The sequence below is a fragment of the Pseudoalteromonas sp. BZA4 genome (assembly GCF_040104395.1).
In the GTDB taxonomy this organism is placed as follows: Bacteria; Pseudomonadota; Gammaproteobacteria; order Enterobacterales; family Alteromonadaceae; genus Pseudoalteromonas.
The window spans coordinates 1-57671 of record NZ_JBECOT010000021.1 but is presented as its reverse complement, the minus strand read 5'-3'; the positions used below and the strand labels follow the sequence as shown (position 1 = coordinate 57671).

Below are 57671 nucleotides of genomic sequence, written 5' to 3'. Positions count from 1 at the left end.
GATGAATGAACGATAAAGTGGTGATAAGTCTACTGTACGCATAATTATATCCTCATATTTAAGCGATATTTTGTTAGTACTCTTCTATTGAACCAGTGCTAACAAAGTTAAATTAATACTATATATTTCAATTACTTTAGTTTGTTTGGGACCCATCAGGCGTCCTCATTAAACTATCTATGGGCGGGTAAAATCTTTTCAAGATTTTTAGCAAAAAAAATTGCACTTTTTTTAAGTTAATTGAAATTTTAACACCCTCAAACTGGTCTGAATAAGTTGATTTTAAAGGGCTAACAACGTACAAAATAACAATGAAAAAAAATCCAACTTTTTTAAAAAAATTTATCAGTGCGCTAAAAAATGTCGTGTTAATGGCAGTCGTAGTGTATGCCGTAACCGCATTTCAGCAACGTAATTTACTCTCAACTGATAAAACTCCTGCCCCCTATTTTAATTTAGCCACGCTAAAAGACCCAACAGAGCGGATGACCATTGTACAATTACAAGGAAAGCAAACAGTGGTGTATTTCTTTGCACCTTGGTGCTCAATTTGTCGCTACAGTATGCCAAATTTAGAAAAGGCTCATCAGCAAGGTAAGTTAAATGCCATAGCAATTGCCCTCGATTACCAAAATATTGCTGAAGTTAAACAGTTTACTGATTCACTCGAATTAACAATGCCGGTGTTACTTGGCAGTAAAAGTACAGGTCAAGATTATAAAATCAGTGCCTACCCAACTTATTATGTTATTGATGAGCAGTTGGCCATTACTGCGCATTCTATGGGTTACTCAACAGAACTTGGCCTCAGGATGCGCACACTTGATTAGCTCAATCGCATTTAGTGAGAAAAAACAGAACAGTGCAATCGATTTTATGCGCTGTTTTTATTCATTTAATCCGTTAAGATGATAAACACATTCAAATCGAGGAGAGCGATATGTTAACTGTAATTTTTGGCCGTGAAGGCTGCCCATACTGTGTTCGTGCAAAAGACGTTGCTGAAAAACTAGCAAATGAGCGTGACGATTTTAAATACCGTTATATCGACATCATTAAAGAAGGCATCAGCAAAGCAGATTTAGAACAGTCTGCAGGTAAACCTTGCCCAACCGTACCACAGATTTTTATTGACCAAGCCCACATTGGTGGCTTCACTGAATTCGAAGCATACGCTAAAGAAAATTTAGGGTTATATCAATAAATTGTAAACGTGGTTGATTTTGGTAATTTTGAACTGATTAAATTATGACCAACATCAACCACATACAAATTAGTTGTAATTTATACAAGCAATTGCATTGTATTTCCTATACAATGCGCGCCTCTTTAAATTCGTTGAGGCGTATTAATGTCAGAACCAGTCACGTTTGAATCTCTAAATCTTTCTCCTGCAATCCTTAAAGCAGTTGAAGAGTTGGGTTACAAGACTCCATCTGAAATCCAAGCTCAATGTATACCGTTATTGCTAGAAAGAAAGGACGTACTGGGACTAGCGCAAACGGGTACAGGTAAAACAGCAGCATTTGCACTGCCGTTACTAAATAATATTGACCCGTCTGTGAAGCAGCCACAGATCCTTGTTTTAACGCCTACGCGTGAACTTGCGATCCAAGTAGCTGAGGCATTCGAACAATATGCTAAGCATACTCGTGGTGTTGAAGTTTTAGCCCTTTATGGTGGCCAAAGCTATAGCATCCAACTAAGTGCACTTCGTCGTGGCGCGCAAATCATTGTTGCAACGCCAGGTCGCTTAATTGACCACATTAACCGTGGCACAATCAAGTTTGAGAGCTTACAAGCCCTTGTTCTTGATGAAGCAGACGAAATGTTACGCATGGGCTTCATTGATGATGTAGAAAGCATCATGGAGAAAACGCCACGTGAAAAGCAAACATGTCTTTTCTCGGCGACCATGCCTAAGCAAATTCAAAATATCAGCAGCAAGTACATGAATGAGCCTGAGCAAGTTCATATTTCTGCGCGTAACTCAACTGTATCAACGGTTGAGCAAGTATTTTGGAATGCACACGTACACAAAAACAAAGCAATCGTTCGCTTCTTAGAAGCAGAACAATACGATGGTGCAATTGTTTTCGTACGTACACGTAACGACACGGTACAGTTAGCTGAATTACTTGAGCGCGAAGGTTTCTCTGCGGCACCACTTAATGGTGACATGAACCAACAAGCACGTGAACGTACAGTAGATCGTTTGAAAAACGGCCTAGTTGATATCGTTATTGCAACAGACGTTGCTGCACGTGGTCTTGATGTAGACCGTTTAAGCTTAGTAATTAACTACGATATTCCACAAGATTCAGAAGCCTACGTTCACCGTATTGGCCGTACTGGTCGTGCGGGTCGTCAAGGTAAAGCGATTCTTTTCGTAAAACATAACGAGCGTTATTTACTTAAAAATATCATTCGTCATACGAAATCTGATATCGCACAAGTTGATTTACCAACAGCTAAAGTTGTTGAAGAAAAGCGTATTAAAGCGCTTCAAGACAAGCTTACAATTGCTCTTGAAAACAAAGACATCACTTTCTTTAATCAAGTTGCTGCTAACATGGCAGAAAAACTTGAGCTAAGTACTGAAGATTTAGCAGGTGCATTACTTTGTTTAGCGCAGCAACAATCACCAATCAAGGTTGAAGAAGTTAAAGTTCAACCACGTGGCGAACGCAACGAGCGTCGTCGCAATGAACGTGGTGATCGTGGCGACCGCCAAGGACGCGAGCGTAAACCTCGTGAGCCGCGTGAGCGCAACAGCCGTAACATGGGTCCTATGGATACTTACCGTATCGAAGTAGGTCGTGAGCACGGTGTACAAGTTAAAAATATCGTTGGTGCGATTGCTAACGAAGCTGATATCTCAAGCAAGTTCATTGGTGATATTCGCTTACATGACAATCACAGTACGGTACAGTTACCACAGAACATGCCAAAAGATGTGCTTGATCACTTCCAAAAGGTATTTATCTGTAAACGTCCGATGAATATGACGCTAACGCAAGACCAAGGTCCTGCGGCTCCTCGCTCTGAGCGCCCAAGTGGTGATCGTGGTGATAAGAAGCGTAACTTCAAAGACCGTGGCGAAAAACGTGGTGGCCCTCGTAAAGAGCGTCGTCCAGTGAGCTTCACTGCGAACTAAACGAAGCTGTAAGCTGTAAGCTGTAAGCTGTAAGCTGTAAGCAATAAAAAACCTTGTCATGAGAGTGACAAGGTTTTTTTGTGTCTGTAGTAAAGCTGTCAGCCATCAGCATCAGCCTTCAGTTTTTTAAAGCCTCACGCTGGATGGCTTAGGCTTTGTTAGTTTAATCCTTATGAGCCGATGGCTGGGTATGCGTAGCTTGATTGTAAGCCAAGAGGGATACCTAAGCCCCAGTACGCGAGTAAGAAGATACTCCAACCGATTAAGAAGGCGATTGAATACGGTAACATCATCGCAATTAAGGTGCCGATACCGGTGCCTTTAACATACTTTTGGCAGTACACAACAACCAGTGGGAAGTATGGCATTAGTGGCGTGATGATATTCGAGCTTGAGTCACCTACACGGTACGCAGCTTGCGTCAAATCAGGTGAAATACCCAGTTGCATCAGCATGGGTACAAAGATTGGCCCTAATAGCGCCCATTTTGCCGAGCTTGAGCCAACAAATAGGTTCACGAATGCCGTTAAGAAGATAATGCCTACTACCGTGACTGAGCTTGGCAGAGCCATTGCTTTTAATAGTTGCGCACCTTCAATTGCAAGTAATGCACCTAGGTTTGATTTACTAAATGCAGCAATAAATAACGCACAGAAGAACGCCATAACAATATAGTAAGCCATGCCGCTCATCGCTTTACTCATTGCATCTATCATATCTTTAGAGCTTTTGAAGGTACCCACGGCAAAACCGTAGACGGCACCAGGGATCCAAAACAGTAAGAAGATAAGTGGCACAATTGATTGCATTAATGGCGAGCGGAAATTAGTTAACGAGCCATCACTGCTACGCATTGCTGAGTCGGCTGGCGCTGAGACAAACCAAAGTAGAGCAAGGCCTGCAATCATCACAGTGCTTGCAATATAAAACGCACGCTTTTCATCACTGCGTGCTTCATCAAAGGCAGGTAGGTCTTCGGTATCTCCATCAAGTGGCGTGTTTTGTAAACGTGGCTCGATGATTTTATCTGTGATATACCAACCTAATAAGATAATAAATAAGCTCGAAGCTGAGGTGAAAAACCAGTTATTAAGCGGGTTAATCGCCATATCTGGGTTAATAATTTGCGCCGCACTTTGGGTAAAGCTTTGCAGTAACGGGTCAATCCCTGACGGAATAAAGTTTGCGCTAAAGCCACCACTTACCCCAGCAAACGCAGCTGCAATACCAGCAAGCGGATGACGCCCCATCGCATAGAAGATAACTCCAGCAAGTGGAATAACTAGTACGTAACCGGCATCAGTTGCAGTATGGCTGACAATCGCCACTAAAATAATAGACGGTGTTAAAAGCTGCTTAGGCGTTACTTTTAACATTAATTTAAGGCCGGTATTGATAAAGCCAGAATGCTCAGCAACACCAACACCTAACATAGCAACCAGCACTACACCAAGCGGCGCAAAGCCAGTGAAGGTTTTCACCATCGAAGATAAGAAGGTGGCAAGGGAATCCCCTGCTAATAGGTTATTTACAACGATGGCTTCGCCGGTGCGCGGGTCGATTGCATCAAATGTAGTGCCCGAGAAAAGCCAAGATAAAAACCAAATAAGTAGCATTGCGACTAAGAATATAATCGCCGGATCAGGCAGCTTGTTACCTACCCTTTCTATGGTATTTAGAAAACGTGCGATTGCACCACTTGGTGCCTGCACATCATTATTGTTATTCATTTTCAAATTCCCTGGAAAAATATCTCGTTAACCTTAACGTATCTAACTACTAAGGTAAATTTTAAGTTAATGGAATTACCTGATAAAGGTAAAGTGATAATGTAAAAAAAGCGACACAGGTCGCTTTACAGAATTTTATTTAATTAGATTAGGCTGCAAGAGCTTTAACTTCATCCCATAAGCGCACAACAAGCTCTTTATCTTCTTCGTTTAACTCACCGTTGCGATAAGCTTTAACTAGGCTAGATTCAACTTGATTATTTAACTCATCAATCGATAAGTTTAATTCTTCTACTTGTGCATAGCCTACAGCTAAGTCAAAGTGACCACGTAAATAGCCACCAGCAAATAGCTCGTCGTCAGTTGCTTTATCGACTAAATCATCAAAATATTGCTGCGCTGCATCAATATAACTTACTAAACTCATTGTTACTTCTCCTCTGGGTGCAGCCCATCTTGATGACCCACTGCATACATAATATGGTCATTGAAACCTGTGGTTACGCGAATATAACCACTTAATTCATCGTCTAACTCACTATCACCCGTATCGGCAATCAGTGGTCGGCCATTTAAGGCCTGTAATTTAGTTTTAGTAGCCACCACAATAATGTTGTCGCGACCAATGGCACGAATAAGTGCAGGGCTTAATTGCTGATTACCTCGGCCGAAGATATGGCCTTGGCCACCAATTAAGGTGATCACCAATTTGGTTTCTTTACCTTGTGTAAGTTCAAGTAATTGCTGAGCAGTTAAATCCTGCGCGATAAGCTCTTGGTCTGCCACTAAGTCTACACCCAGCAAGGTATTTTCAAGACCCATTTCTTCCATAATTGCCGCGACTGTAGAACCACTGCCCATCACATATAAGCAGTCTTCATCCATTTCACTAACAACATAGGCAGCTATATCGGCAAGCACTAATTCATCAGTTTCTTTGCCGCCATTTTTAACTGCCTGTACATAACGTACTTCACTCGGCACTTGCATTTCACCATAGCGCTTAGCTTTTACCGTGCCTTCGCGAAATGCTTCTTCGTCGATATCCATCACATCAGCATCACCAAGGCTGACAAGTTCACCTTTAACTAGCATCTCAACAACACGCCCAGCTGCTTTTGGGGTAATAGCATAAACCCCAGAATGAATTTTACAGCCTGCAGGAATACCTAATACAGGAGTGCTATCGCCAACCGCATGGCAAATATTACGGGCAGTACCATCGCCACCCGCAAATAAAATAAGGTCGACACCTTGCTCAACTAATAGCTTGGCAGCCTGCTCTGTGTCATCTGGAGTGGTGATATCGTTTGTTTGGTAAATAACTTGGCTTTGAAAGCCTAGTTGCTTTGCCGTTTGCTCGCCCATTTCACCGTTTACAGTGTAAATGATTAAGTCATCTTGATGGGCAAGCAGCACTTCAAGTGCCGCTCGAGTGCGTAAGTTTGCTTTTGGCTCAGCACCAAGTTGCATTGCTTTCGCAGCGGTATCTGCGCCATCACTGCCCTTTAGTGCGACACTGCCACCTAAGCCGGCAACCGGATTTACAATCAAACCTAATTTAAACTGCATCAGATAAAGCTCCTGGGTTGCCATGAAAATCGCGCTGCCACGTAAACTGAGCAGCCGTTAGTGGCCATGGGGTTTTATAGAAATCACTCAATGCTTTAAGAAGTGCTGTCGTGCGCTGATTAAAGCCAGATGCTAAAAAGCTCAACACTTGCTGGTGAACTCGCGCTTGAAAATCGAATCGACAGGTTTGCTCGCCATTTAAATTATCAACCGATACATTAAAATCAAAACCTGCTGCAGTACTGAGCGCCCATTCGATAGCTTGGGGCTTTACTTCAACTGCTTCAAATTCAGCTTGCTGGTGCTTATCACGACCATCTGGGCAATACCAATAGCCATAATCTTCTTTTAACCGACGTGCCTCACCAGCCACCAGCCAATGGGCAATTTCGTGCAAAGCACTGGCATAAAAACCGTGGGCAAACACAATTTGGTGATAAGGCGTTTGCTCATCAGCAGGTAGGTAAATAGGTTCATCATCACCTTTGATCAAACGCGTGTTATGGCTTTGATAAAAGGTGCTTTCAAAAATAGCGATTAAGTCAGCAATCTGATGCATACGGCTTGAATTCATCTCGTTAAAAGCGTCACTAAAAACGAGGCGAATTGTACGGACTTTTCACTCTAAAGTAAAAGCAACCGCCCTCAGTTACAGGTATTTTGCGATATCAACATCATCGATTTGTTCTGGGTTTAAATAGCGTTTTGCATATTCAAGGTAAATACCTGAAGTTAAGAACAATTTAAACACATCTTCATCAACATGCTGATCGGCTACCATCTTGGCTAAAATATCAATGGCAACACTGAGTGGCTTGGCTTTTTTATAAGGTCTATCGGCTGCTGTTAATGCTTCAAAGATATCAGCTAGCACCAGCACACGCTCAGGTATCGATAAATCATCTGCAGATAACTTACGCGGATACCCCGTGCCTTTTAGAGTTTCGTGATGGGTCGAGGCATAACGTGGCACCCGTGCTAACTCTTCAGGGAACGGCACATTATCGAGCATTCGAATAGTGCTGATAATATGCTCATTAATTTTAAAGCGGTCTTCGTTTGTTAACGTACCGCGCTGAATTTGCAAGTTATACAGCTCACCAAGATTATACTTGTATTCAGGAATGCTTACTTTAATGCCTAAGCGCTCGTCATACTCAATAGGTTTATCATGGGTGATCAGATGTTCAGGCTTATCTGAAAGTAGCTTTTCAGTAACAGGCAACTGCTCATCGCTGCTGTGAACTCGCAGCTCTTCAACTGGAGAAAGGCCTACCTTATCGTTAAAATGTCGCTGCCACGTTATGTTACTTAGCGCCTCTAAACGCTTAAGACTTGCTTCATCCATAAATTCGCCACCCACATTGCAAGCTGCGATAAACGAAAAATCACTGCGTAATTCTGCTTGGCGTTTGCCAAGCTCAGCCTCGAGCTCAGGTTGCTTTTCTGGTGAACTTTGCAATGCTTTTAAATAAGCGATTTCTGCATCTCGCCACAGTACTTCAAAACGTGTACGCACTTCATGAATACGGTTATAAATGGTTTCTAACTTAGTGCCTTTGTCGACGATATGCTCTGGGGTGGTGATTTTACCGCAGTCATGTAGCCAAGCCGCGAGGCTAAACTCTCTTAACTCGTCTTTATTTTTAAAGGCAAACTCTTTAAAAGCGTGTTCATTGGAACTTGAAGCCGCTTTGGCCAGCATAATGCCCAGCTCTGGTACACGCTCGCAGTGCCCTGCTGTATAAGGCGATTTATCATCGATGGCCTGCGCAATAAGCTCAATAAATGATTCCATTAAGGCTTTTTGATTTTGCTCATGCTGCTGAATAGATTGACTCATTTGCACCATAGAGGTGGCCAGGTTATTGATTTCTTTAATATTGCTTTTTAACGTTGAAACTTGGTCAAACTGACGGCGCTTTATCTTTAAGTTTTCGCCCTCTAAGGTCTTAATAGGTGCAACAATGGGTGAGGCAAAAAACCACGACACCGGCAATACCATAATTAAGCATGCGGCAGTGATAAAAATAGAGAGCTTAATTTTCTCACGGGTAGAGCTTAGTACCCCCTCTTTCGGAACCACTATCGCTAAGTAATCGCTATTAATGCCCCCTTCTGAAAGCGGAGTGATATACACGTACTTTTCAATGCCATTTAGGGTCATCAAACGTAAATGGGCAAAGTTTGTTTCATCTGTAATTAAAGTTAGAAACTCAGGATATGGCACAGTGCCAATAACTTGTGTTTGCTGACTGGCATCGCTCACTAACCATTTTCGCTCGAGTGCCGCAATGTACGAATTTGGCAACTGAGTGATTGCCATATCGATTAAGTCTTTAAGCGCTGCATCCTCTGGATGAAACAATAAATGCAGGGTATCGGGTAGTAGATCGTGGCTATAACTATCAAGCTGATTGTACTGAATACCATCAATAAAAAACTGCTTTTGGGTGTACTTGAATACCGCCTCGTTGTCTAAACCAGCATAGACGCGCCCTTGGCTTACTGCATCAAGCACCGCTTTAGTACTAGGTAGCTCAACAATATCGATGTCGGGAAAGTGCTCTTTGATCACGTTAATCACCGACCAGCCCTCGCCAATAGCCAACTGTTTGCCCGCTAACTGCTTCATAGTAACAACGGGTGTGGAACCTTTTGCTGTAATGATACTGAACGGTAAGGTCGCCATAGTTTGACTCATAAGACCAAGCGGCTCATTGGCAGGCGTTTTAAAAATAGGCTGAATAATGTCTATTTCATCTTTTGCAAATTGGCTTAAAAACTCAGCCCAGGTAAAGCCATTAATAAAAGTCACCTTAATTCCAAGTAACTCAGCCAAACCATTAATATAATCAATACTATAGCCTTTTGAGTTTCCGCCAACACTAAAGTCCATTGGTGGCCAATTGGTTTCGTTAGAAACACTTAAATAAGGGTACTTCGCCAATACACTTTGCTGATCTTCAGTAAGAGCTAGCTTTTCAAGCCTTGGCAATAGTAAGCTATTTTTTTGTTGGTTAGAGGCAACAATTTCACCTTCTTTGTTGTAAATATACAGCTCACTTAAATACTGGCTGCTCATTTTACTTTGCTGTTTACTTAAATACTCAGAGATGCTCGATAGGCTCACGTCTAACGCCAATACACTATTTTCTCTTGCCGACTTTATCGAATAGGTTTGCCCGGGAGCTTGCAAGTGAGTGAAAAAATACGGCTTGGTTTTATTGACTCGGGTCGAGTTTGCTTGCTTAAACCACAAACGCTCTCGCGGATCATAGCTGGTACTCTTTGTTTGAGAGATACGCAAATTAAATTGCTGATCAAAGTAATGAGTGTGCTGAATACGCTCTGCACCTTCACCGCTAATATGGATCACTACCCAACGATCCGCTTCGATGGCTTGCAACTGCTGGCGAACAATTTCACTACTTTCTAAATTAATTAACTCATAAAAGTCACCATTTTCATAGCCGACATATAAGGCATAAAACAATGGATTGAGCTGCATGATTTCGCTCATGACATCTCTCAGTTCACTTTTATCTACGCTGTCGGCGCTGATAAGGCTGCTGTTTTGTACCATCACACTTAATGTGTTTTCTGACTTTTCATTCACCCCAGTAAGGTAATCAGCAACGGAGCCGGTGGCTAAATTAAAGTTTTTAACACTGGCTTCTAAAGCCATTTTTTCACTGAAATAATATTGCAGGCTAATTGCAATCAGAGCTGTTAATGAGGTGGCTAATACGAACACCGCGACAACGGTAAGACGAATCGAAAAACGAATTTTTTGTTTAAGTTTTTGAAAAGCAGATACCAGCACTTATGCATCTCCTTGCAATGCTTTGTTCGTAAATAATATTAGCTTGTATAATCTTTATACACCAATAACTTTGTATTACAAACAAAAACACTGCAATATTAGCCTAAAGCATAAGCAAATAATTATCTTAGATATTTTTGAATATCGACCGAATCGATTTGCGACTCATGTAAAAACTGTTTTGCATATTTTAGGTATATGCCTGAAGTTAAAAAGAGCTCAAATACGTCACGGTCAATGTGATCGTCATCGACCATTTTCGCTAAAATATCAATAGCAACACTCAGAGGTTTCGCTTTTTTATAAGGTCTATCTGCCGCGGTTAATGCTTCGAAGATGTCAGCAAGTACTAACACACGTTCAGGTATTGATAACTGCTCAGCGGTTAATTTTCGTGGATAACCGGTGCCTTTTAAGGTTTCGTGATGGGTTGACGCATAACGCGGAACTTTCGCTAATTCTTTAGGGAATGGCACACTACCAAGCATACGAATTGTGCTGATCACATGCTCATTGATCTTAAATCGGTCTTCCGCTGTTAACGTGCCCCGCGCCACCGACAAGTTATACACTTCGCCAAGGTTATATTTATATTCAGGAATGACCATATTAATGCCCAAACTCTCTGGGTACTCAACGGCCTTTTCGTGTGGAATTAAATCACTTGGCTTATCGCTTAGCAGTGACTCTTCGACAGGTAAATGCTGACTCTTCAAATCAGCCATACGCATTTCTTCAAGGGGTGATAAACCTAAACTTGCGTCAAAATGGCGCTGCCACTTAATGCTAGCAACCTCATGTAAACGAGACAGCTGCGCTTCATCCATAAACTCACCACCAACATTACAGGCAGCAATAAAGCTAAAGTCTGCGTGTAACTTTTCAGTTTGTTGCTCAAGCTTTTGCTCAAGCACAGATTGCTGCTCTGGGTGCGCTAATAGTTGTTCATAGTAAGCAATTTTTGCATCACGCAGCAGCACTTCAAATCGGGTGCGTACTTCATGAATACGGTTATAAATGGTTTCGAGCTTAGTGCCTTTATCAACAATATGCTCTGGTGTGGTGATTTTACCGCAATCGTGCAACCAAGCTGCTAAACGAAACTCGCGTCGCTCATCTGGGGTTTTAAAGCTGAACTTAGAAAACGCCTCATCTGTTGAACCTGATGCTGCATCAGCAAGCCAAATACCCAGCTCTGGCACCCGCTCACAATGCCCTGCCGTATAGGGAGATTTATCATCAATGGCTTGCGCAATAAGCTCAACAAAGGACTCCATCAACGCTTTTTGTGAATTTTCATGTTGCTCAATGGAGCGACTCATATCGACCATCGAACTGGCTAAATAATGAATTTCTAGAATATGGCTCGAAAGCGTTGAGACCTCATTGTAGTCGCGCTGTTGAATTTTTTTATTTTCACCCACTAGTTTAAGTATTGGGTTAACAATTGAAGAGGCAAAAAACCAAGAGACGGGCAGCAGCAAGAGTAAAAATAAACCCGTGACTAAAATTGAAATACGTATTTTTTCTTTAATTACCGCTAACACATCATCTTTAGATACCAGTACGGTAAAATAATCTACTTCATCAGATTGCATATCGCTACTGAGCGGCAGAGGCAATACAAACATGTACTTTTCTATGCCCTTTTCTTGCACGCTTAGCATTTTACCAAATTGATGCGCTTTATTAGCAAGCCCAGATTGCTGCTCATCTAATTTAACTAACTGGGATAAATCAGCAAAACTATGCTGGTGGCTTTGATTTTTACTGCTCGCAATAATCTCGCCATCACCCCGATAAACATACATTTCACTTTCAACCAAGTGCTTCATTTTAGTTTGTTGCGAGGTTAAAAAATGATTCAAACTTGCACTGGCAATATCAATCGCCAATACATCACCCGTTTGTGCTGACTTTATTGCATAGGTATATCCTGGTACATCAAACACGTTAAACACGTACTGCTCGGTTTTCGTCACCGAAGTACTGGTTGCATCCTGAAACCAAACACGGGTTCGCGGGTCGTAATCTGTCGCTTGCGTGTCTCTTTTACGAACAGTGAGCGACTCATCTAAATACGTGGTTACTTGCTTACGATCGCTGCCCTGCCCTGTAATTTGATACACCAGCCAATGATCGTCTTCATCAAGTTGAAACGATGAAGGAAGCTTGGCATAGCCTTTTAAATTAATAACCTGTAATAAGTCGCCATTAGCATGACCAAGAATAAGCGAATAAAAGTCTGGATGGCGCGTTAAAATTTCGAGCAATACATGCTGTAAAATCTCTTTATTATCTTGGCTATTCGAAAATAATCGCGTGTCGTGGATCATCACGCTTAAGGTATTGTCGGCACGATGGTTGATTCGGGTGATGTGATCGGCTATTTGCTGGCTAGTTTGTTTAAATTGTTCTGATTTAGTTTGCAGTATCAGCTTTTCACTAAAGTAATAATGCAAACTAATCGCCACCACGCCTGTGAGTAAACTTGCAAGGGCAAATACCAGCAAGACACTGGCTCTAATTGAAATTTTATACCCTTTATCGTGGCGTGTTAGCATTCGCGACTCCTTGCTTGCTAATATAAGAAAATAATATGATTAAAGATTATACCGAAATGACTATAAGGTACATGTTTTAACGCATAATTAAGCTATTAAAGTTTAATAACTAATTGATTACGTCCTGCATCTTTAGCCTGATAAAGTGCAGCATCAGCTCTTGATATAACTGATTTTTGCTCCTCTTCTCTCATCACAGTTAAACCAAAACTGGCGCGAATTGGTAAAGATAACTCACCAACTTCGCACATTTCACTGTTCAACCTTGAGATCATACTATTAATAATAACCGTTGCATCTGGCACAGAGCATAGTGGTAGTACAATTACAAACTCCTCTCCGCCAAAGCGATACACATCATCAGAAGTACGTAGTGAGTGAGTTAAAAAAGCAGAAAAACGTTGTAATACAACATCCCCCACCTCGTGGCCATGGGTATCATTCACACGTTTAAAATAATCAATATCAGCCAAAATAACACAGACCTGTTTTGACTCACCTTGTTGCTGCTGAGTGAGCCTTTGGTACTCTGGGAAAGCATTATCAAAAGCGCGGCGGTTAGGCAGTTGAGTGAGTGAGTCTTTGAGTGCTTGGGTTTTCATTTCGTGAGCAAGTTGCGCAAGCTGAGTATTCCTTACAAACAGCTCCCTACGGATAATATGCTCATGAGCAGCCATAATCATGCCTGCTAAGTTGGCCGCAACATGCGCTAAAATAACCATATAAAGGGAGTGGCTAGAGATGTCTTTATTAAAATAGATAACAGAGATAGCAAGGGCACTATATGAAATACTTAAAAATACCGATAACTTAATTGATACTAGGGTCGAAAAATAAAATGTGATCAAAATGATCACATCAAAAAACATATGAAGAATGTAAAAACGTTCATAAGTAATAGCCATAAACTGCATATTCAAAAATAAGAAAAGCATAAATACAGATATTACCAATCGAAATAACTGGATTGTTTTAATATAACTCAGACCAAATGCACTCAAAACACATACTGAAACCATAATTGTTCGGCCTGTTAGAGCAATATCTGGCCAATATGAAGCTTGAATAATCATCTTATCGAAGAAGGTTACAAGCGTGGTAACTAATGCAATTATGCAGCACAAAAACTGCGCTATCTTTTTATCTTGCGCGAATTTACTTTGTAAAAATATTTGCTCTACCTGCAGCGACTTAAATTGACAGGCATAGCGCTCAATCGACATATCTTCGTTTAATAATTTTGCTGCAAAAGCGCCCATAAATAAATGCCTACTACGAAAGGAAGTGAGGGGTGTTCGATTAAAGAGCAACTACTCTAGTATAGAGTGTATGCTCACTAATTAAACTAGTATTTTTGTATAAAAATACGACAAAAAACCCCAAATAAAAGTATAGTAGACAATAATTTAAATAGGAAAATATTCTAAATTTCAGTTATTTAATTTCTTCACCTGCTTCATCACAGTCTACAATATCGGTTTCTTTTAGGGCTTCGCAGATCCAACTTTGCATTACCGGGCAACTAAGTACGTGCTGGCAATAAACTTGTGCAGCATGCGAAAGCGTAACCTGATAGGTTTTAAAGCGCAGCACCACAGGTGCAAACATCGCATCAACAATAGAGAACTCTCCAAATAACCAGGTATTAGGGTAACTTTGCTGCTGAGTAGAGAATATCTCATCGATACGTGCAATGTCTTTTTTAGCTTGCTCTGATAATTCAACATGCCTTTTAGCGCGGATATTCATTGGCATTTCATTACGAAGTGCAGCAAAACCAGAGTGCATCTCAGCCGCTAGACTGCGCGCTCTTGCTCTTTGAGCTATTTCACTAGGCCAAGCAGCACCATTTAGATAAGCATCATTGATGTATTCACAAATAGCGAGTGAATCCCATACGGTTAACTCAGCATCAATAAGGGCCGGCACTTTTTGCACGGGAAACTTACTTTTTAATGCTTCATAAAACTCAGGCGTATCTAAAACTAATTGTTGTTCTGTAAAAGAAATATTGAATTTACTTAGTAAATACCACGCCCGCAATGACCAAGTTGAGTAGTTTTTATTGCCAATAAATAATTGCATTGTGCTTCCTTTAACGTTTAGATTAGACCCACTATAAAACAGCAATTGGGTAATTACTCGCCAATTGTTTTGATGCTACCCATAAGAAAAGCTGATACATTATGGATATTGATGCCCTCAGAACTTTTTGTGCCTTTGTTGATACAGGCAGTTTCACCCGCGCTGCAGCACAAATTTGCAGAACCCAATCTGCGGTAAGTATGCAAATGAAAAAGCTTGAACAAGACCTCGCAAGTCCGCTATTTGAAAAGCAAGGTCGTCAACTGGTGCTAACCCATCAAGGCCACCAGCTAGCAAGCTATGCAAAGCAATTGATAGCGCTTCATGATGAAGCCTTTAAGCAATTAAAAGCAGGCACTGGCAATTTACGTGTGCGCATTGGCTGCCCTGACGACTATGCCCACTCTTTACTACCAGAGCTTGTTGATGCTTTACACCAACAATTTAATGCACTGGATTTACAAATAAGCTGCGCCCCTAGTACTGAGCTTAGAGCCAAACTAGACCAAGGTTTGCTCGATTTAGTAATTGCCACTCGCTCGCCAGACAGCGAAGAAGGCTACTTATTGCAATCAAGCCAAGGCGTGTGGGTGAAAAGCCCTGCTTTTGAGATTAACGATTCAACCCCACTTCCAATCGCCTTGTTTCAACGAGACTGTAAGTTTCACCAAGCCAGTATTGAGGGTCTATTAAAGGCCGAGCGTCGTTTTAATATTATTGCCTGTTGTGGCTCAGCGGGAGCGTTACATGGCTTGATTAAACAGGGACTGGCAATTGGCAGTATGGCGCGAATAAGCATGCAATCGGGTGTGGAAGAGATCAGCGGTACCTCACTTCCGGTACTGCCTGTTATTGATATCGTCCTGCTATACGGTAATCACGCCCACAACCCTCTCAGTCATGAGCAGCTTAAACAGCTTGTGGAGTTGATTAAGACGTAAAAAAAGCGCGATGATAATCATCGCGCTCATTAACTGCGTTTACTTTATTTAAAGTCGCGCTTAAATTGAACCTTTGATTGGTCCATGTTCGTGGCTCACATGTGGGTTTTGACCACGTTGGCGCAATAAGTGATCCATTAAGGTAATCGCCATCATCGCCTCAGCAATAGGAATTGCACGAATACCTACACATGGGTCATGACGTCCTTTGGTGATCATCTCTACCGCTTCGTTGCTGGTATTAATGCTGTTACCCGGTATGGTAATGCTTGAAGTTGGCTTAAGTGCGATAGAGGCAATGATATCTTGCCCTGTCGAGATACCTGCAAGTACACCGCCCGCGTGATTAGATGTGAAACCATCAGGAGTTAACTCATCACGGTGTTCAGAGCCTTTTTGCTCAACCACATCAAAGCCATCACCAATCTCAACGCCTTTTACCGCATTAATGCTCATTAATGAGTGTGCTAGCTCTGCATCTAGGCGATCAAATACTGGCTCGCCAAGACCAACAGGCACATTTTTAGCAACCACTTTAACTTTAGCGCCTACCGAATCACCTTGTTTTTTTAGGTCGCGCATGTATTCATCAAGCGCGTCTAATTTACTCGGATCAGGGAAGAAAAATGCATTGTTTTCCACTTCATCCCAGTTGTAATCTTCTGCTTTAATTGGCCCAAGTTGGCTCAAACAAGCACGTACTTCAATACCATGAAATTGTTTTAGGTATTTTTTTGCAATTGCACCCGCCGCTACACGAATCGCTGTTTCACGGGCAGAAGAGCGACCACCACCTCGGTAGTCACGAATACCGTATTTATGCCAATAGGTATAATCACCATGACCTGGGCGAAATACATCGGCAATTTTGCCGTAATCTTTTGAACGTTGATCGGTGTTTTCAATCAGTAAACCAATGCTAGTACCTGTGGTTTTACCTTCAAATACACCAGAAAGAATTTTTACTTCGTCACTTTCGCGGCGCTGTGTTGTATAACGACTTTGCCCCGGCTTGCGACGGTCTAAATCAATTTGTAAATCGGCCTCGCTAATTTCAAGACCTGCTGGTGTGCCATCAACAACGCCGCCTAATGCAACGCCGTGGCTCTCACCAAAGGTGGACACTTTAAATAGTTGCCCGATGCTATTACCTGCCATTAATTTTCCTCATTCCTAATGACTACTGAGACCGAGCCCTCAGGCTCGGCTTTTAAAATCTGCTGTTAATCTGCAAAATATTTAACAAGTTGCTGTTTGCTGATCACAAACACGCCAAGACCACCTTGTTCAAATTCAACCCACTCAAATGGTGCGCCTGGGTACAGCTCTTCCATATGTACCATAGAGTTGCCAACTTCGACAAATAACAAACCGTTATCAGTTAGATGCTCGGCAGCTTCAGCTAAGATGGTGCGAGTAACATCAAGACCATCATGACCCGATGCTAAACCAAGCTCTGGCTCGTGATGGAATTCACGAGGTAAATCAGCCATATCTTCAGCATCAACATACGGTGGGTTAGCTACGATCAGGTCATATTTTTGACCCGGAACACCACTAAACACGTCTGACTGTATTGGCAATACACGGTTATTTAGCATGTAATCGCTAATATTAATATCAGCAACTTCGAGCGCTTCATATGAAATATCAACCGCATCAACCTGTGCCTCTTCAAATGCTTGTGCAAGTGCAATAGCGATACATGCAGAGCCGGTACATAAATCAAGAATGCGCGTTACTGAGCTTGGCTCTTCTAACCAAGGTGCAAAGCGATTATTAATTAACTCTGCAAATGGCGAACGTGGAATTAACACGCGCTCATCAACATAAAAAGGCATACCTGCAAACCACGCGGTGTTAGTCAGGTACGGTACTGGCGTACAATCATTAATACGCTCTGCAATTAGTTCAGCTAAACGATTTTTCTCGGTGCTGGTTAAACGCGCATGCATTAACTCTTTTGGCGCGTCGATTGGCAAGCTTAATGCGGGTAATAGTAAGCTAACTGCTTCATCCCACGCGTTATCTGTACCGTGCCCAAAGAAAATACCACTGCTGGCAAATTGACTGGTTGTCCAACGTAACCAATCATGCAACGTTGAAAGTTCTGCAATTGCCTCGTCTAAAATTGCGTCTTCTATCTGGAAATGGTTCATGTATGTTCCTTAACTTTCAAAGTCTGTTCTGACGCGTATTGTACCGTCTTTTCAGTTGGTTTTTACTCGATTTTTAGCGTTTTTTTGTTTAGACTGCCGCCATGAAAAAAGATCCCCACGCCAACAACCACATTAGCACTGACGATATTGACTTATTTCGTCAGAGTATCAGTGGTGCCAAAGCATTTAAACAAGACACTATTCGATTCACCAATAAGCCTAAAGTGTCACAAGCGAAGCAATTTTCCCAGCAAAAAAAGCAACATCAGGCAGAATTTTTCTTTTCTGATGAATATGTACCAGACATCGACACTCATGGCACAGTAAGTTATGTCAAACCAGGTCACGATAGCTTTTTAGCAAAACAGCTTCGCCGTGGAGATTACCCACCTGATTTAACCCTTGATTTACATGGCTTAAATAAAGAATTAGCCAAAGATGAGCTAGCGGGTTTAATTCATGAGTGTAAAAAACAGCATTACTATTGCGCTTGTGTTGTGCACGGCATTGGTGAGCGCATACTTAAACACAAGGTACCGCAATATTTAGTACAACACCCTGATGTGATTGCTATGCACCAAGCACCTCTTGAATTTGGTGGTAAAGGTGCGGTACTTATTTTAATTAATCTTCCACAAAGTGATGAGTTCAGACGCTAACGTCTTCTTATCAAAAGGCCTAAAGTGCATATTTTTTCGATTATCTTTCCACTAATTTTTATCGTGTTAAGTGGTTACATTAGCTCGCGAAGCACGTTTTTATCGAAAGAGCATGTAGCAGGGTTAAGTAAGTTCACTTTTTACATTAGCGTGCCTGCTTTTCTATTTTTAAATATGGCCCAAGCCGATTTACAAAATAGTGTGTCTATTGCAGGCTTTTTGAGCTTTTACATTCCGGTATTGGCCATTTACGCCCTCGGCTATGTTCTTGACCGCTATCTCATTAGCAAGCAATCTGCGCCGTCACGTCATGCTGTATTTGCCCTTGGCAGTAGTTACTCAAATACCGTACTGGTAGGTTTACCTATTATTATTGCTGCACTTGGGCGACAGATGGTCGGCATTGTCTTTATGATCATCACTTTTCATAGCGCACTTTTGTTTACCCTTACCTTTTTGCTCAGTGCTAAGTCGCAGCAAACATTCTCTTGGCGAGCATTTGCTAAAAACATGCTGTTGAATCCAGTCGTGTTAAGCATCAGTAGCGGCTTGGCTGTTAACCTACTTGGCTTTACCCTTTTTGATAATTTAGCTAATGGCCTGAGTCTACTTGCCAAACCTGCCATTGCCTGTGCGTTATTTGTATTAGGGGCGAACCTTGCGTTTTATAAAGTGGCCGACAACTTACAAGCCTCAATCATCGCAACCATCATCAAGCTTGTTGTGTTACCGTGCGGGGTCTACTTTTTTGCAGGCAGCGTATTCAATCTAGAGCAATCATTACTGAACGTGTTAGTACTTTTAAGCGCCTCTCCTTTAGGGGTCAACGCTTATCTAATCGCCAATCAAATTAAGCAACACCAAGCGACACTGGCAAGTAGCGTCGTGCTTTCAACAGTATTGAGTGTGGTGAGCTTTAGCATCTGGTTAAGTATTTTACTTTAGTTTTATAAGCCACCAGATACATCGATAAAACTGCCCGTTGTGAATGAGGCTTGCTCACTTGCCAAAAAGTAAATTGCTGAAGCGACCTCGTCAACTTCACCACCGCGTCCTAGCGGCAACTTAGATTTTAACCTATCGACTCGGTTTGCTTCACCGCCATCACGGTGCATATCGGTATAAATAAGGCCTGGCCTTACCGCGTTTACCCGAATACCTTTACTCGCGACTTCTTTGGCAAGGCCAATCGTGAAAGTATCAAGCGCTCCTTTGGATGCGGCATAATCTAAATATTCATTTGGCGAGCCTGTGCGTGAAGCACCCGATGAAACATTGACAATACTGCCTTTGTCCATACGCTTTATTGCTTCTCGCGCGCACAAAAAGGCGCCAGTAACATTACAACTTAAAATAGCGTTGATACGCTTAGCATCCATCTCTAATAACGGCGTTTGCGGCATCATCATCGCTGCGTTATTAACTAACACATCTAACCGCGAAACCTTAGCATCTAATTTAGCGAACATGGCGAGCACTTGCTGCTCATCGGCAATATCAGCTTGCAACAAATACGCATTCACGCCATAGGTTTTTAACTTATCAGCGACTTGATTTGCACTTGCTTGATCTGACTTATAGTTAATACACACATCATAGCCATGTTTAGCAAACAGCTTTGCTGTCGCTGCGCCTATACCGCGGCCGCCTCCGGTAATAAGAACCACAGGATTCGTGCTCACTCTGACTCCTTGAAAACTAACTTAAACTGCTCACACACCAACGGCATCTCTGGGTGACATTGATAGCCTGTACCTGCGAGCTCTCGTTGATAATAATCACAATGCACACGCTGCCAGTACTCAAGGCTTTTGTCGCCCTCGCCTTCTAATGCGGCGTAATCGGCGCTTATTTGATTATATGGGGTAATAGTTACAGAGACGGTTTCAATAATACCGAGGGGCTGTCCCTGCCAATTGGTAAAAATGGCTAAATCACCAACTTGTGGAAGAGCTTCATTATTGGCTTTAAACCAATAAAGTGAAGGGGTTGTTGCTTGTTTTACGCCATTTAAAACCAGCAATGCGCAGTCATTGGCATCTTGCTCATTGTCGCAAAAATGCCAATGTGGCAGTTCAATCACTTCGCCCCCTGATTGCTCATTAAAGCGAGTAATCATCTGCGCGATACGCTGCTCGTTACTTAACGGCTGCAACGACAGAAATCTCAACGAGTAGTGCATCGCGCGCCATTTTTGCCTCAACACAAGCGCGAGCTGGTGCATGACCCTGTGGCACCCATGCATCCCAAACAGCATTCATCTGTGTAAAGTATTCCATGCTCTTCAAGTAAATTGTGGCACTTAGCATGTGCTCTTTGCTACTACCTGCTTCAATAAGTAGCGCTTCGACCTTATCTAGCATGGTTTGAGTTTGTTCGGTGATATCTTTTTCGGCATCAGCACAAACTTGGCCGCATAGGTATACTGTGCCGTTATGCTTAACGATACGGCTCATACGCGCACCGGTTTGTAAACGTTCGATTGTCATAGTAAGAACTTAAAAAATTAACAGTGGCGCTAATTTAGCAAATCCACTGTTAGATTTCGACGTTATTTGGCGAGTGAATACTGAGGTAGTGACTGCGCTGTTTGTGTTCATCATATTCGATAACAGCAACCGCCCCGGTATTGAAGATTGGCATATGACCAGGGCTTAACTGGTCAACTAAGTAGCTAACAATTGGCATATGGGCAACGACCAACCAGGTATTGCAGTCTGGATGCATAGCAATCAGGGTTTCTAGGTAATCAGCAGCAATTTGCGGTACACCATCAGGGGTAATATCACTGCAGGTTTCATTAAATTGTAACGAAATATGTTGTGTCGCATCCAAAGCAGTTTGTTGTGCGCGAATGTAAGGACTTACCAACAGAGCATCAGGTTTATGGTGTGTCGCTAACCACTGCCCCATTCGACTGGCTTCTTGGTGACCGGTCTCGGTCAGTTGTCTTGCTGCATCATCTGCTTGCATTGGCGTAGCTTCGCCATGGCGCATGATTAAGATTGTTTTCATAAAAAATCAACCGATTAAAGAATATAAAACAGTAGCCAGTTTGCTTGATTGTTCGCTATATTAGAATATCATCACTAGATACATTAAACATCCGCTTATGATATTCAGGTAGATTTTCGTAGCTCTGTCTTTTTTAGCTTTCCTGAAAATATCATCTGTTGTTAGGACATTAACGCACTCTTTCAGGAGCATCTTTTGAATATCAGCCGCAATGATAACAGAACATATCAACCCCTAACACTGGACAATGGTCTAAAAGTACTTTTAGTGCAAGACTTAGAGTCAACAAAATCAGCGGCTTCAATGGCTATTAACGCAGGCCATTTCGATGACCCCCTTGATAGGCAAGGTCTCGCGCACTTTTTAGAGCATATGCTTTTTTTAGGTACTGACCTGTACCCAGAATCGGGCGGATTTTCTAATTTTGTATCGCAATCTGGTGGCAACACCAATGCCTGGACTGGCACTGAGCACACTTGCTACTTCTTTGATATTAATAACCAACAGTTTGCTGAGGCACTGGCACAATTCAGTCGTTTTTTTATTGCCCCACTCTTAAATCCTAAAGAGACAACTAAAGAACGGAATGCTATAGACGCAGAATTTAAACTAAAAATAAAAGATGACGGCCGCCGTATTTATCAGGCTCATAAAGAAACTGTTAACCCAGCGCACCCTTTTGCAAAGTTTTCTGTCGGTAACCAGCAAACCCTCGCGGATCGTGAGGGCTGTATCAGTGATGAGCTACGTGCTTTTTTCGATAGCCACTATCAGGCTCAGTGGATGACACTGGTGATATGTAGCAATGAAGATATTGCGACCATGACCACCTGGGTAAAACAGTTATTTAGCGAAATTAAAGGTCAGCCAAAAAGTAAAGAGATCATAGAGCAGCCACTTTACCGTAAACAAGACTTAGGTAAGGTGCTGCATATTGAGCCACATAAACATATGCAAAAGCTCATTATTAGCTTTGCGATGCCAAATATTGATGACTTTTACCGTCACAAAACCGTTAGTTTTATCGCTCACTTACTTGGCTACGAAGGCAAAGGTTCGCTGTACTCTATTCTAAAAGAGCAAGGCTGGATCAATGCCCTCTCAGCAGGTGGTGGCATTAATGGCAGTAACTTCAAAGATTTTAACGTAAGCATGGCGTTGACTGATGAAGGTATTGAATACTATGAAGATATCGTCGAAATGGTGTTTGAGTATATCTGCTTGATTAACCAAAACTGCGATAAATTGCCGCGCCTTTATCAAGACAAAAAGAACCTCTTGCAAATTGCCTTTGATAACCAAGAAAAAGCACGTTTAATTGATTGGGTTAGTAACTTAAGCATTAATATGCAGCATTACGATGAAGCCAACTATGTGCAAGGCGATTATTTAATGGAAGGCTTTAACCGCTGCGCTCATGAAATTGCCATGCAATGGCTAACACCTGATAACATGCGCTTGGTACTCATTCATCCAGGTGTTGAGCCTGAGCACACTACAGCTTGGTACAACACCCCATATAAAGTAGAAGACATCTCAGCAAGTTGGTTAGAAGCGCTTAGTGAAATAAACACGCCATTACCACAGATGTGCTTACCAAGTGCTAACCCATACCTCACAAAAGATGTTGAACTATTACCATTAGACGAGCCAAATAAATCACCTGAGCTTTTAGTCACACGAGACGGCTTTGATTTTTGGTTTAAACAAGACGCAACTTTCAGAGTAGCTAAAGGGCATTTTTACTTAGCAATGGATTCAACCTTTGCAATTAAAGATGTTAAACACATGGCCCTTACCCGCTTATTTGCAGACCTGTTTATGGACAGTGTTGCTGAGCAATTTTATCCAGCAGAATTGGCTGGTCTTAGTTATCACTTAACCTCGCACCAAGGTGGCTTAACCCTACATACTGCGGGTCTTTCATCGAGTCAGTTAGAGCTGGTTAATGAGTTACTTGAAGCACTCTTTAATGTTGAAATCTGCGCAAAACGCTTTGCTGAATATAAAAAGCAGCTCGTTAGACACTGGCGAAACAGCAATCAAAACAAACCTGTTAGTGAGCTATTTAGTATTTTGGGTGCGCAAATCATGCCTTGGAACCCAGAGCCAAATGCCTTAGCACAAGCTTTAAAAGATACGAGCTTCCATCAATTTAATTGCTTTAGAAATGAGTTTTTTAAAGCCTTGCACGTTGAGTCTTTTTTACATGGTAACTGGCAACGCTCTGATGCGCTTAAGTTCCAAAAGCAAGTGACTGAGCACCTAGCTGACAGCACAACAATTATTGATTTAACGCGACCGCTAAACGATATAACCGAAGTAGATCAACAGCGCTTCACGTTAAATTGCAGCGATCATGCGATGGTGCTTTACTACCAAGCACAAACTGACGACACCATCGAAAAAGTACAAATGATGGTACTTAATCATTTAATAAATCAAGATTACTTTAATGAGCTAAGAACCAAGCAACAGCTCGGCTATTTAGTTGGTGCAGGCTATGCACCTTTCAATACCCGTGCAGGTATTGCTTTTTACGTGCAGTCACCTATGCATAGTGCTGATGAGATACTTCAGCGTCACCAGCAATTTATTAATAATTATGTGTCACAAGTAAACAACATTTCTGAGCAGCAATGGCTCGATACCAAAGCAGGTCTTGTTACACACATTGCTGAGAAAGATAAAAATTTACGCTTACGCTCGCAACGTTTATGGTTAGCAATCGGTAATCGCGATACTGAATTTAATATGCAGCAGCAGCTTTTAGAGGCGCTTGATAAGTTAACTCTTGAGCAGATGCAGCAATATATAACCGAAACGTTTAGTGATAACCGGCCAAGAATAGAACTTTTAAGTGAGTCAAAGGCCAAAAAACAGCCAAAAGCAACCCTTTCTTCGCATTCTCTTTGACTCGAACGCGTGCTTAGATTAGATTAATTGGTGCGATTTACGGTAATGCATTAATGATAAAAATAATAAAAATGATTTCTGCTTTTTTAACAATAAGTATGGCTGGGATTTTTTCAGCATCCGCCAGCCCCATAGAGCTTGAACAGAGCACATTGCTGCTTATTCCAAGTGCTATTATGATGCTGTTATTGCCGTACCTATTATTTATAATTTTCAAATTAAAGCGCTCTCGAAAACAACTGCGTATTTCAGAACATCGCTTAAAAAGTACCGTAGAAGGCAGTGGCGATACCCTCTGGGATTGGAATATTAAAACCGGAGAAGTGCTGCGAATTAATGATAAATACACCTCAGATACAAACAGTAGCAGCGGCTTTCCCCCTAACCGCGAATTGATTCACCCACACGACTTACAACACGTTGAAACAGCCCTAAAAAAACACTTTGCCGAACACACCGCCTTTTTTGAAGCAAGTTACCGGATTAAAGACAGCCTCGGTCGTTGGCATTGGGTACTAGATCGCGGCAAGATCATCGAAAAAGACACAAACCTCAACCCTTTGCGTATGACAGGCACTGTAAGAGATATTTCTCAGCTTAAATCAACAGAAGCCCGTTTAAACCTATTCGCTAAATGCGTTGAGTCGCTAACTGACGCCATCGCCATTTTCGATAAAAACTTTAAGCTGGTTGACTTAAACCCAAGCTTCTTAACGCTATTTGGTGGTACACGAGAGCAATATTTAAAGAAAGATTTTACCTTAAATGGCTATGACCAAAGCTATGTGGATGAAATTAAAGCCACTGTAAAAGCCACGGAGCATTGGCAGCAAGAGGTTAAACTTCGCAATGCGAAAAGGCAACTGCTACCAATTGAAATTTCAATTGATGAAATCAAAAATGAGCACAACCAAATATGTAACTATGTCGTTGTGTTTTCAGATCAAACTGAGCGTAAAAAAGCCGAATCACAATTACATAATTTATCGAACAGAGACCGCACAACGGGCTTACCTAACCGAAACTTGTTTTTCACCAATCTGAAAAAACTCGCTAAGCAAGACAACCATCACGCTTTATTAGTGTTTGACCTAGATAACTTTAAAAAGATTAACGACTCTCTGGGTCACCAACTTGGTGATAGCTTGCTATCTAAGCTTGCGATGCGCCTTAATAAGTTAACCCGTGAAAAAGATGTGTTTTATCGCCTAGGCGGTGATGAGTTTGCACTGGTAATGTCGGGTACCAACGATATACATACCATCACTCGCATGGCAAAACTCTTTTTAGCCGCAATTGCCACCCCTTTTAATATGGCAGGTCATGAACTGGTGATCACCTCAAGTGTCGGTATCGTGCTGTTCCCTGAAGATGGCAATACCCCAGAGCTATTACTTAAAAATGCGGATACTGCCATGTATCACGCAAAGAAAAAAGGCAATAGCTATCTGTTTTTCAACGACACTATGAACCGTGAAGCAGTTAAACGCTTACAAATCGAAAACTTAATGCGTTACGGCCTAAAAGAAGATCACTTTGAAGTGTATTACCAACCGAAGATGAATATTCGTACAGGTAAACTCGATGGTATGGAAGCGCTTGTGCGCTTTATTACCCCGAAAAAAGGTGTGATCAGCCCAGGAGTGTTTATTCCTATCGCTGAAGAAACTGGGCAAATTATCGAAATTGGTGAAGTAGTTTTAAATAAAGCATGCCGCGATGTTAAAGCATGGATAGACCAAGGCTTATTCAACGGTCGTGTTGCTGTGAACTTATCAGCTAAGCAGTTTAGCTTACCTGATTTAACCACTCGTATTGATGTGATTTTACAAAAGAATGAACTGCCCTCTTATTTCCTTGAACTTGAGATCACCGAAGGTACGGTTATGGACGACCCTAACGAAGCAATTGCAGTCATGCGTTCACTCAGTGCTCGTGGTATTCACCTTGCAATGGATGACTTTGGTACGGGTTACTCTTCATTAGCCTATCTTAAGCAGTTCCCGCTTAATACCTTAAAAGTTGATAAAGCCTTTATTGATGATATGCAATCAGAGCGTGGCCGCAATATGGTTGACTCAATTGTGACCATTGCCCATAACCTTGATTTGCATGTAGTTGCAGAAGGGGTTGAACAAGCCGAACAAGTTGTGATGTTAGAGCAGTTAAAGTGCCAGACGGTTCAAGGCTACTATTACTCTAAGCCACTGTCTCAGCCAGAGTTTACAGCCTTCCTACAAAAGCAACTCGATAAATCTGCGCCGAGCCTGTTAAAAACAGCAAAAGTTTAAGGTCGCCAGCCACACGATTGGCGGCCAACATGGCGCACAAATGCGCGGCGGTAATGCACGTTAAACAAACACCAAGCGACAGGCCCAAGCACTCCACCTAACAGCATCCAACGCTTTACTGGCATCCCTTTAGACAGAGACTCTAAATACATCACCAAAATAAATACACAGCTCAAAAATACAAATAACACACAGCACCTCATTAAAATCAGCGGCAGTGTACATAATTTCAGCAAACATTGAAACTTCACTCATGCTATACCCTCTATAAGGCTTATTTATACTGACCTTTATGGTAGTTAACCTTACTTTCTAGGCTGTTGAAATGATGTACAAAAACCAACCTTTTTGCTATTATCGGAACGTGCTACCAGCACCAAGGAATATACAAAAATAATCATGAGGAATCGTTATGTCTGAAGAATCAGCTAACATCTATGAAGCACCAGAAGCTGAGCTTACTCAGCAAAATAATGGTGGTAATAAACCTATTTTAAACTTTGACCGCTTCTCTGCTTGGGGCGTGTTCTTTTTAAGTCTTATCACATTGGGTATTTACGCAATTTACTGGCTAGTAAGCCGCACAAACAAAGCAAACGCGCTTGCCAAACATCAAGTTAACCAAAACCTAGTTTATGGTTATATAGCCCTTTACGTAATTAACATTGCAGTAGCGTTTACATCAATACCTGAAGTATTTTCTTCTATAATCTCAATTATTACTTTTATTGTTGGCCTAGTATTTATTTTCTCGTTACGTGCCTCACTTAAAGAGCTAATCAATGAAGGCAGTAACGAACCAGTGCATTTAAGTGGCATACTGACATTTTTCTTTTATGCTATTTATTTCCAATACAAAATTAACGAAGCTATTGATAATCAAAAATAATCGTTCCGTTATTTAATAAAAAAGGCATTGAATTCAATGCCTTTTTTATTGTCAGTTGCTATTAGGTTATTACAATGCCCCAGAGTGCTTCACATTTAAATAGGTGTTAAGCACATGCGGCAGTAACTGCTCAGGGTTACAGTCTATGGCTATCACCCCTTGTTTTTTTAGCTTCGCCATATTGGCTTTATGTGAATTTAGTAGTGCTAATGCTGTACAATAGCTGGTTGCATCTTCGTACTTTTCAATAGGCTCATCGAGCACCTCATTTACAGCACGGTTATTAATATTGATAAGTGCCACTAGGTGGTGTTTTTGTAATAACTTTATTGCAGGCATCAACTCCTCAATGCTTTGCTCATCAAGGGTGGTGACTAATAACACTAAAGAACGTTTACTGCGTTTAGCGATTAATTGGTTTACAGCCACTAAATAGTCACTGCTGCTCTTATCTGGGTATAGATCATAAAAGTGATTCATCACCCTTGATACATTTTGTGCGCCTTTTACATCGGGTAACCAGCGCAAGTTTTGGTTAAAGCTTTGCATGCTAAACCAATCACCTTGCTTTAAAACTGTATGCGACAGCAGTAGCAATGCATTTAAAGCATGATCAAAGTGGCTGCCTTCATTGGCTTCAATGGCCATTTTTTTAGAGGCATCGAGCATCACTATGACGTGTTGATTTTGCTCTTCTTGATACTCTCGAGAAATGAGTTTTCGACGCTTACTGGTCGCCTGCCAGTCTATCTGTCTAACACTATCACCTTGGCGATATTCACGTAATTGCTGAAACTCGATACCATCACCGCGCTTTTTAGTGAGCTTTAAGCCTGAAATAGGCTTATTCACTACGCCATTTAAATGCTGCTTTGAAGTAACCCGGCTAAAATCTGGATACACTTTTAATTGAATTGCTTGCACAGCTAACCAGTTTGTTTGCCAAAGGCCAAATGGCGACCCTACCCTAAGTTCAATGGCGCTGATCTGGGCATCACCTCGTTTGTGAGCGCGTAATGTAAAGCTTTGCTTTACTTGTTGCATTGCATCAATAAACACCGTTTGCTGTGGCTTTTGCAGCTCAATAGCATTACTTAAATGAACACTGACATCTAGCATGGTCGCATGCTTCGCTTTGTTTTTAATCACTACCTGCAATGCTTGGCGGCGATACAAAGCCATGTTGAGATTCGTTTGTGCACTTACTTCAAGTAAAGGCTCTGACTTCGCCGCCATATAATCTATAAATGCGACCAATAAAGGCACTAAGAGCAAGACCGTTAGCACTAAGCTGTCAACTGATGCAATGGCACAGACAAGCAACAATAACAGCAACAAAGCTGTTAATTGTACTAAGCGTTTTGCAGGCCTATGCTTGATGCGTTTCATGAGCGTGGCGCTTCAACACTGGCTAAAATGGCATTGATCACTTCATCGAATGACACCCCTTCCAACTCCAAATCAGCCGATAAAATTAATCGGTGTCTTAAAATATTCACTGACACTGACTTCACATCATCTGGGGTTACAAAGTCACGGCCATTCATCAATGCCATTACTTTTGCCGCTTTAATGATATTAATTGAGGCACGTAACCCTGCGCCATGCAATACGCCTTGCCAAGTTCGTGAACTACGCACGATATCGACGGCATAATTCAGTATTTGTTCGTCTACTAAGATATCTGCACAAAGCTGTTTAATTTCCGCAATTCGATTAGCATCCAATACCGCAGGGAGCTGCTCTACTTTGGTTTCATTAGAGACAATTTGTGTATTTAGTTTTAAAAGCTCAACTTCCGATTCATGAGAAGGAAAACCAAGCTCCACTTTCATCATAAAACGGTCTAATTCAGCCTCAGGCAGTGGGTACGTCCCTTCTTGATCTAATGGGTTTTGAGTGGCTAATACCATAAACGGTGAATCAATAGATAATGACTCGCCATCAATGGTGATTTGTTGCTCTTGCATCACCTCAAGAAGAGCTGATTGCGTTTTAGCTGGTGCACGGTTGATTTCATCAGCCAGCAAAATATTAGTAAATGCTGGGCCTTTTTTGATATTAAATTCACCTGATTTCATATCATACAAACTATGGCCAACAACATCTGAAGGCATTAAATCAGGTGTAAACTGCACGCGCGAAAAGTCTACATTTAAGCTTTTTGCTAAGGCTCTAACCAGTAGCGTTTTACCAAGCCCTGGAACCCCTTCAAGTAACACATGACCACCCGCAAAGAGCACCGTAAGCACATCTTCAACAATGGCATCTTGACCAACTAACACACGCGAAATGTTATGCTTTACTTGTTTTACTGCATCAGCTGCCTCAACTAAGCTCATGCGATTAGTGTCTAATTCCGTGCTCATAAGGCATTCCTTAATTGTTTATATCGTTTTATATATTCTGTTCGTTGTTCTTTGGACTCAGGCAACTTGCTAGCAAGCAACTCAGCCACCTGTTGTTTTTCAAAATGAGTTAAATTAGCGATGATCTGCGCCTGCTTTTCAGCACTAAGCATCTTAAAGTTAGGCACTCGCGACTCTACTTTGGCGTAAAAATCTTTCTTGAGTGCAGTAAATAACACGGCTTCGTGACCATGCTCTGAATAGAAATTTGCTACTGCACGAATATGCTGATTAAAGCTGGTTTTTATATCGAAGTCAGGAGCATAAGAGCGGCCGATGCGACTACTGATATGCCACACTGCAAGCACAATTAATAACAGCAACGTCACCACAAATTGCCAGCTCCAGTGCCATAACTTGGCAAACCAATTTGGGTAAGTCAGATAAGGTACATAGGTTACTTTTTCAGCCCCTTTACTTAACCAAAGTAATAAACTGCCATGATCCAGATGGCGAAGTCGGTAATTGGTAAAAGGTAACAGCGATGGCATCACAATGACCCTACCTTGACCAAATGCAAAGTCACACATCAAAGTATCGCCGTTATCATTATTTGTACTCACACCGGGGCAGTTTTCAATAAAAAAGGCACTGCTTAGCTCAAGGTCAAGCTGAGTGATTTCATCAATTGATAAAGTACTATTTTTATTCCCTTCTTTGAGCATCGCAAAATCATATTCAAATACATCTTCTTGGCTTTCTACATTGATGCCAAGCTGACTAAAAAATACGGTGCTATCAATCGCCAGCTCATCACGTTGCCTGTTTAATACATAAATTAAACGTCCGCCATCAGCGACCCAATCAGCAAGCTGTACATCTAACTGGTAAGAGTCAGCAAGCACCGCCTCATCCAAAATTAAGATACTTTGTGGGTCTATGTTTAACTCATCACTTTGTGCTTGCTCTGCCAAGCGTTTGTTTTTATTCCAATCGATACCATTGGCTTTAAGTAGCCGCTTAGCCATCGTAAAGTTATCTCTTGCTACATCACTATGAAAGCCAATTTCTATTTCTTTTTTCTGCCAATCTAAAGAAGCAATACCAGCAATAACAAATAAGCTAAACACCACTAGCGCCGCTATGAGCACAACCTTAAGCTTCATGGGCTTGCTCCTTAGTCTCTGTTGTCATTGCCGTAATTTGCTCTGTCAGCTCGATAAAATCGATATCAGGGGTTTTATGGCCCCAAGCAACCGTGACCCACGCAGAAAATAAGCGGGCAAAAATTGCTTGTCCTTGATTTGGCACCCTAGCATCAATTGCACGTTTACATTCGCCCTCAGTCATAGAGCGGTGCAAGCGCACTTCATGTTGTTGCTGCGCCCAACTCAGCGCATGATGAAGCAAATACGCCAGCGCCAAGCGGTGCTCACCTCGCTCAAAACACTGCTTTGCTGCGGCAATTAAATCTGTAGGTAAATCTTTACTTTTAATCTCTGCAAATAAGGTTGGGATAACAGCCTCTTCATTCACTTTACTGCGCTCAGGCAAGCTTAAGTTGGCAAAAAAGCCACGCTTTTGCATCAGGTAATAAACTAGCCAAATAACTAATAAACCGACCAATACCCAAACTAACACGCCAAACACTTCGCCAATGGCAGTAAACACATCGATAAGCCATGACAAGTCACTATCTGATGAACTCGCTTTTGCTTCGATATTTGGCACCCATGTGGTCTCAGTTTCAATGACATTAGGCTCATTATAAAGAGCAGTAACTTGCTCTTTTACCGCTTGCTTATCGATTTGCTCTGCATAGCTTGTTGATGGTTGCAGCGTAAACGTTGTAAGTATAAGTAGTGCTACAGCACTGACTACGCCTGCAAGACGGGTGCGAATATTTTTAAATGCCAGCTCTATATCCCAGCCTTCTAATTCAACTCGACGGTGTAAATAAGCAAGAAATCCACCTGTTACAAATAACGGTGCGACTAACGAGATACTGATGATATAAATAAAGTTAAACGCTATCTCAACCCAGATTGGCGCTTCGAGTATTTGGTACATGGCTTCTTGTGCAGAGAATGAATGGGGCACAAGTGCAATTGTCAGTGCCGATATTCCCATCAATAAGATAAACTCAAAATGTACACAGAACAGCATCCACAATGTCTGCTTAGGCTTAGTTGAAGCAAACAACACCTGCTTACGCTTAGTTTTGCGTTCACCTGATAGTCGTTCAAGCTGTTCAACTGGAGCTAAAAATGCTCTGTTTGGGCTGAGCCTAAAAACGGTTAAATGCGCCAACATATCAGCGATTTTTAACTGCTTGAGTGACTTTAAGCTACTCATTATGTTGACTGGCTGATTGAAAACCGCTTTTGACATGTAATCGAGTAAAGGTCGCTCAAATACAGGTTTAAGCCACCAAACAACAAAGCCACCTATGCCCCAGCTTAATAAAAAGCCGACAATCAAAAATACGGGTACTGCCAACATTAAATACAAAGAGACCAATGCCACAGCATGCTGCTTAACTAGCAACACTGTTAAATCAAAGGTTTCGTAAGCACTGCGTTTGCGAGGGTTGAAGCTAAGACGATTAAGCTCCATAGCGCATTCCTCTGTATAGGCGAAAAATGACATAAGCCCAGCAACCGCTGCCAACTAAATATTTAACTTCGTTAGCAATATCACGGGGTGACCAAAATGCTTCGATAAAAGCGGCAATGACTAACATCAAAAATGCGCCAACAATCAGTGGAAGCGCTTTTTGTGCAGCCTGTTTCATCGCATATGCGCGGGTATACTGTCCAGGGTTTAACAAGCCGTAACCTATTTGACACCCGGCCGCTGAGGCAATAATGATAGCGGTTAACTCAAACGAACCATGGGTTATTACAAACGAGAAAAATGGCCCTTCAAATCCAACATTCACAATGTGAGCTGCAACAGCACCAAAATAAAAACTATTGAACAATAAGAAAAAAGCAGCGCCAACACAGAACAATACGCCACCTGCAAACATCTGAAATGCAATTCCAATGTTATTGTAGATATAGACCCCGAACATCATCAGATCTTGCGATGCGCCGCGCTCAGCCGATTGAACGCTACCACTAGGGTTATACATTTGTTCGATATTAAGTACTGTGCCTTGCCCTAAAAATGTATACGCAGCATCAGGGTCAATTGTCACCCAAATAAAAGCAATTAAGGCCAATGCCCAAAATGCCAATAAGTTAATACCAAGCATTAAACGATTTTCATACAGTGCACGCGGAAATGCCGTGCGGGCCACATGCCATATTTCAGAAAATTGATTGCTTCGAGATAAATAAAGGCGCTTCTGCCCTAACTGCACCAACCTGTTTATTTGCTCAATCAACACCGGGCTGTATTGACGACTTTGCGCAATGGCTAAATCATTACAGACTTTGCGGTACAAATTAGGGAAATTAACAGGTAAAGACTCTGCACTATTTTGTTCACAAAGCGCTTCAAATTCATCCCAACTGACACTATTTGATTTTACAAATTGAGTTTGCTTCATTGCTTACCCTCCTGCTGCGGGTAATCGCTATCGAGTTGAACTTGACCAGCAAAGTGGCGTGCATAACTAACAAGCTGCGCCTCAATCTCATGCTCTTCAGCAGAAAACGGTGCAGCTAAAATAGCTGCCAACTCACGGCGCCTTGCATCAGATAATTCATCATGACGCTCTGCAAAAGCTAGCACAGCTAATTGCTCTTCTGTGGTTAAGCTAATGGTAGGAATATGCACTTCACCTTGAGATAATTCAGGGCGCGTAGCTAACTCATCGTCGTAAATGACCATGGTGCCTGCAGCCCAATCACCAATGCGTTTAAAACGGTTGTTAAACAACATAACCACAAGGCCTAAGAAATAGCCTATAGGTAGCATATCGGCTGGGCGTAGTAGGTTACGCACTACAATTTGCGAAAAGCTTGCTGGTAAGCCATTGTCTTGCACAACACGGATTTTAAGGCGTTTTTTACCCGGCGTTTGGCCACTTTCCATTTCAAACAGGATGTTATAACCCCATGAAATTAAAAAGTAAGCAATTAATATAAGTCCCTGCCCAGCATCGCCAAAAAAGGCAAATACAGTACCTACAGCAAGTAAAACCAAACTACGGATAATAAAATCGATAATGTAGGCATAGCTTCGGGCAACAACGCCAGCGGGAGTAATGGCGATATCAACGCCTTCGGGGAGTTTGATGTATTCTCTGTTTTCCAATCCGTGGTTCAACATTAATCTACTACTGGTATTTATTATTGTTTTCGTAAGCCAATAATAATGCGCGTTTTTCGTTCCTTTTTCAATGAATTTTGTTATGAGCGCGTTACAAATAAAACAAAAAAACCGGCTATAAGCCGGTTTCCAAAAGGGTACAGAGTTATTTTTCTGCGCGACCCATAAATTTATGCTCAACGGTATTAATACGAATACGGTCGCCTGTTGAAATATGCTCAGGAACTTGAATCGTTAAACCCGTTGTTAAACGTGCAGGCTTTGAACGTGCACTTGCTGAAGCGCCCTTGATTGAAGGGTCAGTTTCTTCAACTACAAGCTCAACACTCGATGGTAAATCTAAGCCAACTGGCGAGCCATCAATCACAATAACGTGAAGACCTTGAGTTTCTTCATTAACGAATAAAATCTCTTCGCTGATCGCTTCTTTATTTAGGTTATATGGCGTGTAGTCTTCGTTATCCATGAAAACATACTCTTCACCGTCAATGTAAGAGAACATAGCTTCACGACGAATGAGATCAGCAAGCTTTAGCATGTCGCTGTCTTTAAATGTTTCATCAACTTTACCGCCTGTTACCACATCGTATAAACGCATGCGGTATAAACTGCCACCAGCACGACCTTGTGGTACAGAACGTTGAATATCTTTAACTACTAAAACACGGCCGTTATGCTCGATAGCGGCGCCTTTTTTAACTTCACTTGCCTTAGGCATGGGTGTATTCCTATCGTTTTTTGATGACAGAAATTTACCACGTAATGGCTTTTGTTCAATAAAAATTTACAGTTTTGACTGGCTGCCGTTATTTATTCGATTTTTCAGCAAATTATGACAATAGTTGTCTCAAAACTACGAAAAAGCTGCTATCTTTATAACTACGAAAAATGACTTCAAGGATTGGATCATGAATCAACACACAGTACACGAGTATTTAATGAAAAAGCCATTGGTGATGATCACCCAACCATTTGGCCAAGATGTCGACGTTTACAAGGTGAATCATAAAATGTTTGCCACCCTTGCCGAGGGCAAAGAAGGCCAAACAGACGATGAAGGAAACCTTGTATGGTGGCTAAATCTGAAATGCGATCCAGATGAAGCCCAAGCACTGCGTGATATTTTCCCGTCGGTGATCCCGGGTTATCACATGAACAAACGTTTATGGAATACGGTTATTTTAGACGGCACCGTACCACAAGGAGAGATTGAACGAATGATTGATAATTCGTTTGATTTAGTGGTTGCGAATATGCCAGAAAAAGACAGAAAAGCGATTGAGCTTCATCTGTAAAATTGCGCACTGATCACGCTCGGTGATCAGTGCAACTTAAATGAAAATGATGATCGGTATACAAAACACCGCCAATAGCATACGCATCTAGCTGCTTATCGACTAACTGAAAACCACATTTCTCAAGTACTTTTTCTGAACCGATATTACCCTCGGTAACAACCGCTTTAAATTCACGTACAGCATGTTCTGATTTGGCGTAATCAAGCACTGCTTGCAAAGACTCTGTGGCATAGCCACGACCATAAAAATTAGGCAGCAACAAATAACCGACTTCTTGACTATCTGGCACTGTTGATGAAGTAAACCCAGTTACCCCCACCTCTTTACCTGTACTGGTTTCAACAATAACTAAACAAAGTGGTGAATTCGAATTTGGCTGCCAAGGCTTTAAACGTTCATTAAACTTAGCTCGCAACTGCGCCTCTGAGGGCTTATCGAAGCATTTAGCTATAACTTCAGCATCATTATGCAAAGTATAAAACAATGGCCAATCATCGGCATTTAACAGCCGTAATGTTAATCGCGCAGTGGTGAGAGTCATGGTGATTAATCGCTTTGTAAATAAACCTAGTTATAACAAACAGATTTCGTGAGTTAAATACCACTTATGGCCAATATAGAAGAAAAAAGCCCCGCTCAATGAGCAGGGCTTTTAAAATTAACTAATTTAAAGAATTAGCTTTTAGTCGTTTCTGTATCGGCATCTTCTGACGCTTGCTCGTCTTCAACCACTTCTTTGGTTACTTCAACCGGATCGACAGGCGTAGCTTCAACTACTGCCGGCTCTTCGCTTTCTGCTTGGTAAAAACGACCACCTTTTTCAGCCATTGCTTTTAACGTATCGCAAGGTGTGAAAATTGGGTTGTAGTTAGCAAAAGTCGCCATTTCAGAGCTCACTTGTGCTGCACCCAGTTTATCCATATAGCTAAATGGACCGCCTAAGAATGGTGGGAAACCAATACCAAAAATAGCACCAATATCACCATCACGCGGGCTTGCAATAATGCCATCATCTAAACAGCGCACCGCTTCGTTTAGCATTTGCGCAACACAACGTTTAGCAATTTCGCTCTTGTTTAAACGAGGTGATGGCGTAACACCAAGTAGCTCGTATACTGACTCATCCACTTTTTTATCTTTCTTGTCGTAAAGATAAAAACCACGGCCAGTCTTACGACCTAAACGCTTAGAATCGATTAAGCGATTAAAGGCATCTGGGGCTTTAAAGCGATCGCCCAATTCTTTTTCAAGGATTGGCGCAATTTTAGAACCGATATCAATCCCTACTTCATCAAGAAGCGCTAAAGGCCCTACCGGGAAACCAAACTCAACCAATGCTTGGTCAATCTTTTCAATCGGCTCACCTGCTAGCAGTAAATTAGCCGCTTCATTTACATAAGGCGCTAAGATACGGTTTACATAGAAGCCAGCCATATCTTTAACCACAATTGGTGTTTTACCTTGCTTACGGGCAAAGTTAACAACGCGTGCGATAGTCTCTTCAGACGTACCTTCATGTGGAATGATCTCAACAAGTGGCATTTTCTCAACAGGTGAGAAGTAATGAAGACCAATTACATTTTCTGGGCGTGCTGCATCAGCAGCAATTTGTGCAATTGGTAATGATGAGGTATTACTTGCAAAAATCGTGTTGCCTTGGCACTCACGTTCTACATCAGCCACCATACCTTGCTTTAAAGCAAGATCTTCAAACACGGCTTCGATAACGATATCAATGTGTTTAAAGCCGCTGTAATCGGTGGTACCGGTAATGCGGTTCATGGTTTGTTGTAGATCAGCTTTAGATAAAATACGACGCTTTTGCTTTTTATCTAAAATCTTATAGCTGTAGTTCATTGCATTGCTGATGCCCTTTTCAGCCACATCTTTAATGCGCACTGGAACACCCGCTTTTACAGCACTAACATGGGCAATACCCGCGCCCATGAGGCCGCCACCTAATACAGCCGCTTTAGCGATTGCTGGGGCATCATCATTACGCCACTCTTTTTTCATTTCAGTGGTTGCAAAGAAAATACCGCGTAATGCTTTTGACTCATCACTCATTACCAGCGTGGCAAAGCCTTCAGCTTCAGTTTTGTATGCTTTTAACTGATCAAGTTCAACACTTGCACGAACGGCTTTAATAATGGCTAAAGGTGCTGGGTAGTGACCGCCTGTTTTCTTCAGCACGTTTTCTTGTGCTTTTTTAAAAATAATATTGCGACCAAATGGGTTTGACTCAAGTAATTGACTTAAACGGTCTAGCTTAGGTTTAGTAACCTTCGCCTTACCTTTCAGAGCAAACTCTTTAGCAACGTCAAGTAATACACTGTGTGGTACACAGTCATTTACTAAGCCTGTTTTCTTCGCTTGCTTAGCACGCACTTGCTTACCGGTAAGCATCCACTCAAGTGCTTTTTGCAAGCCAACTAATTTAGGTAAACGTTGAGTACCGCCACCACCAGGTAATAAGCCTAACTGTACTTCTGGCAAACCAAGCTTAGTGATATCGCTGTCTGAACACACGCGATAATCACAGGCTAAAGCAAACTCTAAACCACCCCCTAATGCCGCACCATGAATAGCACTCACTGTTGGGAAAGGCAGCTTTTTCATATCGAAAAATGCTTGCTGACACATTTCGCTTAACGCTAATGCATCTTCACGGCTATTGGCGCTATCAAGCATTTTAATATCAGCACCGGCGATAAAGTTATCGCTTTTACCACTGATAAATACCATGCCTTTTACTGCTTGCGCTTGTGCGTCTTTAAGTAAGGTTTTTAAATCTTCTGCAAAACTGCTGCGCAGGGTGTTCATTTTCTCACCCGGCACATCAATGGTTACAACGGCTACGCCGTCATCAGCCACTGATAAACTAAATACTGAATCTGTCATTACGCACTCTCCAATACAAAGGCTGCGCCTAAGCCACCCGCTGCACACGCAGTCGTAAGCGCTAAGCCGCCACCGCGACGATTAAGTTCATGTAAGCTTTGCGTGATCAGGCGCGCACCTGTTGCCGCAAATGGGTGACCGTATGCAAGTGAGCCACCTAATACATTGAACTTGTCCATGTTAATTTCGCCGATCGCTTTGCTGCGACCTAGCTTTTCTTGTGCAAATTTATCTGACGCAAACATCTTCATATTAGCAAGTGTTTGCGCTGCAAATGCTTCATGCATTTCGATTAAATCTAAATCAGCTAATGTGATACCTGCTCTATCTAGGGCAATTGGCGTTGAGTGCGCCGGACCCATTAGCATATCTTCATGTACACCAATTGCTGAGAAAGCAAAACTGCGTACATAACCTAGAATGTCGTAACCCAATGCTTTTGCTTTACTCTCGCTCATCATTAATACCGCAGCGGCACCATCAGTTAATGGCGTTGCGTTAGCTGCGGTAACTGAGCCGTGTTGACGGTCAAATACTGGTTTTAATTTCGCGTAGCCTTCAACCGTTGAGTTATGACGAATGTTATTGTCTTGCTCAATAAAGCTCTTATAAGGTGCAACATGGGCAGTCATTACTTCATCTTTAAGTTTACCATCAGCCCACGCCTGACTTGCAAGGGTGTGCGAACGATGCGCTAAAGCATCTTGATCTTCACGGCTGATGCTATGTGTTTTCGCCATTTGCTCTGCTGTTTGACCCATAGATAAGCCAGTAGAGTACTCAGCGACCGCTGGCGGTACAGGAAGTAAATCTTTTAAACGTAGTTTAGAAAAAATCTTTAATCGCTGACCAAGCGTTCGTGCTTTGTTTAAATCAACAAGGCTACCCGCTAATTTTTTACTAACACCAATAGGTAATACAGACGATGAGTCAGCACCACCAGCGATACCTACTTGCACTGAGCCTGCCATAATTGACTCGGCTACGTTAGCAATGGCTTGGAAACTTGTCGCACACGCACGCGAAACAGAATAAGCATCAACAGAAACAGGCATACCCGTACCTAATACGATTTCACGGGCAATGTTTGGCGCTTCTGGCATTTGCACTACTTGTCCAAATACAAGTTGGTCAATTTCAGATTTATCAAAGTTAAGTCGTTCAAGCATTTCGTTGACAACTAACTTACCCATATCAAGGGCTGGTACATGATGGAATGCTGTGGCTTGCTTTGCGAATGGCGTTCGCAGGCCGCTAACGATAGCGATACGATCGCCTTTTGCTGTTTTAAGTATATTTTGCTCAGACATTTATGCTCTCCCGCTGACAGGTCTGACCTGTTTGTTTTTCCTGATTCTAAAACAACCCGTGTACGAATGCCAATAGTAAGTTTTCAACCATAGGCTTTTTTCGGCCTATTTACAAAAAAACACCGTATTTATATGGTAGGCTAAAAATCCTTAAAAAATAACGAACTATTTGAGGATTTTGTGTCTAACACTTGTGTTATAACTTTTGAATCCTTATAACTTGTTAATAGCGCCCCACCACGGTACCGCGCAGAGAATTTATCGGTACTGAATATAACTCATTGGCGCATAACAAAAACAATTTTTGACTCACGCTTTTAGGACAGTCTCTTTATTATGGCAGTTAACGCATTTTCACAATTAAAATCATACCTAGACACGCAAATTATCGGCCAACCACAATTAACTCAAGCACTGTTAATCGCAATTTTGGCAGATGGCCACTTATTAGTTGAAGGCCCTCCGGGTCTTGCGAAAACGCGTGCAGTCAATGCCTTAGCGAAAGGCGTTGAAGGCAGTTTCCAACGTGTGCAATTTACCCCAGACTTATTACCTGCAGATGTAACTGGTACCGATATTTATCGCCAGCAAACCAGTGAGTTCGTATTTGAAAAGGGCCCGTTATTCCATAACCTAATTTTGGCTGATGAAATTAACCGTGCTCCTGCTAAAGTGCAATCAGCCCTACTAGAAGCCATGGCTGAACGCCAAGTAACGGTTGGTAAAAACACCTATCCACTGTCTGATCTATTTATGGTTATGGCAACCCAAAACCCGCTAGAACAAGAAGGCACATACCCACTACCTGAAGCTCAGCTTGACCGCTTCTTATTGCATTTGAGCATTGATTATCCGGGTGCTGAACACGAATTAGATATCCTACGCCTAACCCGTGGCGAGGCTATTTCTGATATGCAGGCAACGACACAACAAATTAGTCAAAGTGAGCTATTTGCTGCCCGTAAAGCGATATTAGGTTTGTATTTAGCTGAGCCGCTTGAGAAATACCTAGTACAGTTAATTGTTGCCACTCGTGAAGCAGCTGAGCTTGATGAGCAACTTGGTCGCTGGATTGAATATGGCGCAAGCCCACGTGCAACCATTGCCCTTGATAAGTGTGCCCGCGCGCATGCTTGGCTTGAAGGCCGTGACTTTGTTGCCCCAGATGATATTCAAGCAGTGCTGCATAATGTATTGCGTCACCGTATTATCTTAAGTTACGAAGCACAGGCCGATGGCATCAGTAAAGACGATGTGATCAGCCGTATTTTAGAATTGGTGGCAGTGCCATAAGCTATGTCGAGCCAATTTGATACAGCGGCGTGGTTAGCAGCGAGTCATAGTCAAGGCGTCAATTTATCACTCAAAGAGTTGATGTATTACAAAGCCAAAGCTCGCTTGCTAGAACTTGCGCCCAAAGTAAAAATCAAAAACAGCTTAGCTGGGCAATACCTTGCACCTCATAAAGGGCGTGGTATGGAGTTTGCCGAGGTGCGTCATTATCAAGCCGGTGATGACATACGCTCTATCGACTGGCGTGTTACTGCACGGACTGGCGAAACCCACACTAAGCTGTTTCAAGAAGAAAAAGAACGCCCTGTTTTTGTATTTACCGACTTTTCTAACTCGATGCTGTTTGGCTCAAAGTTACTGTTGAAGTCAGTGCAAGCAGCGCACATTAGCGCATTGGTTGCTTGGTCGGCGTGTCAACGAGGTGATCGCATTGGTGGCTTGGTGTTTAATCAGCAAGGTCATCACGAATTAAAACCGACCTCTCGAGAAAAAGCAGTGTTAAAGCTTTGTCACAACTTATGTGATATTCACAGCCAGGCTCTGACTAATATCGATAAAACAGCCACCAGCTTATTTAGCGAAAACCTTAAACGCCTTAATCATTTAGCAAAACCAGGAAGCTTGGTTTATATCGTTTCTGATTTTAGTGCCCTTGATGAAGCCAGCTTCAAACAACTTGAAATGCTGAGCAGGCACTGTGAATTGATTGGCTGCCATATTAGTGATCCGTTCGAGCATCAATTACCAGCTTTCAAACAAACGGTGACTGTGTCGGCGAATGGCCAAGAACTTGCTTTACCACTAATGGATAAGCAATTTCGCGAGCGCTTTGCCAAGTCAGCTGAAGAGTCGTTTTCTAACAGATTAAAACGCTTACAAAAATCTGGGCTTAGTTTAATTTCATTCAGTGCAGCCACTCCTCTTGAGCTGCAATTAGTGAGAAAGTAACAATGCAAAAAAATCCGCTAGATGGCTTACATGATGTCATTGCACCGAGCGAGGTTGCATGGTGGCCACTTGCTCCAATTTGGTGGCTGATCATTGCCTTAGTTGGTTCGTTATTAATTATCGGCTTAGTGCTTTTATATAAAAACCAGCAATTTAAAAAAGCCAAAAGACAAGCCATTAAGTTAAGTAAAACCCTTAGTGATGATGACGCGCAAGAGCTACACATTATTTTAAAACGCTTAACTCGCCATTATTACAGCAATCAGCTTGCTTCTCAGCCCTTGGCAAAGTGGTCTGAAAGTTTATCGAAACTAAGTGGCGATAACTTTAGTTACGACGAATTGATGCCGCTTTATCAACAACAAAGTAATAATGCTGAACTTGCAGCTAAATTACGCAGTGCTATTAGCAACTTTAAACTCAAGGAGCCAATTAATGTTTGAGTTTAGTTGGCCATGGTGTTTTGTGCTTTTACCTCTGCCTTGGTTATTAAGCCGCTTTGTGCCGTTAAAGCAGCAAGGGCAGTTACGTTTACGTATTCCTGGCTTTGCTAAGCTGGGCTTAAATAATCAAGCAGTGCAGCAACATAGCCGAAAAGTCTCATTGCTCGAGTGGCTAGTATGGGTTTTATTGGTTGTCGCTATTGCAAACCCAACTTGGCTTGATGAACCTATCACGCTGCCTAATGAAGGCCGCGATATTATGCTGGCGGTGGATTTATCTGGCTCTATGACAGAGCAAGATATGGCCTACCAGAATCAATATGTTGATAGGCTTACCATGGTAAAAGCTGTACTCAGTGACTTTATTGAACAGCGTCAAGGTGACCGCCTTGGTCTTATCTTATTTGGTGATACCGCATTTTTACAAACGCCTCTTACTCGTGATGTTAAAACAGTAAGCCAAATGCTCAGTGAAGCACAAATTGGTCTAGTAGGTAGAGCAACAGCCATTGGTGATGCATTAGGTTTATCGGTGAAGCGTTTCGCTAATAAAGATGAAAGTAACCGTATCGTAGTACTATTAACCGATGGTCAAAATACCGCGGGTAACCTTGACCCAGAAGATGCCCTCTTGTTAGCCCGCGAAGAAGGCATTAAAGTATATACCATAGGTGTTGGCTCTGATAACCCTCGTGGTTTCAGCCTATTTAATATGGGTGGTATGAGTGGCGGTAACTTAGATGAAAGCCTACTCAAGCGTATTGCCGAGCAAACCGGCGGCTTATACTTTAGAGCAAAAGATGTGGCTGGTTTACAGCAAATTTACCAAGAGCTCGATAAGCTTGAGCCAATTAGTAGCGATGAACAAACGTTCCGTCCACAAATTTCATTGTTTTATATTCCACTGCTTGTGGCGCTAGGCTTAATAAGCTTAGCAATGCTCGTCAGTTTTATTCGCCAATTTAAGCAGGAGAGCTAGTATGGATTTTGAATTTATTCGCCCTGCCCTACTTTGGTTATTAATCCCCGCGCTGATTATTTTTAGTGTGCTGTTGGTACGCAACAAAAAAAGCGCCCCAGCTGATTTAATTGCCCCCCATTTGGCGCAGTTTGTAATGAGCGGCAATCATAAAAAACAAAGCCAACCGCTTTGGCTAGTTGCTGTATTTACTCTATTAGCCATCGTTTTTGCAGCAGGCCCAAGCTTTGAAAAGAAACAAGTCCCGGTGTTTCAAGCAAAGAACGCGCGAGTTATTGTGATGGACATGTCGTACTCCATGTTCAGTACCGACATAGCACCAAATCGATTAGTGCAGGCTCGATTTAAAGCTCTTGATATGATTGAGCTTTTCAAAGAAGGTGATACGGCATTAGTGGCTTATGCAGGCTCTGCATTTACTATTTCGCCGCTAACCAATGACGCTAGCACTTTGGCTAACCTTATCCCAAGCCTAAGCCCTGATATCATGCCGAGCAAAGGTTCGAATGTTATTGAAGGCCTAGAAAAAGCCGACGATTTACTTAAACAAGCTGGCTATTTAGATGGTGATATTATTTTAGTCACCGATGGAGTTGATAGCCTAGATCAAGAAGATATTAGCCGCTTTACCGCTCAATCTAATTATCGTTTAAATGTCTACGGAGTTGGCACAGAGCAAGGTGCGCCGATTAAGCTACCTGAAGGAGGCTTTTTAAAAGACATACAAGGGCAGATTGTGATTCCGACGCTTAATGTCAGCCGCTTAAGTGCGCTTGCACGTAATAGCGGTGGCAAATTTGCACTGTATCAAACCAGTAATAAAGATATTCAAACATTTGCCCCCACTGCCAATGCTGAAGTACTCAAAGATGAGAAGCAAAGCCAAGCGTTATGGCGAGTTGATGCAGGTATTTACGGCCTGATTATTTTATTGCCGTTAGCACTCTTTTTAATTCGCCGTAGTAGCCTAGTAGTTGGCTTTTTGTTTGTTATGCTATTACCTCAGCAACAGGTTTACGCCGCTGAATTACCTGAGGTGTTTAAGAACCAAGACCAACGGGCAATTGATGCCTATCAGCAAAATCAATTTGAACAAGCCGCCCAAGCACAAAACACGCAATTAAAAGGCGCAGCTCTTTATCAGCAAGGTAATTACCAAGCGGCCATGGATGCGTTTAGTGAAGATAAATCTGCAACGGGTTTGTACAACTACGGTAATGCCCTTGCTAAGGCCGGTGAGCTAGAACAAGCCATAGAAGCTTATAAGCAAGCCCAACAGCTTAAAAATGACTTCACTGAGGCAAAAGAAAACCAAGCCCTCGTAGAACAGTTATTGCAGCAGCAAGAGCAACAACAGCAGCAACAAGATCAACAGCAAAACAATGATCAACAAAACTCTGATGGCCAGCAAGATAACCAGCAAAAGCAACAGGGTGAAAATTCACAGCAAGGTGAAAACTCAGAGCAGAGTGAGCAGCAAGATGGCCAACAACCTTCAGAGCAAGGTGAGCAATCAGATCAAAAAGGTGAGCAAAGCGAGTCTAATAGTGACCAGCAAAACAAACCAGAAATGGAATCACAAGCAGACACGTCGTCACAATCTGGAGAACAACAGCCAGAGCAAGCTCCCGAGCAACAAGAGGCCCAGCCACAGCCATCGCAAAGCGACGAACAAGCTAAACAGCAAGCAGAGCAACAGGCTATGCAAGCACAAGCTGCTGAACTGACCAATGAAGAGAAAGAAAAAGCCCAGCAACTTAACCAGCTGCTGCGTAAAGTTCCCGATGATCCTGCGATCTTATTAAGAAATAAAATGCAATTAGAAGCACAAAAACGAAACTACCAACGTCGTCCACGAGGAGCCGAAAAATCATGGTAATGCGATTATTATGTTGTTTATTGCTAATCGCGGCAGCGCCGCTATGGGCTGCCACCCAGCTACAGGCAAGTGTTGATAAAAATCCTGTCCTTGCCGGTGAGTTTTTTGTTTTAACCATCTCAGCAGACGACTCTATTAACAGCGAACAACCAGACACTTCTGTGCTATTAAAAGACTTTGTTGTAGGGCCAACCAGTGTCAGCTCGCGCACTAATATTATTAATGGTGAAATCAGTAAGCAAACTAACTGGTCTGTAAAGCTGATGACCCGCAAAGAAGGCACTTATACCATCCCTGCATTTACTGTAGCCGGTGTTAGTTCAAAACCGATTGAGCTAACGGTAGCTAAACGCAGTCAAACCTCAGAGCAAAATAAAGAAGCCTTCATTAAAACAAGCATCAAGCCAAGTAGCTTATACGTGCAAGAAGCCGGTGTTTATACGGTTAAATTGTATTTAGACAACAACAAAGAATTGCTTGATGGCAACTTAACTACGCCAGAAATGGAAAACGCTGAGCTAACCCCAATTAACAAGCAATCTGAAGACTATGAGTTAATTGATGGCAAACGCTATTTAGTGATCACCCGTGAGTACTTAGTGCAGCCACAAAAAAGTGGCGTAAATACTATTACAGCACCTGTGTTCAACGGCCGTATTCGTCAAAACTATCGCCAAATGGCTGTGTCAGCGATGGGCGAAGATGTTGATGTTGAAATCAAGCCAATTCCAGATAACTACACAGGTGCATGGCTACCAAGCGAACTGGTTAACCTTGATGAGCAATGGCAACCAAAAGACGACACCGTTGAAGTTGGCACGCCGATCACTCGAACTATCACCTTAACTGCATTAGGGGTTACTAAAGAGCAACTTCCTGATATCGATATGCCTCAGGTGCAAGGTTTTAGAAGTTACCCTGATGAAAAAGAGAGTAATCATCTGGTACGTGATGGCCGTGTTATCTCACAACAAACGGCTTCTTATGCTTTATTACCGCAAACACCGGGCACTTACACATTGCCTGAAATCAAGCTGCCTTGGTTTAATACTAAAATCAATCGTATTAGCTATGCGACCATACCAGCTCGTACATTAACCGTTGTACCAAGTACAAATCCACTCACACCAACAGCTCCTGCTATCGCAGAGCCGCAAACCGCAAGCTCCAATGAGCTGAGTGATACACCAACTAATGTACAAACCGTTATGCAAGTCACGACCCCTGTGTGGCTTATTATCGTGGCAATTGTCGGCTATGGGCTTTGGTTAATCACCTTAGTGCTTTACATTAAAAAGCGCCCTCAACAGTCGGCTGCAGAGGCATTACCTACCAGTGGTTCATCAGTATCGTTGAATGAGCTTAAGCAGTTTGCAAAGCAAAACAATAGCTCAGGGTTTTATAACGCGTTGAACCTTTATGCAAAACAGCAGACAGGTAAAAATGCAGCAGCAATCGAGTGTTTACTAGCATCGCTGAAAAATACACAACTTAATGATGAAATTGCTAAATTACGCACTAAACTTTATAGTTCAGCAGATGAACAGGTTGATTTAAGTTTAATCGTCAGCTTGCTAAGTCAAGCGGCAAAGCAAACGAAATCGACAAGTAATGCGACTGAATTAAAAAATCTTTACGATTAACAATTAACCTAATAGGTTGAAAATAAACGGCTAATCTTGAATTAGCCGTTTTTTTAAGAAAAAATAATAATCTCAGAAAGTTTTTTTCTGATAGGCAGGTCTTAGTTACTATGACAGAAAAACAAAAGCGATATGAAGCGCTGGTTCATGTCTACCACAGTGAGCTTTTTCGCTTTGCGTATTGGTTGTGTCGTGATCAGAACATTGCTGAAGACTTAGTGCAGGAAACCTTCCTGAGGGCTTGGCGTGCCTTGGATTCACTGCAAGATCAACAAGCAGTCAAACCTTGGCTGTTAACTATTTTGCGCCGCGAGAACGCACGCCGCTTTGAACGTAAACAATTTGATTACGCCGATGTTGAAAACGACACCCTTGTAGATGAACAAAGTACAACCCTTGATGCTGAAATGGAACAAACAGTGATTCAACGACAAATAGGAAAGTTATCACAAGAGTATCGAGAGCCATTGCTATTACAAGTAGTAATGGGTTGCTCTGGCGATGAAATCGCCCAAATCCTCGATTTAAATAAAAATACTGTCATGACACGACTTTTCCGTGCCAGAAACCAGCTTAAAGAGGCTTTAAGCAGTGATGATGATCTACTTAGAGGAGCATCAAATTAATGGATGAACTCGAGTTTCGCCGCCGCATCCTCGCCGAGCCAAGCACTATTGATAAGGAACTTGAAGCGTTTGCCGAGCAGGACAAAGATAAACAGGCGTTTATTGATGATGTGCGCGCTTTAGATGATGAACTAAGTAATGCGCTTAACATCCCCGTGCCTGAAAATTTAGCAAAGCGAATTATTGATAATACCTATGCTGCAGAAGAAGCGCCTTCAGAGCAGCCGCTAGACACCATTATTGAGGCTAAGTCGCGCTTTGCCTTTAACCGCTTGTATTTAGCCGCTGCAGCGTCGTTTTTAGTAGCAATTAGTGTGTTCTTTGTCACTAACAAACAACATACGTTATACAGCGTGGGTGAGCATGCCTTTGCGCACCTATACCATGAGATAGGCTCGCTAGATAAACATGAAGCGATAGACCTTGCCTATGTGAACGAAAAGTTTGCCACCATTGGCGGACATTTAGATGAGCTACCAGGTAAAGTAACCTATTTAATGTTTTGTGACTTTCAAGGCAAAAAAGGTCTGCACTTGGTATTTGAGTCTGATTTTGGCCCGATGACGGTATTCATTGTGCCTTCTGACGAGCAACCATTTGGCACTGGCTCTGACGATTTCAATGATGAGCGTTTCGCTGGCCACATCAACCGTGGTGAGCGAGCGGATACTATCTTAATAGCGAGTATTGGCGCTCCACTTGATAGCTACAACAGTATGATCAATGACGCCATTCGCTGGCTGCATTAATACCTACTCGTAGTAACACATATTACAGGCATAAAAAAACCGCAGTCACTGCGGTTTTTTTATCGCTATAAAGCAGGTTACTTACAAACGTCTGCTACTGCATTTGCAAAGTAATCAATGTTTGCATCACTGATACCAGCAACGTTTACACGGCTAGAACCAACAATGTAGATTGAGTACTCTTTTTGTAAGCGCTCGATTTGCTCTTTATTAATACCTAGGAATGAGAACATACCATTTTGACGGTCAATAAATGAGAAGTCTTGCTCAATGCCTTTCGCTGCTAAGCTTTCTTTGATTAAAGTACGTAAACCATTAATACGATTACGCATTTCATCAAGCTCGTCATGCCACATTTGCGTCAGCTCAGTGCTGCCTAAAATCGTGCTTACAATGTCAGCACCATGCGCAGGCGGCATTGAATAGATGCTACGTACAACACTTAATAATACAGAGTTAGAGATATCAGCAGTTGCTGCATCTTTAGCAATGATTGAACATGCACCGATACGCTCGCGGTATAAACCGAAGTTTTTCGAACAAGAAGAACAAATGATTAACTCATCTACCGCTGCTGCTAATTTACGAAGACCCGCTGCGTCTTCTTCAAGGCTTGAACCAAAACCTTGGTAAGCAATATCAACCAGTGGCGTGAAACCAACTTCAACAGCAAGATCAGCAACCGTGCTCCATTGCTCAGCATTTAAATCCATACCGCTTGGGTTGTGACAACATGCGTGGAATAACACAACATCACCTTTAGGCACTTGCTTAAGGGTATTAATCATGTCATCAAATAAAAGGTCTTTATTTTCGTAATCGTAGTAAGGGTATTCTTTTACTGTTAAGCCCGCCGCTTCAAATAAGCTGATGTGGTTTGCCCACGTTGGCGTAGTTACCCATACCGTCGCATCTTTATTGCAACGCTTGATGAATTCAGCTGCAACACGTAATGCACCTGTACCACCTGGTGCTTGTGCAGTGCGAACACGGTTAGCTAAAAGTGCTGGATGCTCACCCAGTAATAAGTTTTCCATTTTTTGACAGTAATCTAGGTTACCTGCCAAGCCAATGTACGATTTACTGGTTTCGTTTTCTAAACGAAACGCTTCCGCTTTTTTAACCGCTTTTAATACAGGCGTATTGCCTTGCTCATCCTTATAAACACCTACACCCAAATCGATTTTCTTTGGGTTTGTATCTTGTTTAAAGGCCGCCATTAGGCCAAGAATAGGATCTGTTGGTAATGGTTTTAATTCTGAGAACATTGACTATCTCTTTTTATAGGGGTTAGCGTTGCCACTAGCTTAACATAAAAACCCAGCCTGATTACTAGTTAAATTAGACCAAGAGTTGAGGAATTTTAATACAACAAGCCACAAGTAATGCAAGGGTTTGCTGATCAAAGAAATCATTATTAAATGCTTCTGCATCTATAATACCTAAGCATTCATTTTTGTCTGATAATAATGGTAAACAAGTCTCGGCTTTCACCTTCGGGTCGCAAGTATAATACTCACCACCTTGTGCAAGGTAATCGGCTACGTTATTGATCACACGCCCTTGTTTAGAAAGCGCAACTTGAACATTGTTACTGCCTTTAGCAAATGCTTCAGTTAGCGGGAATAATGGACGGCTCGGTGCACCATGATAAACCAGCTTTAATAACTGAGAACCTTCATTAGTCTCTGTCGCTTGATAAATACCAAACCAATCAACGTGAGTTTGGGCAACAACAAAATCGATAATTTGTTGCAGCTTAGCCAGTTTTTCAGTATTGGTAGCATCATCGGCAACATAATCATTTAACTTGAATGGTTCATCTTGTAAGTAGCCAAACAAGCTACACGCACCACCCTCGCCTAGCTCAGGAATTTGATACTCCCAACGTACAGCTGGTAAAGCTGACTCTGCAAGATAATGTTCAAGGTTTGATAATTGCTCAGCAACCAAATTTTCTGGTAATTTAAGCTGAGCTGTCGATAAGTAGTTAGAAATCATTTAGCCATCCAAACATCTATAATGCCAGAATGATAACATGCGATTTTAGTGTGAGCTAGTACTGCTTGCTGTTAATTGATAATAAATTTCGACTTGGTTGCCTGCACTATTGAAGGTCACTTTTGAAGCTACTTCCCCAAGCAAGCACAAGCCTCTACCATGCTCTCTTGCAAGGCTTTGTTGATTTGCCTGTTCTTTACTAAAACCATTTCCTGAGTCGCAAACAGTAAAATATAAAGCAAGTTCTTCTGGGCAATAACGAATATCAATAATAATTAAGGCATCGGTTAAATTTGCGAGTGCCTCTTCACGCTGCTGATAATAAATTAAAAAGCCATCTTCTTGATTTTTTACCTCTGAGTCGAGGCCTAACACGCCGTGGTCTAAGGCATTATTGTAGGCCTCTGAGAGTATCAAAAAGATATTAGCGCGATGTGCGTTTAAGCCTGCTACTTTGCTTATTACATCAACGACTTCCAGTACCGGATCGGTGCTTTTGATTTGCTTTGAATTTAGGCTCAATGAAAAGTTAAAAGGTAATGCGGATAGCGGCTCAGACTTTTGCTCAGGCTCACTCATGGCTAAGCAATTTAATAATACTAAGCTCAAGTCGTCTTGTTGTTTATTCCCACGAGCAAATTTATTGACTCGTTCAAGTACTTGCTCAGTAGAAATAGCAGGTTTTGAAGCGAGCACTTTTTTAAAGCGATGCTCACCAAAATACTCGTCATGTGGACTCGTTGTTTCAATGATACCATCGGTTGCCATGACAATACGGCATGTGTCCTCTACTTCAATATGAATAAGTGCACGTTCGAATTCATCTTCTTCTAAAATACCCAGTGCCATGTGTTGAGATTCAAGGGTACGAATAACTTCACCGCTTTGGTTGATGATATAGGTATCGGGTAAGCCCCCCAGCCATGCCGAGATACTTTTTCCGGTACTGCTAAGCTCTATGATGGTTGCAGCACAAAACATGTGGCCTGGTAATAACTTACCTAATACTGAATTGATTTCTGCGGCAATATCACTCACCGACATGCCCTTACTCACCATGGTATAAAATACTCTTGAAGCAGGGAGAGCTCCGACTGCAGCGGCTAAACCATGACCAGTAAAATCACCAAGCATGCAATATAAGCTACCTAATGGGCTTTGTGCGACCAAAAACATATCGCCATTAAACATAGCCGCAGGCGATAAATGAAAATCTAAATGCGTAGGAAAAGACTGTTGGTTCTCAAGAGCATTATTAAAAATATGTTCGACTATTTCATGTTCGCGGTCGACTTGATTTTGATGATATTCAAGTTGTAGATTTTGCTCTCTTGCCTTTTGGCTTAAATTACGGATCCGGCTATGCGCTTTAATTTTCGCGTTAAGAATCACTTCTTGAAACGGCTTATGCAAAAAGTCATCACCACCAACCGATAAGCAACGCTCAAAGCTCGCTTCGTCTTCTAATGAGGTAATAAAAATAATCGGTAAGTAAACTTGGCTAAAGCGCTCTTTGATAATCGCGGCGGTTTCAAAGCCGTCCATCACAGGCATAATGACATCGAGTAACACAATATCAATGGTGTGTTCTTCAAGCAAATTTAAAGCAACAAGACCGTTCTCAGCGGTATAAACACGGTAGCCCTGCTGCTCTAACATCACGGTTAATAAGCGACGATTTAAGGCAAGATCGTCTACAACCAGAATATTAAGCATCAATCAATATCGAACTTTTTATCAAAACGTGAGATTTGCAGGATTTTTTTCAGTTGCGGTTGGCAGTTACTAATTTGAATTGTTTCAACTTTGCCTGTTAGGTTTTTTTTCATGTTCAGCAACATGCCTAACGCTGAGCTGTCCATGTAATCTGTTTCTCTAAGGTCTATGACCACTTTATCGATATTGTCGTTGAGATCGGCATACGCCTGACGAAAAGATTGCACCAAATTAAAATCAAATTTTCCTTTGATTTGTACAGTTAATATAGCGCCATCAGCAGAAGTGCTGCGCGTTAAACTCATAATAAACTCCTAATAAACAAATCTTTCCTGATACTTAACTAAATATAACCGCTTAAAACAAATAAGCCAAAAATTAAAACACTTAGGATGAAATTTGTTATCATTTAGCCAAGCTTCTATAACGAGATCTACCATGAGCGATAATAATCTAGTTTATTCAACTGCAACGGGTCGCATTGAGCAACCTAAAGAAAGTAAACCAAGCCAAGGTAAAGTTTTTAAAGACGGCTTTTTACGCATTGAACGTCAAACCAAAGGACGCAAAGGTAAGGGCGTGATGTTAGTTGTTGGTATCGACAGCGAGCAGCACGACTTAAAAAAATTAGCCAAAACCATTAAAAGTAAAATGGGCCAAGGTGGTGCAGTAAAAGACGGTATCATCGAAGTTCAAGGTGATGACAGAGATAAGCTAAAAGCGATTCTCGAAGGACTAAAGTTTAAAGTTAAAATTGCAGGGGGCTAATCACCCCCCCCTTTTTTTGCGTTCTGTATTTTATGAATTCAACGAGTTGAGCTGTTCATAAAGTGCAGGCAACTCATCTTCAGGGATAGGCTTACTATAGTAGTAACCTTGCACAATATAACAGTTGTTGTTTTGTAAAAACTCAATCTGCTCGATAGTTTCCACTCCTTCGGCAACAACGTTAAGCTTTAGCTTTTGTGCCATAGCAATAATCGCAGCGGTAATTTCCATATCATTACTGTCTTGTGGAATATCTTTCACAAACGAGCGATCAACTTTCAAAATATCCACAGGGAAACGTTTTAGGTAACTCAGTGAAGAATAGCCAGTACCAAAGTCATCGATTGAAATTGATACGCCCAAGGCTTTTAACTGATGCAGTTGTAAAATGGCTGCTTCAACATGCCCCATCAACATACTTTCTGTTAGCTCAAGGTGTAAGCGTTTAGGCTCAACTCCTGTTTGTTTGATGATCTTACCCAGTGTCGACACCAAGTTGGCATCTTTAAATTGACGTGCCGACAAGTTGATTGAAATATTATTCTTTAAATCTTGGCTAGCTAAACGTGCTGCAAACTCACACGCTTCTTGCAAGATCCACGCACCTAACTCAACTATTAAGCCGGTTGCTTCTGCAATGGGAATAAACTTAGTTGGTGGGATCATCCCTTCATTAGGGTGGAACCAACGAATAAGTGCTTCGTAGCCAACCACTTGGTTATTTCTACAATCAACTTGTGGCTGATAATAAACCCTAAACTGCCCTTCGCGAATACCAGTACGAAGCTCATTTTCAATGAATAAGCGCTCGTTTGCTGCAGCATTAAGCTCTTGGCTATAGAAGTGGAAAGTATTACGCCCTTTCGCTTTTGCTTCATACATCGCAAGGTCGGCATGTTTAAGTAGCTGATCTTCTTCTTGGCTATCAAATGGTGCCATTGTGATACCAATACTGGCACTGATGATCACTTCATTGTTACCTAATTTGATTGGCTCATTAAGTGTGCGCTGAATCGTATTTGCCACTTCCATTGCATGTGTTTGATGCTCAATACCACTTAATAATACCGCGAATTCATCGCCGCCTAAACGCGCTATTGTATCTTCCGTACGCAAACGCTTTTTCAAACGGTTAGCCACTTCAACTAATAACTGATCCCCTGCATCATGCCCTAGTGTATCGTTGATACGTTTAAATTCATCTAAGTCAAAATAGAATAAGGCAAATGCATAATGACCACGTTCAGCCAGTGCCATTGATTTACGCAGCTGCATTCTGAAGAAAGTACGGTTAGCAAGCCCAGTTAAGGTATCAAAGTAAGCCAATTGCTCCATTTTACGCTGGCTTTCTTTTACAAACGAAATATCTTGAGCTGATGCCACGTAACTGGTGATCTCACCACCATCTTCACGAATTGGTGAAATACTTAACGAAACCCAAACTGATTGGCGTTCATTCCCTTGTAATAAGGTATCCCCGCGCCAATAATTACGGCTACGCAAATCGATATCAATATCATCGACTAAAATCGCCATTTCTTGTGAAATGATATTCAGCAGCGGCGAGCCAATAAAGTGACACTCCTCAAAACCGGTCATTTCAACCATTTTCGGATTCACGTATTTGATCTCAAAATCTTGATTGGTGATCACCACACCGGTACCAGAGAAAGCCACAGCTTTAGATAAACGATTCGCCGCTTTTTCAGCTATTTCTTTTTCGCTAATGCGCTGGTTTAAGCCATCAATCAACTTACGAATTTCAATAGCCATGTCTCTAAACGAGCCATTTAGCGTGCCAATTTCATCTTTATTAGCCTTTGGAAACTCAGTTTGTAATTGCCCCTTGCCAAAACTAACTACCGCATTAACCAACGAATGAATGCGACGCAGTACTAATTGATAAAGTGCTTGATGCAATAACAAAGCAACTAAAATAGCGTACAAGATAAACAAGCCAAAGAATTTTACTTTTAACTCTTCTAGCGCAGAAAGTGCCGACGAACGTTTTTTATAAATTCCAATATACCAATTTAGATTCTCGACTTTACGAATATTGATAATGTGAGTTTCGCCATCTTGTACGAATGAATTTGCCGACTCAGGTAACTTTAAACGAACGGTTTCAGACACTAGTTTTTGCAGATCAGGGTTTACAAAATCTTCGGTGAGTAACTTTTTACCTTCACGACCATATTGCTCAAGCGTGGTTTTATCTAAATCAGGGTGAGCTAACAGCTGACCTTTTGCATCAAACACTAACAGATGCTGCTCACGGTCACCGATAGGTAGCTGTGCCAATAAGGTTTCAAGCGCGATATCACTGCCCGTGACACCAAAAAAATCGTTATCAAGGTAGATTGGCACAAGCACACTCACCACCCACTTATGCCAAATAGTATCGTAATACACTTTTGACCACACCGCTTCTCGGCTTGGGTTAGTTGCAGCCTGAGCGTAATTGAAGGTTTCGCCTTTAGTAAAATCAAAGTCACCAGGTACATTGAGTGCCCAGTTTGGTGGCGCGATTCGAATAAAGTTATCTTTGGTGACAAGGTAAAAATTAAAGAAATCTTGAATTAAGGTCGGTGAAACGATTTTCCATAGCGATTCAGAATCATTTATAAGCTGTTTATAAAATTCAGAATATTTATCTTGAGGGAGAAACGCAGCCGATAAGCCATCTTCTGAGGTACTACGGATACTGCCATCGAGGGCAAATTTGAGTTCTGCGCTGCGTTTACTTTGTAAATGCGATTCGTTGTGAAGGAGTTGGCTGCTTACGACGTTATTCGCCTGCTCAGCAATATTGATTTTGGTTTTGATCAAGCGGTTAAATTGACGACTCAAGCGTTCACTAGAGTGCTTTAAAAGTTCGTGCTCTTCAAACACAAGCTGTTTTTCTTCAGATTTAAGCATCAAAGCCGCAGCACATATACCTGCAATCAAACAAATCGCAGAGATCAGCAGCGACAATTTCATACTTAATGAATTCACACCAAAACGTGATGGCGGTCGTCGATACACCACAGGACTACCTTATTAATAATTGTTATTATTTATTGTGCAAAAACAAATATACCAGATTCATTTTTATATTTATAAATTTTTTATAAATATAAATGAATTTTCTGAGTAAACACCGATGTTTTCTAAATTAGCTGCAATAGGCAGTTGACTTTACATACAAGTGTTTTTACATTAGTTCAATGAAACAAATTATCTCTCGCACTTATTTTTCGTTTTTTAGCTTCTTTAGATAGAGGAGGCTTAACTGTTTGCGAGATAAATTCACCGAATAGCTAAAGCCTCCCACTTGGGAGGCTTTTTTGTTTGTGCACTGTTTTGGAATGAGGAAACCAACATGAGCATTGATACATTAAATGCGTTACGACACGATATTAATGAAATAGATTCCGACTTATTGGTGTTACTGGCTAAAAGACGCCGTATTAGCCACAGCGTAGTTGAATATAAAATTGCAAATAACAAACCAATTCGCGATGAAGCCCGCGAACAAGCATTACTCGAAAAGCTTATTAATTATGGTAAGTCGCTAGGTCTAGATGCGTACTACATCAATAATGTGTTCCAAACTATTCTTGAAGATTCTGTTTTGAATCAACAAGCAATGCTACAAAAGAATCTAAACCCTGAAGCAATGAGCGAAAGTCATCGTGTTGCTTACTTAGGTGGTCAAGGCTCTTATAGCCAATTAGCCTGCCATAAATATTTTAGCCGTCGCCCAGGTAAGCTGATTGAGATGGGCTGTTCGAGCTTTGATCAAATCACTGGCAAAGTTGAAAGTGGCCAAGCTGATTTCGGCTTACTGCCAATTGAAAACACCAGCTCAGGTAGTATCAATGAAGTGTTCGATTTATTACAACATGCACAAGTATCAATTGTCGGTGAGGTCACTCACAGCGTTGAGCACTGTTTATTAGCAATGCCAGGTACTGAGCTTTCTCACATTAATAAAATCTTTGCTCACCCACAGCCTTTTGCTCAATGTAGCCGCTTCATTCAGGGTTTAGGTGATATTCAACATGAAACCTGTGACTCAACCTTCCATGCATTACAATCAGCGGTTGAAACTACAAACAGCGCCGCTATCGGCTCAGCACAAGCAGGTAAAAATGTAGGTTTAGAAGTCGTTAAGTCTGGCCTTGCAAACCAAAGCGAAAACCATAGCCGCTTCATTGTCGTCGCGCGTAACCCGTTGCAAGTATCTAAGCAAATTCCAACAAAAACTAGTTTAATTATGGCCACCAAACAACAAGCGGGTTCATTGGCTGATGCCTTGATGATTTTTAAACAACATCAAATTAACCTGGTAAAATTGGAATCTCGTCCAGTACCAGGAAACCCATGGGAAGAGGTGTTTTATGTTGACCTTGAAGCAAACCTTGATGACTCGCATGTTAAGCAAGCGCTTGAAGAGCTAAAAGAACACACCCAGTACACACGTGTATTAGGCTGTTATCAAAGTGAGTCTTTGCAAGCTGTTAGTGTTTAATAAGCAGCCTAGATATGATTAATGAAAAGGAGCTGGTTGGCCAATGCCAGTCAGTTAAGCTGACTGGCATTTCTTTTTTTATGTGGGTACTTTGATGGCTTAGGCTTTATCGCTCTTGGGTATCGCCTATCTTCTCTTCTTGGTGGCAGTTTAAATAGTCTCAGCGTA

50 protein-coding genes and 1 pseudogene (1 of these 51 running past the window's edge) are annotated in these 57671 nt (G+C 41.8%); 20 read left to right on the top strand and 31 right to left on the bottom strand.

Features of this window, described 5'->3' with window-relative positions; translation table 11 throughout:
- On the bottom strand, positions 1 to 42 hold the 5' end (the start) of the coding sequence (locus ABMY41_RS10825; protein WP_054562102.1) for an Hsp20 family protein. It extends 405 nt beyond the left edge of the window; 42 of the gene's 447 nt are visible here — the first part of the coding sequence; the start codon lies at positions 40 to 42; its stop codon lies beyond the left edge, outside the window.
- A gap of 329 nt (positions 43 to 371) precedes the next feature.
- Here ABMY41_RS10825 and ABMY41_RS10820 point away from each other — a divergent pair, with 329 nt between their 5' ends.
- The 3 genes from ABMY41_RS10820 (at position 372) to ABMY41_RS10810 (ending at position 3157) form a co-directional block, all read left to right on the top strand.
- Complete coding sequence (locus ABMY41_RS10820; RefSeq protein WP_349274658.1) at positions 372 to 830, top strand: TlpA disulfide reductase family protein; 459 nt, start codon at positions 372 to 374, stop codon at positions 828 to 830.
- A gap of 110 nt (positions 831 to 940) precedes the next feature.
- Positions 941 to 1204 carry a GrxA family glutaredoxin gene (locus ABMY41_RS10815; protein WP_054553185.1) on the top strand — a complete coding sequence of 88 codons (264 nt, stop codon included), beginning with the start codon at positions 941 to 943 and terminating at the stop codon, positions 1202 to 1204.
- Between the two features lie 147 nt (positions 1205 to 1351).
- Complete coding sequence (locus ABMY41_RS10810) at positions 1352 to 3157, top strand: DEAD/DEAH box helicase (RefSeq protein ID WP_054562104.1); 1806 nt, start codon at positions 1352 to 1354, stop codon at positions 3155 to 3157.
- 170 nt (positions 3158 to 3327) lie between these two features.
- Here ABMY41_RS10810 and ABMY41_RS10805 read toward each other — a convergent pair whose 3' ends face one another.
- The 8 genes from ABMY41_RS10805 to ABMY41_RS10770 form a co-directional block, all read right to left on the bottom strand.
- The gene (locus ABMY41_RS10805) at positions 3328 to 4887 is read right to left on the bottom strand and encodes an AbgT family transporter (RefSeq protein WP_054562105.1); all 1560 of its coding nucleotides are present in this window, start codon (positions 4885 to 4887) and stop codon (positions 3328 to 3330) included.
- A gap of 148 nt (positions 4888 to 5035) precedes the next feature.
- Positions 5036 to 5314, bottom strand: a complete 279-nt coding sequence (locus tag ABMY41_RS10800) for a YfcL family protein (RefSeq protein WP_054553188.1) — start codon at positions 5312 to 5314, stop codon at positions 5036 to 5038.
- Positions 5315 to 5316: 2 nt separating this feature from the next.
- Positions 5317 to 6459: an ATP-NAD kinase family protein gene (locus tag ABMY41_RS10795; protein ID WP_055198023.1), complete on the bottom strand. Its 1143-nt coding sequence runs from the start codon at positions 6457 to 6459 to the stop codon at positions 5317 to 5319.
- Positions 6449 to 7018 carry an elongation factor P hydroxylase gene (locus tag ABMY41_RS10790; protein ID WP_058586361.1) on the bottom strand — a complete coding sequence of 190 codons (570 nt, stop codon included), beginning with the start codon at positions 7016 to 7018 and terminating at the stop codon, positions 6449 to 6451. Before ABMY41_RS10790 ends, ABMY41_RS10795 begins: the two co-directional genes overlap by 11 nt.
- Before the next feature lie 90 nt (positions 7019 to 7108).
- On the bottom strand, positions 7109 to 10285 hold the full coding sequence (locus tag ABMY41_RS10785) for an HD domain-containing phosphohydrolase (protein WP_349274657.1): 3177 nt from the start codon (positions 10283 to 10285) through the stop codon (positions 7109 to 7111).
- Positions 10286 to 10407: 122 nt separating this feature from the next.
- Positions 10408 to 12849 (bottom strand): HD domain-containing phosphohydrolase, encoded by a 2442-nt coding sequence (locus tag ABMY41_RS10780; protein WP_349274656.1) that lies wholly within the window; start codon positions 12847 to 12849, stop codon positions 10408 to 10410.
- A gap of 95 nt (positions 12850 to 12944) precedes the next feature.
- Positions 12945 to 14108, bottom strand: a complete 1164-nt coding sequence (locus tag ABMY41_RS10775) for a GGDEF domain-containing protein (protein ID WP_130166688.1) — start codon at positions 14106 to 14108, stop codon at positions 12945 to 12947.
- Between the two features lie 175 nt (positions 14109 to 14283).
- Positions 14284 to 14934 (bottom strand): glutathione S-transferase family protein, encoded by a 651-nt coding sequence (locus ABMY41_RS10770; RefSeq protein WP_289097172.1) that lies wholly within the window; start codon positions 14932 to 14934, stop codon positions 14284 to 14286.
- A gap of 101 nt (positions 14935 to 15035) precedes the next feature.
- On the opposite strand from ABMY41_RS10770, the gene ABMY41_RS10765 reads away from it, so the two are divergent.
- Positions 15036 to 15875 (top strand): LysR family transcriptional regulator, encoded by an 840-nt coding sequence (locus tag ABMY41_RS10765; RefSeq protein ID WP_349274655.1) that lies wholly within the window; start codon positions 15036 to 15038, stop codon positions 15873 to 15875.
- A 60-nt stretch (positions 15876 to 15935) separates the two neighbouring features.
- Here the strand turns inward: ABMY41_RS10765 and aroC are convergent, their stop codons facing one another.
- Both aroC and prmB read right to left on the bottom strand, forming a co-directional pair.
- Positions 15936 to 17033, bottom strand: a complete 1098-nt coding sequence (gene aroC, locus ABMY41_RS10760) for a chorismate synthase (protein WP_058586334.1) — start codon at positions 17031 to 17033, stop codon at positions 15936 to 15938.
- A 65-nt stretch (positions 17034 to 17098) separates the two neighbouring features.
- On the bottom strand, positions 17099 to 18034 hold the full coding sequence (prmB, locus tag ABMY41_RS10755; protein WP_289097174.1) for a 50S ribosomal protein L3 N(5)-glutamine methyltransferase: 936 nt from the start codon (positions 18032 to 18034) through the stop codon (positions 17099 to 17101).
- Between the two features lie 101 nt (positions 18035 to 18135).
- Here prmB and smrB point away from each other — a divergent pair, with 101 nt between their 5' ends.
- Both smrB and ABMY41_RS10745 read left to right on the top strand, forming a co-directional pair.
- The gene (gene smrB, locus ABMY41_RS10750; RefSeq protein ID WP_054562116.1) at positions 18136 to 18693 is read left to right on the top strand and encodes an endonuclease SmrB; all 558 of its coding nucleotides are present in this window, start codon (positions 18136 to 18138) and stop codon (positions 18691 to 18693) included.
- 24 nt (positions 18694 to 18717) lie between these two features.
- A complete protein-coding gene (locus ABMY41_RS10745; RefSeq protein WP_349274654.1) occupies positions 18718 to 19638 on the top strand; it encodes an AEC family transporter in 921 nt (306 codons plus the stop codon).
- A 2-nt stretch (positions 19639 to 19640) separates the two neighbouring features.
- On the opposite strand, the gene ABMY41_RS10740 is transcribed toward ABMY41_RS10745, so the two are convergent.
- The 4 genes from ABMY41_RS10740 to sixA are packed head-to-tail and all read right to left on the bottom strand — an operon-like array spanning position 19641 to position 21708.
- Positions 19641 to 20375: an SDR family oxidoreductase gene (locus ABMY41_RS10740; protein WP_349274653.1), complete on the bottom strand. Its 735-nt coding sequence runs from the start codon at positions 20373 to 20375 to the stop codon at positions 19641 to 19643.
- Positions 20372 to 20848, bottom strand: a complete 477-nt coding sequence (locus ABMY41_RS10735) for an ASCH domain-containing protein (protein WP_349274652.1) — start codon at positions 20846 to 20848, stop codon at positions 20372 to 20374. Before ABMY41_RS10735 ends, ABMY41_RS10740 begins: the two co-directional genes overlap by 4 nt.
- On the bottom strand, positions 20832 to 21182 hold the full coding sequence (locus ABMY41_RS10730; protein WP_349274651.1) for a RidA family protein: 351 nt from the start codon (positions 21180 to 21182) through the stop codon (positions 20832 to 20834). The genes ABMY41_RS10735 and ABMY41_RS10730 overlap by 17 nt, the downstream gene beginning before the upstream one ends.
- 49 nt (positions 21183 to 21231) lie before the next feature.
- Complete coding sequence (gene sixA / locus ABMY41_RS10725) at positions 21232 to 21708, bottom strand: phosphohistidine phosphatase SixA (RefSeq protein ID WP_058586339.1); 477 nt, start codon at positions 21706 to 21708, stop codon at positions 21232 to 21234.
- A gap of 195 nt (positions 21709 to 21903) precedes the next feature.
- On the opposite strand from sixA, the gene ABMY41_RS10720 reads away from it, so the two are divergent.
- The gene (locus ABMY41_RS10720; protein ID WP_349274650.1) at positions 21904 to 24624 is read left to right on the top strand and encodes an insulinase family protein; all 2721 of its coding nucleotides are present in this window, start codon (positions 21904 to 21906) and stop codon (positions 24622 to 24624) included.
- 98 nt (positions 24625 to 24722) lie between these two features.
- A complete protein-coding gene (locus ABMY41_RS10715) occupies positions 24723 to 26915 on the top strand; it encodes an EAL domain-containing protein (RefSeq protein WP_239963821.1) in 2193 nt (730 codons plus the stop codon).
- Here ABMY41_RS10715 and ABMY41_RS10710 read toward each other — a convergent pair.
- The gene (locus tag ABMY41_RS10710; protein WP_058586342.1) at positions 26912 to 27106 is read right to left on the bottom strand and encodes a hypothetical protein; all 195 of its coding nucleotides are present in this window, start codon (positions 27104 to 27106) and stop codon (positions 26912 to 26914) included. The two genes, ABMY41_RS10715 and ABMY41_RS10710, sit on opposite strands and share 4 nt — an antisense overlap.
- Before the next feature lie 221 nt (positions 27107 to 27327).
- Here ABMY41_RS10710 and ABMY41_RS10705 point away from each other — a divergent pair, with 221 nt between their 5' ends.
- Positions 27328 to 27804, top strand: a complete 477-nt coding sequence (locus tag ABMY41_RS10705) for a DUF4234 domain-containing protein (RefSeq protein ID WP_251600334.1) — start codon at positions 27328 to 27330, stop codon at positions 27802 to 27804.
- A 69-nt stretch (positions 27805 to 27873) separates the two neighbouring features.
- Here ABMY41_RS10705 and ABMY41_RS10700 read toward each other — a convergent pair whose 3' ends face one another.
- From ABMY41_RS10700 to yeiP, 7 genes are all read right to left on the bottom strand, one after another.
- Positions 27874 to 29193 (bottom strand): DUF58 domain-containing protein, encoded by a 1320-nt coding sequence (locus ABMY41_RS10700; protein ID WP_349274649.1) that lies wholly within the window; start codon positions 29191 to 29193, stop codon positions 27874 to 27876.
- On the bottom strand, positions 29190 to 30173 hold the full coding sequence (locus ABMY41_RS10695) for a MoxR family ATPase (protein WP_062566833.1): 984 nt from the start codon (positions 30171 to 30173) through the stop codon (positions 29190 to 29192). The genes ABMY41_RS10700 and ABMY41_RS10695 overlap by 4 nt, the downstream gene beginning before the upstream one ends.
- Positions 30170 to 31318, bottom strand: a complete 1149-nt coding sequence (locus tag ABMY41_RS10690; RefSeq protein ID WP_349274648.1) for a DUF4350 domain-containing protein — start codon at positions 31316 to 31318, stop codon at positions 30170 to 30172. The genes ABMY41_RS10695 and ABMY41_RS10690 overlap by 4 nt, the downstream gene beginning before the upstream one ends.
- Entirely contained in the window at positions 31308 to 32768 is a 1461-nt protein-coding gene (locus ABMY41_RS10685) for a hypothetical protein (RefSeq protein ID WP_349274647.1), read from the bottom strand. The genes ABMY41_RS10690 and ABMY41_RS10685 overlap by 11 nt, the downstream gene beginning before the upstream one ends.
- Entirely contained in the window at positions 32758 to 33708 is a 951-nt protein-coding gene (locus tag ABMY41_RS10680; protein ID WP_251600322.1) for a stage II sporulation protein M, read from the bottom strand. Before ABMY41_RS10680 ends, ABMY41_RS10685 begins: the two co-directional genes overlap by 11 nt.
- A complete protein-coding gene (locus ABMY41_RS10675; RefSeq protein ID WP_349274646.1) occupies positions 33705 to 34433 on the bottom strand; it encodes an RDD family protein in 729 nt (242 codons plus the stop codon). The genes ABMY41_RS10680 and ABMY41_RS10675 overlap by 4 nt, the downstream gene beginning before the upstream one ends.
- Before the next feature lie 145 nt (positions 34434 to 34578).
- Positions 34579 to 35151, bottom strand: a complete 573-nt coding sequence (yeiP, locus tag ABMY41_RS10670; RefSeq protein WP_055020721.1) for an elongation factor P-like protein YeiP — start codon at positions 35149 to 35151, stop codon at positions 34579 to 34581.
- A 190-nt stretch (positions 35152 to 35341) separates the two neighbouring features.
- Between yeiP and ABMY41_RS10665 the strand changes: the two genes are divergently transcribed.
- On the top strand, positions 35342 to 35728 hold the full coding sequence (locus ABMY41_RS10665; RefSeq protein WP_054553214.1) for an MmcQ/YjbR family DNA-binding protein: 387 nt from the start codon (positions 35342 to 35344) through the stop codon (positions 35726 to 35728).
- Between the two features lie 13 nt (positions 35729 to 35741).
- On the opposite strand, the gene ABMY41_RS10660 is transcribed toward ABMY41_RS10665, so the two are convergent.
- The 3 genes from ABMY41_RS10660 to fadI form a co-directional block, all read right to left on the bottom strand.
- Positions 35742 to 36272: a GNAT family N-acetyltransferase gene (locus ABMY41_RS10660; RefSeq protein WP_252948830.1), complete on the bottom strand. Its 531-nt coding sequence runs from the start codon at positions 36270 to 36272 to the stop codon at positions 35742 to 35744.
- A 134-nt stretch (positions 36273 to 36406) separates the two neighbouring features.
- A complete protein-coding gene (gene fadJ / locus ABMY41_RS10655) occupies positions 36407 to 38632 on the bottom strand; it encodes a fatty acid oxidation complex subunit alpha FadJ (protein ID WP_349274645.1) in 2226 nt (741 codons plus the stop codon).
- Positions 38632 to 39942: an acetyl-CoA C-acyltransferase FadI gene (gene fadI, locus ABMY41_RS10650; protein WP_054553218.1), complete on the bottom strand. Its 1311-nt coding sequence runs from the start codon at positions 39940 to 39942 to the stop codon at positions 38632 to 38634. The genes fadJ and fadI overlap by 1 nt, the downstream gene beginning before the upstream one ends.
- Before the next feature lie 336 nt (positions 39943 to 40278).
- On the opposite strand from fadI, the gene ABMY41_RS10645 reads away from it, so the two are divergent.
- The 8 genes and pseudogenes from ABMY41_RS10645 (at position 40279) to ABMY41_RS10610 (ending at position 48502) form a co-directional block, all read left to right on the top strand.
- Positions 40279 to 41235 carry a MoxR family ATPase gene (locus ABMY41_RS10645; RefSeq protein WP_055020720.1) on the top strand — a complete coding sequence of 319 codons (957 nt, stop codon included), beginning with the start codon at positions 40279 to 40281 and terminating at the stop codon, positions 41233 to 41235.
- A gap of 3 nt (positions 41236 to 41238) precedes the next feature.
- A complete protein-coding gene (locus tag ABMY41_RS10640; protein WP_058586362.1) occupies positions 41239 to 42183 on the top strand; it encodes a DUF58 domain-containing protein in 945 nt (314 codons plus the stop codon).
- Positions 42184 to 42185: 2 nt separating this feature from the next.
- Entirely contained in the window at positions 42186 to 42626 is a 441-nt protein-coding gene (locus tag ABMY41_RS10635; protein WP_349274644.1) for a DUF4381 domain-containing protein, read from the top strand.
- Positions 42619 to 43605 carry a VWA domain-containing protein gene (locus ABMY41_RS10630; protein ID WP_269408076.1) on the top strand — a complete coding sequence of 329 codons (987 nt, stop codon included), beginning with the start codon at positions 42619 to 42621 and terminating at the stop codon, positions 43603 to 43605. Before ABMY41_RS10635 ends, ABMY41_RS10630 begins: the two co-directional genes overlap by 8 nt.
- 1 nt (position 43606) lies before the next feature.
- A complete protein-coding gene (locus ABMY41_RS10625; RefSeq protein WP_349274643.1) occupies positions 43607 to 45484 on the top strand; it encodes a VWA domain-containing protein in 1878 nt (625 codons plus the stop codon).
- Complete coding sequence (locus ABMY41_RS10620; protein ID WP_289097187.1) at positions 45478 to 47127, top strand: BatD family protein; 1650 nt, start codon at positions 45478 to 45480, stop codon at positions 47125 to 47127. The genes ABMY41_RS10625 and ABMY41_RS10620 overlap by 7 nt, the downstream gene beginning before the upstream one ends.
- 77 nt (positions 47128 to 47204) lie before the next feature.
- Positions 47205 to 47753, top strand: a pseudogene (locus ABMY41_RS10615) (sigma-70 family RNA polymerase sigma factor); the annotation flags it as partial.
- The gene (locus ABMY41_RS10610) at positions 47753 to 48502 is read left to right on the top strand and encodes a DUF3379 family protein (RefSeq protein WP_130166661.1); all 750 of its coding nucleotides are present in this window, start codon (positions 47753 to 47755) and stop codon (positions 48500 to 48502) included. The pseudogene ABMY41_RS10615 and the gene ABMY41_RS10610, both read left to right, overlap by 1 nt.
- Before the next feature lie 77 nt (positions 48503 to 48579).
- Here the strand turns inward: ABMY41_RS10610 and ABMY41_RS10605 are convergent, their stop codons facing one another.
- The 4 genes from ABMY41_RS10605 to ABMY41_RS10590 form a co-directional block, all read right to left on the bottom strand.
- Positions 48580 to 49770, bottom strand: a complete 1191-nt coding sequence (locus ABMY41_RS10605; protein WP_054553227.1) for an amino acid aminotransferase — start codon at positions 49768 to 49770, stop codon at positions 48580 to 48582.
- 73 nt (positions 49771 to 49843) lie between these two features.
- Positions 49844 to 50503, bottom strand: a complete 660-nt coding sequence (locus ABMY41_RS10600; RefSeq protein WP_054562146.1) for a GAF domain-containing protein — start codon at positions 50501 to 50503, stop codon at positions 49844 to 49846.
- A 45-nt stretch (positions 50504 to 50548) separates the two neighbouring features.
- Positions 50549 to 52219: a fused response regulator/phosphatase gene (locus tag ABMY41_RS10595; protein WP_349274642.1), complete on the bottom strand. Its 1671-nt coding sequence runs from the start codon at positions 52217 to 52219 to the stop codon at positions 50549 to 50551.
- Positions 52219 to 52524 carry an STAS domain-containing protein gene (locus tag ABMY41_RS10590; protein ID WP_054562148.1) on the bottom strand — a complete coding sequence of 102 codons (306 nt, stop codon included), beginning with the start codon at positions 52522 to 52524 and terminating at the stop codon, positions 52219 to 52221. Before ABMY41_RS10590 ends, ABMY41_RS10595 begins: the two co-directional genes overlap by 1 nt.
- A gap of 133 nt (positions 52525 to 52657) precedes the next feature.
- Between ABMY41_RS10590 and ABMY41_RS10585 the strand changes: the two genes are divergently transcribed.
- Positions 52658 to 52987, top strand: a complete 330-nt coding sequence (locus tag ABMY41_RS10585) for a translation initiation factor (RefSeq protein ID WP_058586369.1) — start codon at positions 52658 to 52660, stop codon at positions 52985 to 52987.
- A gap of 30 nt (positions 52988 to 53017) precedes the next feature.
- On the opposite strand, the gene ABMY41_RS10580 is transcribed toward ABMY41_RS10585, so the two are convergent.
- Positions 53018 to 56017 (bottom strand): EAL domain-containing protein, encoded by a 3000-nt coding sequence (locus ABMY41_RS10580; RefSeq protein WP_349274641.1) that lies wholly within the window; start codon positions 56015 to 56017, stop codon positions 53018 to 53020.
- Between the two features lie 334 nt (positions 56018 to 56351).
- Here ABMY41_RS10580 and ABMY41_RS10575 point away from each other — a divergent pair, with 334 nt between their 5' ends.
- Positions 56352 to 57503, top strand: a complete 1152-nt coding sequence (locus ABMY41_RS10575; RefSeq protein WP_217874695.1) for a chorismate mutase — start codon at positions 56352 to 56354, stop codon at positions 57501 to 57503.
- The last annotated feature ends 168 nt before the right edge of the window (positions 57504 to 57671 follow it).

What these genes read in the sequence shown, in the direction of transcription:
- ABMY41_RS10820 (WP_349274658.1), top strand. Translation starts at nt 372, where the DNA reads ATGGCAGTCGTAGTGTATGCCGTAACCGCATTTCAGCAACGTAATTTA.
- ABMY41_RS10815 (WP_054553185.1), top strand. Translation starts at nt 941, where the DNA reads ATGTTAACTGTAATTTTTGGCCGTGAAGGCTGCCCATACTGTGTTCGT.
- ABMY41_RS10810 (WP_054562104.1), top strand. Translation starts at nt 1,352, where the DNA reads ATGTCAGAACCAGTCACGTTTGAATCTCTAAATCTTTCTCCTGCAATC.
- ABMY41_RS10805 (WP_054562105.1), bottom strand. Translation starts at nt 4,887, where the DNA reads ATGAATAACAATAATGATGTGCAGGCACCAAGTGGTGCAATCGCACGT.
- ABMY41_RS10800 (WP_054553188.1), bottom strand. Translation starts at nt 5,314, where the DNA reads ATGAGTTTAGTAAGTTATATTGATGCAGCGCAGCAATATTTTGATGAT.
- ABMY41_RS10795 (WP_055198023.1), bottom strand. Translation starts at nt 6,459, where the DNA reads ATGCAGTTTAAATTAGGTTTGATTGTAAATCCGGTTGCCGGCTTAGGT.
- ABMY41_RS10790 (WP_058586361.1), bottom strand. Translation starts at nt 7,018, where the DNA reads ATGCATCAGATTGCTGACTTAATCGCTATTTTTGAAAGCACCTTTTAT.
- ABMY41_RS10780 (WP_349274656.1), bottom strand. Translation starts at nt 12,849, where the DNA reads ATGCTAACACGCCACGATAAAGGGTATAAAATTTCAATTAGAGCCAGT.
- ABMY41_RS10775 (WP_130166688.1), bottom strand. Translation starts at nt 14,108, where the DNA reads ATGGGCGCTTTTGCAGCAAAATTATTAAACGAAGATATGTCGATTGAG.
- ABMY41_RS10770 (WP_289097172.1), bottom strand. Translation starts at nt 14,934, where the DNA reads ATGCAATTATTTATTGGCAATAAAAACTACTCAACTTGGTCATTGCGG.
- ABMY41_RS10765 (WP_349274655.1), top strand. Translation starts at nt 15,036, where the DNA reads ATGGATATTGATGCCCTCAGAACTTTTTGTGCCTTTGTTGATACAGGC.
- aroC (WP_058586334.1), bottom strand. Translation starts at nt 17,033, where the DNA reads ATGGCAGGTAATAGCATCGGGCAACTATTTAAAGTGTCCACCTTTGGT.
- prmB (WP_289097174.1), bottom strand. Translation starts at nt 18,034, where the DNA reads ATGAACCATTTCCAGATAGAAGACGCAATTTTAGACGAGGCAATTGCA.
- smrB (WP_054562116.1), top strand. Translation starts at nt 18,136, where the DNA reads ATGAAAAAAGATCCCCACGCCAACAACCACATTAGCACTGACGATATT.
- ABMY41_RS10730 (WP_349274651.1), bottom strand. Translation starts at nt 21,182, where the DNA reads ATGACAATCGAACGTTTACAAACCGGTGCGCGTATGAGCCGTATCGTT.
- sixA (WP_058586339.1), bottom strand. Translation starts at nt 21,708, where the DNA reads ATGAAAACAATCTTAATCATGCGCCATGGCGAAGCTACGCCAATGCAA.
- ABMY41_RS10715 (WP_239963821.1), top strand. Translation starts at nt 24,723, where the DNA reads ATGGCTGGGATTTTTTCAGCATCCGCCAGCCCCATAGAGCTTGAACAG.
- ABMY41_RS10705 (WP_251600334.1), top strand. Translation starts at nt 27,328, where the DNA reads ATGTCTGAAGAATCAGCTAACATCTATGAAGCACCAGAAGCTGAGCTT.
- ABMY41_RS10700 (WP_349274649.1), bottom strand. Translation starts at nt 29,193, where the DNA reads ATGAAACGCATCAAGCATAGGCCTGCAAAACGCTTAGTACAATTAACA.
- ABMY41_RS10695 (WP_062566833.1), bottom strand. Translation starts at nt 30,173, where the DNA reads ATGAGCACGGAATTAGACACTAATCGCATGAGCTTAGTTGAGGCAGCT.
- ABMY41_RS10690 (WP_349274648.1), bottom strand. Translation starts at nt 31,318, where the DNA reads ATGAAGCTTAAGGTTGTGCTCATAGCGGCGCTAGTGGTGTTTAGCTTA.
- ABMY41_RS10685 (WP_349274647.1), bottom strand. Translation starts at nt 32,768, where the DNA reads ATGGAGCTTAATCGTCTTAGCTTCAACCCTCGCAAACGCAGTGCTTAC.
- ABMY41_RS10680 (WP_251600322.1), bottom strand. Translation starts at nt 33,708, where the DNA reads ATGAAGCAAACTCAATTTGTAAAATCAAATAGTGTCAGTTGGGATGAA.
- ABMY41_RS10675 (WP_349274646.1), bottom strand. Translation starts at nt 34,433, where the DNA reads ATGTTGAACCACGGATTGGAAAACAGAGAATACATCAAACTCCCCGAA.
- yeiP (WP_055020721.1), bottom strand. Translation starts at nt 35,151, where the DNA reads ATGCCTAAGGCAAGTGAAGTTAAAAAAGGCGCCGCTATCGAGCATAAC.
- ABMY41_RS10665 (WP_054553214.1), top strand. Translation starts at nt 35,342, where the DNA reads ATGAATCAACACACAGTACACGAGTATTTAATGAAAAAGCCATTGGTG.
- ABMY41_RS10660 (WP_252948830.1), bottom strand. Translation starts at nt 36,272, where the DNA reads ATGACTCTCACCACTGCGCGATTAACATTACGGCTGTTAAATGCCGAT.
- fadJ (WP_349274645.1), bottom strand. Translation starts at nt 38,632, where the DNA reads ATGACAGATTCAGTATTTAGTTTATCAGTGGCTGATGACGGCGTAGCC.
- fadI (WP_054553218.1), bottom strand. Translation starts at nt 39,942, where the DNA reads ATGTCTGAGCAAAATATACTTAAAACAGCAAAAGGCGATCGTATCGCT.
- ABMY41_RS10645 (WP_055020720.1), top strand. Translation starts at nt 40,279, where the DNA reads ATGGCAGTTAACGCATTTTCACAATTAAAATCATACCTAGACACGCAA.
- ABMY41_RS10640 (WP_058586362.1), top strand. Translation starts at nt 41,239, where the DNA reads ATGTCGAGCCAATTTGATACAGCGGCGTGGTTAGCAGCGAGTCATAGT.
- ABMY41_RS10635 (WP_349274644.1), top strand. Translation starts at nt 42,186, where the DNA reads ATGCAAAAAAATCCGCTAGATGGCTTACATGATGTCATTGCACCGAGC.
- ABMY41_RS10630 (WP_269408076.1), top strand. Translation starts at nt 42,619, where the DNA reads ATGTTTGAGTTTAGTTGGCCATGGTGTTTTGTGCTTTTACCTCTGCCT.
- ABMY41_RS10625 (WP_349274643.1), top strand. Translation starts at nt 43,607, where the DNA reads ATGGATTTTGAATTTATTCGCCCTGCCCTACTTTGGTTATTAATCCCC.
- ABMY41_RS10620 (WP_289097187.1), top strand. Translation starts at nt 45,478, where the DNA reads ATGGTAATGCGATTATTATGTTGTTTATTGCTAATCGCGGCAGCGCCG.
- ABMY41_RS10610 (WP_130166661.1), top strand. Translation starts at nt 47,753, where the DNA reads ATGGATGAACTCGAGTTTCGCCGCCGCATCCTCGCCGAGCCAAGCACT.
- ABMY41_RS10605 (WP_054553227.1), bottom strand. Translation starts at nt 49,770, where the DNA reads ATGTTCTCAGAATTAAAACCATTACCAACAGATCCTATTCTTGGCCTA.
- ABMY41_RS10600 (WP_054562146.1), bottom strand. Translation starts at nt 50,503, where the DNA reads ATGATTTCTAACTACTTATCGACAGCTCAGCTTAAATTACCAGAAAAT.
- ABMY41_RS10595 (WP_349274642.1), bottom strand. Translation starts at nt 52,219, where the DNA reads ATGCTTAATATTCTGGTTGTAGACGATCTTGCCTTAAATCGTCGCTTA.
- ABMY41_RS10590 (WP_054562148.1), bottom strand. Translation starts at nt 52,524, where the DNA reads ATGAGTTTAACGCGCAGCACTTCTGCTGATGGCGCTATATTAACTGTA.
- ABMY41_RS10585 (WP_058586369.1), top strand. Translation starts at nt 52,658, where the DNA reads ATGAGCGATAATAATCTAGTTTATTCAACTGCAACGGGTCGCATTGAG.
- ABMY41_RS10575 (WP_217874695.1), top strand. Translation starts at nt 56,352, where the DNA reads ATGAGCATTGATACATTAAATGCGTTACGACACGATATTAATGAAATA.